The sequence below is a fragment of the Algoriphagus locisalis genome (genome assembly GCF_900116615.1).
In the GTDB taxonomy this organism is placed as follows: domain Bacteria; phylum Bacteroidota; class Bacteroidia; order Cytophagales; family Cyclobacteriaceae; genus Algoriphagus; species Algoriphagus locisalis.
This window is the reverse complement of record NZ_FPBF01000001.1, coordinates 173,015-230,685: the sequence shown is the minus strand read 5'-3', so window position 1 is coordinate 230,685 and position 57,671 is coordinate 173,015. Positions and strand designations below refer to the sequence as shown.

Annotated in this window: 56 protein-coding genes (2 of these 56 running past the window's edge); 29 read left to right on the top strand and 27 right to left on the bottom strand. The window is 40.1% G+C overall.

The window, feature by feature from the left end; translation table 11 throughout:
• From BM386_RS00975 to BM386_RS00900, 16 genes are all read right to left on the bottom strand, one after another.
• Positions 1–39, bottom strand: partial view of a glycosyltransferase family A protein gene (locus BM386_RS00975; RefSeq protein WP_091691198.1) — the start only. Its footprint begins 909 nt before the window's first position; the window shows 39 of its 948 coding nt (coding positions 1–39); it begins with the start codon at positions 37–39; the stop codon falls past the left edge of the window.
• Positions 39–917 carry a glycosyltransferase family 2 protein gene (locus BM386_RS00970; protein ID WP_091691197.1) on the bottom strand — a complete coding sequence of 293 codons (879 nt, stop codon included), beginning with the start codon at positions 915–917 and terminating at the stop codon, positions 39–41. The genes BM386_RS00975 and BM386_RS00970 overlap by 1 nt, the downstream gene beginning before the upstream one ends.
• Entirely contained in the window at positions 907–1,992 is a 1,086-nt protein-coding gene (locus BM386_RS00965; RefSeq protein WP_091691196.1) for a glycoside hydrolase family protein, read from the bottom strand. Before BM386_RS00965 ends, BM386_RS00970 begins: the two co-directional genes overlap by 11 nt.
• 4 nt (positions 1,993–1,996) lie before the next feature.
• Entirely contained in the window at positions 1,997–2,956 is a 960-nt protein-coding gene (locus BM386_RS00960; RefSeq protein WP_170857000.1) for a glycosyltransferase, read from the bottom strand.
• Entirely contained in the window at positions 2,953–3,573 is a 621-nt protein-coding gene (locus tag BM386_RS00955; RefSeq protein ID WP_091691194.1) for an LbetaH domain-containing protein, read from the bottom strand. The genes BM386_RS00960 and BM386_RS00955 overlap by 4 nt, the downstream gene beginning before the upstream one ends.
• Entirely contained in the window at positions 3,570–4,958 is a 1,389-nt protein-coding gene (locus BM386_RS00950; protein WP_139235809.1) for an MmgE/PrpD family protein, read from the bottom strand. The genes BM386_RS00955 and BM386_RS00950 overlap by 4 nt, the downstream gene beginning before the upstream one ends.
• The gene (locus BM386_RS00945; RefSeq protein ID WP_139235808.1) at positions 4,946–6,043 is read right to left on the bottom strand and encodes an ATP-grasp domain-containing protein; all 1,098 of its coding nucleotides are present in this window, start codon (positions 6,041–6,043) and stop codon (positions 4,946–4,948) included. Before BM386_RS00945 ends, BM386_RS00950 begins: the two co-directional genes overlap by 13 nt.
• A 161-nt stretch (positions 6,044–6,204) precedes the next feature.
• The gene (locus BM386_RS00940; RefSeq protein WP_091691191.1) at positions 6,205–7,287 is read right to left on the bottom strand and encodes a DegT/DnrJ/EryC1/StrS family aminotransferase; all 1,083 of its coding nucleotides are present in this window, start codon (positions 7,285–7,287) and stop codon (positions 6,205–6,207) included.
• Complete coding sequence (locus BM386_RS00935; protein ID WP_091691190.1) at positions 7,284–8,723, bottom strand: lipopolysaccharide biosynthesis protein; 1,440 nt, start codon at positions 8,721–8,723, stop codon at positions 7,284–7,286. The genes BM386_RS00940 and BM386_RS00935 overlap by 4 nt, the downstream gene beginning before the upstream one ends.
• Positions 8,720–9,328 (bottom strand): DapH/DapD/GlmU-related protein, encoded by a 609-nt coding sequence (locus tag BM386_RS00930; RefSeq protein ID WP_091691189.1) that lies wholly within the window; start codon positions 9,326–9,328, stop codon positions 8,720–8,722. Before BM386_RS00930 ends, BM386_RS00935 begins: the two co-directional genes overlap by 4 nt.
• A gap of 59 nt (positions 9,329–9,387) precedes the next feature.
• Positions 9,388–10,707, bottom strand: a complete 1,320-nt coding sequence (locus tag BM386_RS00925) for a UDP-glucose dehydrogenase family protein (RefSeq protein ID WP_091691188.1) — start codon at positions 10,705–10,707, stop codon at positions 9,388–9,390.
• A gap of 19 nt (positions 10,708–10,726) precedes the next feature.
• Positions 10,727–13,330, bottom strand: a complete 2,604-nt coding sequence (locus tag BM386_RS00920) for an SLBB domain-containing protein (RefSeq protein WP_170856999.1) — start codon at positions 13,328–13,330, stop codon at positions 10,727–10,729.
• A gap of 168 nt (positions 13,331–13,498) precedes the next feature.
• Entirely contained in the window at positions 13,499–13,936 is a 438-nt protein-coding gene (locus tag BM386_RS00915; RefSeq protein WP_244545425.1) for an ArsR family transcriptional regulator, read from the bottom strand.
• Between the two features lie 195 nt (positions 13,937–14,131).
• Complete coding sequence (locus BM386_RS00910; RefSeq protein WP_091691186.1) at positions 14,132–14,503, bottom strand: hypothetical protein; 372 nt, start codon at positions 14,501–14,503, stop codon at positions 14,132–14,134.
• Between the two features lie 244 nt (positions 14,504–14,747).
• On the bottom strand, positions 14,748–17,162 hold the full coding sequence (locus tag BM386_RS00905; protein WP_091691185.1) for a penicillin acylase family protein: 2,415 nt from the start codon (positions 17,160–17,162) through the stop codon (positions 14,748–14,750).
• Positions 17,163–17,302: 140 nt separating this feature from the next.
• Positions 17,303–17,878, bottom strand: a complete 576-nt coding sequence (locus BM386_RS00900; protein WP_091691184.1) for a DUF2911 domain-containing protein — start codon at positions 17,876–17,878, stop codon at positions 17,303–17,305.
• 480 nt (positions 17,879–18,358) lie between these two features.
• On the opposite strand from BM386_RS00900, the gene BM386_RS00895 reads away from it, so the two are divergent.
• Positions 18,359–19,402, top strand: coding sequence for an endonuclease/exonuclease/phosphatase family protein (locus BM386_RS00895; RefSeq protein ID WP_091691183.1), 1,044 nt, complete (start codon positions 18,359–18,361; stop codon positions 19,400–19,402).
• A gap of 8 nt (positions 19,403–19,410) precedes the next feature.
• Here BM386_RS00895 and BM386_RS00890 read toward each other — a convergent pair whose 3' ends face one another.
• Positions 19,411–21,666, bottom strand: coding sequence for an efflux RND transporter permease subunit (locus BM386_RS00890; protein WP_091691182.1), 2,256 nt, complete (start codon positions 21,664–21,666; stop codon positions 19,411–19,413).
• 135 nt (positions 21,667–21,801) lie between these two features.
• Here BM386_RS00890 and BM386_RS00885 point away from each other — a divergent pair, with 135 nt between their 5' ends.
• Entirely contained in the window at positions 21,802–22,596 is a 795-nt protein-coding gene (locus BM386_RS00885; protein WP_091691181.1) for a thymidylate synthase, read from the top strand.
• Between the two features lie 84 nt (positions 22,597–22,680).
• Here the strand turns inward: BM386_RS00885 and BM386_RS00880 are convergent, their stop codons facing one another.
• The 3 genes from BM386_RS00880 to BM386_RS00870 all read right to left on the bottom strand — a co-directional run bounded on the left by BM386_RS00880 (position 22,681) and on the right by BM386_RS00870 (position 26,941).
• The gene (locus BM386_RS00880; RefSeq protein WP_091691180.1) at positions 22,681–23,250 is read right to left on the bottom strand and encodes a hypothetical protein; all 570 of its coding nucleotides are present in this window, start codon (positions 23,248–23,250) and stop codon (positions 22,681–22,683) included.
• A 156-nt stretch (positions 23,251–23,406) separates the two neighbouring features.
• A complete protein-coding gene (locus tag BM386_RS00875; RefSeq protein ID WP_091691179.1) occupies positions 23,407–26,235 on the bottom strand; it encodes a S9 family peptidase in 2,829 nt (942 codons plus the stop codon).
• 154 nt (positions 26,236–26,389) lie between these two features.
• Entirely contained in the window at positions 26,390–26,941 is a 552-nt protein-coding gene (locus BM386_RS00870) for a hypothetical protein (protein ID WP_211482867.1), read from the bottom strand.
• 352 nt (positions 26,942–27,293) lie between these two features.
• On the opposite strand from BM386_RS00870, the gene BM386_RS00865 reads away from it, so the two are divergent.
• The 11 genes from BM386_RS00865 to BM386_RS00815 all read left to right on the top strand — a co-directional run bounded on the left by BM386_RS00865 (position 27,294) and on the right by BM386_RS00815 (position 36,346).
• Complete coding sequence (locus BM386_RS00865; protein WP_057935770.1) at positions 27,294–27,767, top strand: Lrp/AsnC ligand binding domain-containing protein; 474 nt, start codon at positions 27,294–27,296, stop codon at positions 27,765–27,767.
• Positions 27,768–28,000: 233 nt separating this feature from the next.
• The gene (sufB, locus tag BM386_RS00860; protein WP_091691177.1) at positions 28,001–29,446 is read left to right on the top strand and encodes a Fe-S cluster assembly protein SufB; all 1,446 of its coding nucleotides are present in this window, start codon (positions 28,001–28,003) and stop codon (positions 29,444–29,446) included.
• Positions 29,447–29,467: 21 nt separating this feature from the next.
• Positions 29,468–29,866, top strand: a complete 399-nt coding sequence (locus tag BM386_RS00855; RefSeq protein WP_091691176.1) for a four helix bundle protein — start codon at positions 29,468–29,470, stop codon at positions 29,864–29,866.
• Positions 29,867–29,907: 41 nt separating this feature from the next.
• Positions 29,908–30,672, top strand: coding sequence for a Fe-S cluster assembly ATPase SufC (sufC, locus tag BM386_RS00850; RefSeq protein ID WP_091691175.1), 765 nt, complete (start codon positions 29,908–29,910; stop codon positions 30,670–30,672).
• Positions 30,673–30,694: 22 nt separating this feature from the next.
• A complete protein-coding gene (sufD, locus tag BM386_RS00845; RefSeq protein WP_091691174.1) occupies positions 30,695–31,963 on the top strand; it encodes a Fe-S cluster assembly protein SufD in 1,269 nt (422 codons plus the stop codon).
• Positions 31,964–31,971: 8 nt separating this feature from the next.
• Entirely contained in the window at positions 31,972–33,195 is a 1,224-nt protein-coding gene (locus BM386_RS00840; protein WP_091691173.1) for a cysteine desulfurase, read from the top strand.
• Positions 33,192–33,623, top strand: a complete 432-nt coding sequence (locus tag BM386_RS00835; protein ID WP_091691172.1) for a SufE family protein — start codon at positions 33,192–33,194, stop codon at positions 33,621–33,623. Before BM386_RS00840 ends, BM386_RS00835 begins: the two co-directional genes overlap by 4 nt.
• Positions 33,616–33,972, top strand: a complete 357-nt coding sequence (locus BM386_RS00830; RefSeq protein ID WP_244545424.1) for an iron-sulfur cluster assembly protein — start codon at positions 33,616–33,618, stop codon at positions 33,970–33,972. Before BM386_RS00835 ends, BM386_RS00830 begins: the two co-directional genes overlap by 8 nt.
• Positions 33,973–33,998: 26 nt before the next feature.
• The gene (locus BM386_RS00825; protein WP_091691171.1) at positions 33,999–34,421 is read left to right on the top strand and encodes a BrxA/BrxB family bacilliredoxin; all 423 of its coding nucleotides are present in this window, start codon (positions 33,999–34,001) and stop codon (positions 34,419–34,421) included.
• 241 nt (positions 34,422–34,662) lie between these two features.
• Complete coding sequence (locus tag BM386_RS00820; protein WP_091691170.1) at positions 34,663–35,949, top strand: citrate synthase; 1,287 nt, start codon at positions 34,663–34,665, stop codon at positions 35,947–35,949.
• Between the two features lie 136 nt (positions 35,950–36,085).
• The gene (locus tag BM386_RS00815) at positions 36,086–36,346 is read left to right on the top strand and encodes an acyl-CoA-binding protein (protein WP_091691169.1); all 261 of its coding nucleotides are present in this window, start codon (positions 36,086–36,088) and stop codon (positions 36,344–36,346) included.
• Between the two features lie 74 nt (positions 36,347–36,420).
• On the opposite strand, the gene BM386_RS00810 is transcribed toward BM386_RS00815, so the two are convergent.
• On the bottom strand, positions 36,421–37,407 hold the full coding sequence (locus BM386_RS00810; RefSeq protein ID WP_091691168.1) for a bile acid:sodium symporter family protein: 987 nt from the start codon (positions 37,405–37,407) through the stop codon (positions 36,421–36,423).
• On the bottom strand, positions 37,404–38,153 hold the full coding sequence (locus BM386_RS00805) for a TrmH family RNA methyltransferase (RefSeq protein WP_091691167.1): 750 nt from the start codon (positions 38,151–38,153) through the stop codon (positions 37,404–37,406). Before BM386_RS00805 ends, BM386_RS00810 begins: the two co-directional genes overlap by 4 nt.
• A 19-nt stretch (positions 38,154–38,172) precedes the next feature.
• Between BM386_RS00805 and tamL the strand changes: the two genes are divergently transcribed.
• The 14 genes from tamL to BM386_RS00735 all read left to right on the top strand — a co-directional run bounded on the left by tamL (position 38,173) and on the right by BM386_RS00735 (position 53,943).
• Positions 38,173–40,596, top strand: coding sequence for a translocation and assembly module lipoprotein TamL (tamL, locus tag BM386_RS00800; RefSeq protein WP_091691903.1), 2,424 nt, complete (start codon positions 38,173–38,175; stop codon positions 40,594–40,596).
• Between the two features lie 15 nt (positions 40,597–40,611).
• Entirely contained in the window at positions 40,612–41,523 is a 912-nt protein-coding gene (gene hemF, locus BM386_RS00795; RefSeq protein WP_091691166.1) for an oxygen-dependent coproporphyrinogen oxidase, read from the top strand.
• A complete protein-coding gene (locus tag BM386_RS00790) occupies positions 41,520–42,098 on the top strand; it encodes a phosphatase PAP2 family protein (protein ID WP_091691165.1) in 579 nt (192 codons plus the stop codon). Before hemF ends, BM386_RS00790 begins: the two co-directional genes overlap by 4 nt.
• 139 nt (positions 42,099–42,237) lie before the next feature.
• A complete protein-coding gene (locus tag BM386_RS00785) occupies positions 42,238–43,686 on the top strand; it encodes a hypothetical protein (RefSeq protein ID WP_091691164.1) in 1,449 nt (482 codons plus the stop codon).
• 6 nt (positions 43,687–43,692) lie between these two features.
• On the top strand, positions 43,693–44,859 hold the full coding sequence (locus tag BM386_RS00780; RefSeq protein ID WP_091691163.1) for a hypothetical protein: 1,167 nt from the start codon (positions 43,693–43,695) through the stop codon (positions 44,857–44,859).
• Between the two features lie 4 nt (positions 44,860–44,863).
• Entirely contained in the window at positions 44,864–47,230 is a 2,367-nt protein-coding gene (locus tag BM386_RS00775) for an OmpA family protein (RefSeq protein WP_091691162.1), read from the top strand.
• Between the two features lie 224 nt (positions 47,231–47,454).
• On the top strand, positions 47,455–48,120 hold the full coding sequence (locus BM386_RS00770) for an outer membrane beta-barrel protein (RefSeq protein WP_091691161.1): 666 nt from the start codon (positions 47,455–47,457) through the stop codon (positions 48,118–48,120).
• Positions 48,121–48,232: 112 nt separating this feature from the next.
• Positions 48,233–49,456, top strand: a complete 1,224-nt coding sequence (locus tag BM386_RS00765; protein ID WP_244545423.1) for a porin — start codon at positions 48,233–48,235, stop codon at positions 49,454–49,456.
• Complete coding sequence (locus tag BM386_RS00760) at positions 49,456–50,652, top strand: BamA/TamA family outer membrane protein (RefSeq protein WP_091691159.1); 1,197 nt, start codon at positions 49,456–49,458, stop codon at positions 50,650–50,652. Before BM386_RS00765 ends, BM386_RS00760 begins: the two co-directional genes overlap by 1 nt.
• A 127-nt stretch (positions 50,653–50,779) precedes the next feature.
• On the top strand, positions 50,780–51,250 hold the full coding sequence (locus BM386_RS00755) for a hypothetical protein (RefSeq protein WP_244545422.1): 471 nt from the start codon (positions 50,780–50,782) through the stop codon (positions 51,248–51,250).
• A 23-nt stretch (positions 51,251–51,273) separates the two neighbouring features.
• Entirely contained in the window at positions 51,274–51,924 is a 651-nt protein-coding gene (locus BM386_RS00750) for a DUF4136 domain-containing protein (protein WP_091691158.1), read from the top strand.
• A 2-nt stretch (positions 51,925–51,926) separates the two neighbouring features.
• Positions 51,927–52,520, top strand: coding sequence for an outer membrane beta-barrel protein (locus BM386_RS00745; RefSeq protein ID WP_091691157.1), 594 nt, complete (start codon positions 51,927–51,929; stop codon positions 52,518–52,520).
• A gap of 213 nt (positions 52,521–52,733) precedes the next feature.
• Complete coding sequence (locus BM386_RS00740) at positions 52,734–53,282, top strand: DUF4136 domain-containing protein (protein ID WP_091691156.1); 549 nt, start codon at positions 52,734–52,736, stop codon at positions 53,280–53,282.
• A gap of 19 nt (positions 53,283–53,301) precedes the next feature.
• Positions 53,302–53,943, top strand: coding sequence for a hypothetical protein (locus tag BM386_RS00735; protein ID WP_091691155.1), 642 nt, complete (start codon positions 53,302–53,304; stop codon positions 53,941–53,943).
• Positions 53,944–54,017: 74 nt separating this feature from the next.
• Here the strand turns inward: BM386_RS00735 and BM386_RS00730 are convergent, their stop codons facing one another.
• Both BM386_RS00730 and BM386_RS00725 read right to left on the bottom strand, forming a co-directional pair.
• Complete coding sequence (locus tag BM386_RS00730) at positions 54,018–54,197, bottom strand: histone H1 (protein WP_091691154.1); 180 nt, start codon at positions 54,195–54,197, stop codon at positions 54,018–54,020.
• 247 nt (positions 54,198–54,444) lie between these two features.
• Positions 54,445–55,545, bottom strand: coding sequence for a Gfo/Idh/MocA family protein (locus BM386_RS00725; RefSeq protein ID WP_091691153.1), 1,101 nt, complete (start codon positions 55,543–55,545; stop codon positions 54,445–54,447).
• Between the two features lie 118 nt (positions 55,546–55,663).
• Between BM386_RS00725 and BM386_RS00720 the strand changes: the two genes are divergently transcribed.
• Entirely contained in the window at positions 55,664–56,122 is a 459-nt protein-coding gene (locus tag BM386_RS00720) for a GlcG/HbpS family heme-binding protein (RefSeq protein ID WP_170856998.1), read from the top strand.
• Between the two features lie 105 nt (positions 56,123–56,227).
• Here the strand turns inward: BM386_RS00720 and BM386_RS00715 are convergent, their stop codons facing one another.
• The 3 genes from BM386_RS00715 to BM386_RS00705 all read right to left on the bottom strand — a co-directional run bounded on the left by BM386_RS00715 (position 56,228) and on the right by BM386_RS00705 (position 57,302).
• Positions 56,228–56,446 (bottom strand): hypothetical protein, encoded by a 219-nt coding sequence (locus BM386_RS00715; protein WP_091691151.1) that lies wholly within the window; start codon positions 56,444–56,446, stop codon positions 56,228–56,230.
• A 104-nt stretch (positions 56,447–56,550) separates the two neighbouring features.
• Positions 56,551–56,961, bottom strand: a complete 411-nt coding sequence (locus BM386_RS00710) for a DUF4174 domain-containing protein (protein ID WP_091691150.1) — start codon at positions 56,959–56,961, stop codon at positions 56,551–56,553.
• Positions 56,962–57,008: 47 nt separating this feature from the next.
• A complete protein-coding gene (locus BM386_RS00705) occupies positions 57,009–57,302 on the bottom strand; it encodes a hypothetical protein (RefSeq protein WP_091691149.1) in 294 nt (97 codons plus the stop codon).
• Positions 57,303–57,387: 85 nt separating this feature from the next.
• Between BM386_RS00705 and BM386_RS00700 the strand changes: the two genes are divergently transcribed.
• A protein-coding gene (locus tag BM386_RS00700) for a serine hydrolase (protein WP_091691901.1) crosses the window boundary here: on the top strand, positions 57,388–57,671 show its start. The gene runs 646 nt beyond the window's last position; only the first 284 of its 930 coding nucleotides appear in the window; the start codon lies at positions 57,388–57,390; the stop codon falls past the right edge of the window.

Here is a 57,671-nt window from a genome sequence, read left to right as displayed (position 1 = left end):
ACGTTTCTTATTGTAGACTGGTATTATTACAGAAAACATCAACTTCTTTTCGGTGTATTAGTATCAAACGATAATCCCAACAATTCCCATGCTCCTACAAATTCAATAGACCACTTTGTAAAGAAAAGCTTTACTTTCATTAAAAATGATTCATTTATTTTTATAAAAATTGTAATTGGAGGTCTCAATAGCATCAAAAGGGTCATGGCTTTTTTCATCCAAGATTTACTTTCAAAATATAGGTTATAATACCCTCCAGTTGTTCTTCTTTTTTTTGAATATAGTTCAGCTATAGATTTTCTAGAAGGATGATGAACTACTGCATCCTCAGCAAAAGCTATTGAAGCTCCATTAGCGGTAGCATTTTTGGTCCAAACGGTATCTGCACCAGAGAATATATCCTCTCTGAACCAACCTAACTGGGCGAAAATTTCTTTTCTCACGAAAAGGTTTGCAGTTATGCTGCATTTTTCAACTTCCACATTTCTTTTTTGATTAAAGGAAAAATTTCTCTCATAACTAAATACCAAATCTGAATCATCCGGATGTTCCTTAAAAAAAGTAACTGCTCCCCCGGCCATGTCAAACCCCTGAACCATAATATCCAATCCTTGAGCCAACCAGTCTAACTGAGGTTTACAGTCTGAGTCAGTAAAAGCTATAATATCCCCCTTTGCATGCGCTATGGCCAGATTTCTAGCTGCGTAAGAACCTTTTCTAGATTCAGATAATAAGGTAGCATTTTCCGGTAAAACAAAATCTGCAGGAATTGGATCAGAGGGGTCATTATTTACAGCTAAGATTTCAAATGCTGATTTTGGAATTTGCTGATGGGCTAAAGACTCCATACACATGGCAAGTCTGTCCCAATCACGATAAAATGGGATAACAACGGAAAAGGTGAGACTATGGGACATCAATTGAAATAGCTACGTTCTCAAGCTGACATGCCTCATAAACCCTCGCTGATGCAGTAGCTGGATCAAATTTATTTTTAATCCCCCAGGCTTCTGCATCCTGATCAAATGATTTCATGATGTCTTTCTTGAGAAAGTACTCATCGAAATTCTCTGAATCAAACTTTTGCTGAGCAAACCCAAGTTCAAATCCGGGCGGGTTGTAATCATAGCTATAGGTTGAATTATCCAATTGATTTTTAAACCGATCTGTTCGAATGACTTCTATCATTTTTTGAAATTCCTTACTTAGAAAGAACTCCAGCTCAGGATATTGCTCCTTGATTATTCCCAAAGCATACAGATTGAAACCATGGTAACCCACAGACTTCATATAAATGGCATTGGATTGGTTTTTGGTAGTTCTGATTTTAGAAACGACACCACCAAGCTTCTTTTTCATCGTAGTACGCAGATACATGGTAGGCAGGTGCATAATGACGCCATCCGGGTACATTTTTATGTTATTTTTTATAGCAGAAATAAAGTCTTGCGCCTGGCATTTTATGTCTAAATCTCCATGAGTTGCCAATCTACTGCCTATAGCTGCATACCACAATTGATGGTTGAAGGTGACATCAAACCCCCTGATACTTCCATCTACATTGACAATTTTCCATGCTTTGTGATCGGCATCATATGGATGAAGTTTGTAGACCTCTTCAGCCAGTCTGAGAATCTGATCATCTCCAAAAAACCTAAAGGCATACTCCAAAGCTTCCAAAGTCCAAGCTTGCCCCATCACGCCATTTGTAAAATCCTTTTTGGGATTAGAGCGATGCCAAAAACTAGCCCCCATTGGTCTAGCAGCACCAGAGAGCAAATATCCCAAGCATTTTTCCGCTGCAACACGGAACTTTTGATCAGTGGTGATCTCCCACGACTTTAAAAAAGCAACCAACCAATGAGATGTATTTCTCACAGGAGTCTCGGGATCTTTATAAGGACCATTGTGACCTGCAGGCATAGAACCATCAGAGTTTTGAGAGGCTAATGCAAATTCCGAAGTCTGGGTGATAATTGAATAAACTTTCATTGATTTACTTTACTATGGACAGCAAATTTCCAACTACTACTTTGACAGTATCAGCTGGATTTATGGGAAACATATACCTGATTTGATCCATACTCTTACTTATATTCTTTTCCTTTAGGTATAATCTCGAAAGCTTTCTTTTTATGCTGTAAATACGTTTAGTAATTGATTTTTTCTGATAGTCTTTAGAAAAATATTCAGCCATTACCAAGAATGATTTAAGCTGCATTTCGAATTGCTGAATTTCCGTTTTACTAGACCAAACTCCCTGATTATGGACCCTATAACATCCTGAAGTGAAATTCAAAAAACAAGCGGGTCCATATTCTGTGGCGATTGCACAGAGGAAATTATCGGTGTTGAATGCTTTGTAAAACAGTGGAGGAACTCCATTTTTTATTGCTTCTCGCCTAAAGACTGAGGTTAGAAATTTGGGTTTATATTCCTCCAAAATCATCTCATGAGTGATTACAGGGTTCAGTCGGTTTCCACGCCAAACATTTTCTTTCAAAACAACACCTTTGCTATTTACCTCCGAATAATTTGTACAACAAATAGAATACTGTGGGTTTTCCTCCAAATAGTCAATTTGCTTCTGGAGTTTCAAAGGATCTGTCCAAAAGTCATCACCTTCGCAGAGCGCCACATATTTATCTTTGGCCCGTGGGTATTGATATTCAAAAGCTGGTTTAATCCCCTTGGAATATTGATTTTCAGATTGATAGATCGGCTTGATAATGGCAGGGTATTCATTTTCAAATTTTCTGATTACCTGACTTGTTCCGTCAGTCGATGCATCATCATGGATCAAGATTTCTATTCCAAACCTTGTTCTTTGCTCCAAAAAGGATTCAATAGTCTGAGAAATGTAGTTGACATGATTGTAAGTATTACAAATAATACTTACAATAAATGAATCCTCCTTCCAAGATTCTATTATTTCTGCTTCATTCCTAATGCTCACAATTCAAACTTAGGATCAAATTGTCTACAAAAATCTTCGATATTCTCTTTTCTAAAAAAAGACATTGCTTCTTTAATTTCTTCAGCGCTCCAATCCCACCAGGAAATCCTAAGTAAAGATTCCTCCACTTTTTCAGAAAATCTTCTCTTAATCACTTTAGCTGCAGATCCTGCGACTATTGTATAAGGGGCAACATCTTTTGTCACCACGGCACCTCCTCCTATAACCGCCCCAGTCCCAATAGTCAGCCCAGGCATTACTAATACGCCTTGTCCAATCCAGACATCATGGCCGATCGTTACTTTTTGGTTTCTTCTCCATTGAAAGAATTGTTGGTCGTTTTCTCCTAAACCATAGTCAGATGATCGGTAGGTAAAATTGGACAGTCCTGCTCTCCAATAGGGGTGATTTCCAGGATTTATTCGTGTAAAAGGAGCAATTGCACAAAACTTCCCAATTTCTGAATAAATGACTTCTGAGTCATGTAGTATATAGGAATAATCTCCTATTTTACTTTCAGTAACCCTTACTCTCTCATCTATTTGAGTAAAAGCGCCAAATTCACCTTTGTTAATTTTAGCACTTTGGTGAATGTTAGGTTCTGCTGTGATTATCATTCGACTTGTAAACTTTTTAAAATTTGAGATGAATCATCAATATCCTCAAATGTCCCAACCAGCGAAATAACATTAGAGATACTTTTACGGGACAACGCCCATTCTGAGCAATCAATAAACTTTTGCTGGACGATATCCCATTCAAAAGGGTTTTTTGCGTGTCCTTTAGGATAGGTCGAAACACCTTCCAACTGATTCCCGTCTGCTAAATCAATCTGCAATACATCAGGTCTCCAAAGATTGCCGGAATCATCCCAGTCCTCATGTACTTCAAAGGAAATCAATTTCATGAGGTTTTTGACTTTTGGATCATTTACAGCTTCAATAGTAAAATCAACGGTTTTTATTTCTCCGTAAATCAAAGCTCGGGCGATCAAATAGTGAATAGAGAACTTTCCCTGCAATCCTTCTTCAGGATCTTGGTAAAACAAAATCTCTTTGGCTCTTGGTGTAGCTCTACAGGAAACCCCAGTAATTTCTGAAGGAGAAATGTCATTTTTCCGCTTTAGATCTATAGCAATATCTATAAGCCTGTGACTCAATGCACAACTAGCATATTGCTTGAAGTTGAGCCCGGGAGTCTTGATGGACCAAGGGTCTCCAAATCCCGGCAGAAAGTCCTGTAGACAAATGTCATTTTTTCCATAAGCTGCAAAGTAACTTTTTGGTCCCTCAAGAATAAATTCAGAAGAAGTAAACCCTCCCTTACCAAGTAGTGCAGCTTTCAATCCAGAAGCAGAGGCATTACCTATATGTAAATGCTTTGTTTGACTTCCAAAATTCGCTACTAGTCCACCCGAAAGTGAAGCAGCTATGCCCAAACTATTTGCCAATTGCTTTTCACTGGAGTCTAACAACAGTGAGCTTGATACTGCTGAAGCTAAAGGGCCAAAGACTGAAGAAGGATGCCAGCCGTTGGAGTGCAAGAATGGAAGACATTTTGAAAGAACATTTAGCATCTCTACTCCTATAATGTAGGACTTTAGTAGTTTCTTTCCAGATATGTTATGATCTTCCGATATGCTTATTAGAGCAGGGAAAAGTAAAGCCGATGGGTGACACTGGGTGGAAGCCCCAGTATCGTCATAATCTAGTGCATGAGCCGAACTACCATTGAATTCTACAGCATCGAGCTGATTTAACTTCACATTCTTGCCAATGATCTGATGAGTGCCAGTGGTGCCCTTTGTGAAGTATTTAAGTTTATAACTCAGTAGGATATTGACTGACAACTCCCGTGATCCCAGCATCGTTACACCCAAATAGTCTAGGAGGGCTAATTTAGCCAAAGCTAATTCCTCACTTGGCATTTCCTCTTGAAATTTACCCAAGACTAGCCTTGATAAGTTATTCAAAATCGTTTCTGCCATTATCAGTTGCTCCAAACTTGCTCGTTTTGCAATTGGTTCAAATCTTCAGGGAAAATTATATGGCTTTTCAAGGATTTCCCGATGATCAACTGATGTGTTTCTTCAGGAGCATGAAAGATGGGGAATTTCTCTTCGGGTAAAACACCATCCAAAATCAATCCCAAATCATCTTGCCCCATCATAAATCTTGGAAAAGTATTCCCATTGGTTCGCATATTCATCTCCTGAGCTTTCCACACGCCACGTTGATCTTTTCTGAATTGCACAGTTAGGGGTCCAAACCCTCCTTCAGTGTGAAAAGCTGCGACAAACCTTTTGGTCAATTCTTCCAGGTCTGGATCCTGCACTTTCTTAAAACCAACGGTGGTGCCAGATTCATGCTCATTTCTGGAAATGAAAATTGGATCAAATGAGCCATCAGGAGCAATTACTGTATGGCAGGAATGGTGATAAATATTCGGTGCATGCGCAAATAATGGAGTCAAACCATCCAGTTGTCTGAAATATTCATCAAGTGATTCCCCTTGCCCCAAATATTCCTGAAACATATAGTTAGGGAACTCTGAAACCACCTTTGCATCTTCCAAAGATCTAATAAAAAAAACACCTTTGCTGGCAAAGCCCTGAATAGGCTTTGCAATCAGCGGAAAACCAAACTGAGCTGCAAATTTCTCCAATTGACTGAAATCGCCAGATTTACCCAAAACAAAAGTCTCCGCAAATGGCAAGTTATACTTTTGGCAAAAAACCCAAGATTCCCACTTATCTAATGCATATTTTAATGTAGAAGCCCTTCCATAAGGCATTTTGGCACCTAATCCGGGAAACTCCTCTAACAATGTGGCAACAGTTTCTGTATCCTCATCTCTTCCACTTAATATCAAACTAGGCTTTTCCAACTTAATAATCTCCAAAATTCGCTCCTTGAATTCCGGTGAATTAGTATTGGGAACGATGTAGCATTTATCACAACGGAAGTTGTTTGGTGAACCTACCATGCTATTTGTCCCGATCAGCGATACCTGATCTCTTCTTCTAAATTCTGGGAACTCTAGAACATCATGAACGTTTTGACCGACAAGGCTACCAATACTTGTCATTAAAATTTTTAATTTACCTTCCATTGTAAAGTACTTAGTTAATTTTGTTTGTATTTGATTTTTGCTGATCGCAAACTTTGTGATCGCTCAAAGCAAGCAGAAAAAAAGCATTGGCAGAAAAGAAAACATTTCTCTTCAGCGCAGAAATAATGTGATTTTTATCAATTGTTATATTCACGATACATTATTCTGCAAACCAGATCAATTTCTTCGACAGATAGATCATGATAAAGTGGCAGGCATAGAATTCTTTCTGTCACAAAATTGGTGATGGGTAAATCCTTTGAATTATTTACATAAGGTAAAGAAGCCAATGAAGGGTAAAAGTATCGTCTGGGAAAAATAGATGCACGATTAAGTTTATGAATACATCGCCTCATCAATTCTGGGTCATCAAAAAGAATGGGGAAGTAGGAATAATTATAGGATACATTTTTGTCAATAACCTGACCTCTCACCGGGAAATTCTCTAAGTTTTTATTGTAGTATTCAAAAAGGACTTTCCTCTTAGCAAAAATCTTTTCCATGAAAGGCAAAACCGCTAATCCCATAGCTGCATGAACTTCAGAATTTTTGCCATTTATCCCCAAGTCACTAAACATATCCGGTCCTGAGTGTCCAAAATTCCTCATTAATGAAATTTTCTTGAACAAGTCAACATCATTGGTAAAGACCCCACCTCCTTCCACTGTGTGGAATATTTTAGTTGCATGGGTGCTCAAGGTGGTAACATCCCCATAGTCCATGAGAGATCGGCCTTTGTACTTGACACCAAACGCATGTGCTCCGTCATAAATAACTCTTAGATTATACTTTTTGGCTATTTCGTCAATAGCTACAGTATCACAAGGATTCCCAAAAACATGCGTAGCCAATATAGCCGAAGTTTGAGGGGTAATAGCTTCCTCTATTTTGGACGGGTTTATATTGTAGGTGTTTGGATCAATATCTACAAACACCGGTGTACAGCCTTCCCATACTATTGTACTTGATGTAGCCACATAAGAAAAAGGAGTAGTAATCACCTCCCCTTTTAGTCCCAGAGCTTTGATGGCAATTTGCAGTGCAATGGTTCCATTACCCATAAATATAAAGCTGTTAGAATCAAGAAATTCGGCAACCTTAATCTCCAATTCATTGACCAAAGGGCCGTTGTTTGTCAACCACTGCCTTTTCCAAACTCCTTCGAGGTATTGCTGATATTTCTCAAATGATGGAAAAAAAGGTCTAGTTACAGGAATCATCGTTTTAGAATTAGATTTTTAAATTCAAATAAAGGTTTGGATTTAGTGCCTAAGGATACTAAAAAATAAATGAATGTACCTGCAAGGCCTCCTGCAATGATTCTAAACCAATCTAAAGAAGGGACGTTTTCTATACAGTCCTTCACCATCCACCCAACTAATCCACTGATAGCACCTATGATAAATATTGGAATCAAATCTATGATTTGACTCCATACACCATAATCAATAAACTTCCCACTATAATATGAGTTGATGCCAAAATATATAAAGCTAAGCCCAACTCTCATCCAAAGTATTGCAAAAATACCGTAAGGAAGGGCGATGATGATTCCTAAGATTGCTAAGGATTTTTTTATGATCTCCAATTTCAAAAACAGATCGCTTCTACCTTTTACCTTTAGAATATTCAGATTGTAGGAATGAATAGGAAACATGAGTCCAATCAGGCACAAAATCTGAAAATAGGGGACTGCAGGCAGCCATTTTTCCGTCAGGATAAATCTGAATAGTGGCTCAGCTAAGACTGCTGAAAGAGTCATGACTGGAGTCAACCAGAATAACACTTGCTGCATGATTCGCCGATATGCTTGTTTTAACTTTTCATCATCGTCTTGGATTTCAGAAAACATTGGAAAAGTCACTCTAGAAAGAGTACTTGAAATGTTTTTTACAGGTATTTGTTTCAGTGAATCAGCTTTGGAATAAAAACCTAATATAGCAACAGGGAAGTACTTCCCAATCACTAAATGGTAGATGTTAGAAAAAACGGAATTAATAATCCCTGCTAATGTAAGATTCGCTCCAAACTTAAAATGATATTTAAAGCGTTCTAAATCAAAAATCCATTTTGGCCTCATACTGGTAAGAAACCAAAATTGAACACTCAACAGGAAGTTTTGAGCCAAATTCATCCCTACAAGTGACCAAACGCCAAATCCTTGGAATGCCATTACCAAACCAATTATTCCTCCTATAACCATAGAAGGGACGGTAATTTTTAGTTCCATCTTAAAATCCATTTCCTTGACCAGTCTAGTTTTCTGTACTGCGGAAAATGGATAAATGAGAAAAACTAAACAATAAATTTTAATGATAGATTCAAGCACAGGCTGATTAAAAAAGTCACTTATCAAACCTGCAGAAACCACCATTAACACATACGCTGCGATGCCAACTAATAAATTGATGAAAAATACGGTAGAATAGTCCCTTTCATCAACTAATCTAGTTCTAATTAAACTAGAAGTCATACCCGCATCGATAAGACTATTGCCCAAAGCTATAAAAACTGACAGCATCCCAATAATGCCAAAATCCTCTGGTTCTAGTATACGGGCTAAAAATATTGTAACTACAATCGAAGTTGCCTGTACCCCGAATTGCTGCGTAAGACTCCAGAAAAACCCATTAAGCGTTCTCTTTTTTAAACTCATTTAGCAGGAATTCCTTTTACTACTCTACCATTTCCTAGGATATTTTTAGTCACCACAGCTCCAGCACCTACTACCACCTCATCCCCCACTTCAACTCCTGGCAAGATAATCGCCCCAGCTCCTATTCTACATTTAGATCCAATCTTAGAAGACCCCAAAAGCATTGCACTTGGGCCAATCTCACTAAAATCCCCTAGTACACATTCATGATGAATATGGGCTCTAGTATTTACTAGTACTCCTAGGCCAATTTTCGTCTGAGGACCGATGAAGCTATACGGCATAGCGTCAAAAACAGGATTTGAATTATGCAATGGTGAAGATGAGGCATCGCCAATGCCAAAAAGGGCACCACCGAGGCTTGTCAGTAGGTTAAATAACTTCTCTCTATAACTAGGCTTGCCGACTCCTAACACAAAACGAGGATCATTTTCAAAACACGTTTGAATTTCTGACAAAGCAAAGATCGTAATCCCTTTTAGTTCCTCCCTTTCAAGTTTAACCTGATCTTCGTCAAAAAAGAGTAGTTCTTTTGGAGCAAACCCTTGATCAATTAGTACCTGACGTACCTCCAAACTATGACCTCCAGCCCCTGCAATTATCATTATTATCTATTGCTCAAAACACAACAAAGCCCTTGAGCGAAACCCAAGGGCAGTAGATTTTACTTAGATCCTATTCCGTAAGATTCAAAACCTAAGGTTTTCAGATACTTCTTGTCGTAGATATTCCTTCCATCGAAAATCACCTTGTTTTTCAATAGCTTTCCTACTACATCCCAGCTTGGAATTCTGAATTCTGACCATTCAGTTACAAGCAGAAGAGCATCTGCATCCACCAAAGCATCATAGGCATCGTTGCAATAGGTGACTTTGTCGAAAATGTAGTGTTCTTTCGCTTCTTCCATAGCCACAGGATCATAGGCTTTCACCTTAGCTCCTGCTGCTCGAAGTTCGTCAATGATCACTCCTGCAGGAGCTTCACGCATATCGTCGGTGTTAGGCTTGAAGCTCAAGCCCCACATAGCAAAAGTCATCCCTGATAAATCCTCACCGAAGTGAGCTTTCACTTTCTTAGAAAGCACATATTTCTGATCGTCATTCACATCCTCCACAGCCTGAAGAACTCTCAGGTCATAACCATATTGCTTAGCTGTTTTAATGATTGCTTTCACATCCTTTGGAAAGCATGATCCTCCATAACCAACTCCTGGATAAATAAACTTATTCCCAATCCTTGGATCGGAACCTATACCTTTTCTCACCATGTTGGCATCAGCTCCTACGAGTTCGCATAGGTTTGCCACGTCATTCATAAATGAAATTTTGGTAGCCAGCATTGCATTCGCAGCATACTTGGTCATTTCAGCGGATGGAATATCCATGTAGATGATTCGCTCTCCACTGAGTTGGAATGGCTTATACAGGCGCTTCATGATCTCCTCTGCCCGCTCATCATCCACCCCTATCACTATTCTGTCCGGCTTCAGGAAATCTTCCACTGCAGCTCCTTCTTTCAGGAACTCAGGATTGGATGCTACAGCAAAGGGCAGATCAGAATCTCTTCTGCTCAATGCACCTTTGATCGCTCCCCGTACCTTCTCGCCAGTGGTAACCGGTACCGTACTTTTGGTAGCCACTACAATGTAATCGGTCATTTTTGCACCGATTTCATCAGCTACAGCCAGCACGTACTTCAGGTCAGCAGACCCATCCTCACCCGGAGGTGTTCCTACCGCAATAAAAGCTACCGATGCACCCTGTATAGCTTCACCCAGATCTGTACTGAATTTAAGTCTTCCACTTTTGAAATTTCTGACAACTACCTCTTCCAGGCCTGGCTCATAAATAGGCATAATGCCTTCCTTAAGATTGTCTATTTTTTTCTGATCGATGTCCACACATGTGACTTCGATTCCTACGTCAGCAAAACATGCTCCTGATACCAAGCCCACATAACCGGTACCTACTACTGCAATTTTCATGAAATAATGATTTGTTTAATTATGGAAGTAAACGCTCTATAAGAATTCCCAATGTGGCCAAACTCGAGGCAAGACCAATCCATCCGGCAGCGTTAAGCCTTTGCCTTGCAGGTTTTCTAGGGACTACAATTTCTGCTCCCGGTTCAATTTTAGGATATGATTTGATCCCCAAAAAGCTACGAGTACTCTGCGCATCGCCATTGGCATATACCACATAGGTTTTGGTTCTTCTTGAATCTTCAGTAAAGCCACCTGCCTTAGAAATATATTTTTTAAGGTTATTTCCTTCAATAAATCTGGTTGTAGTAGGCAATAAAACCTCCCCTACCATTCTTACTGTTTGAAGTTCTTTTGGAATTTGAATAATATCTCCCTCAAGCAAGATTAAATCCTCCTCAGAGCCTGGATGCTCCAAAATGTACTGCAGATCAATTCCCACAAAATCCTGCTCTTTCATTCGCATTGAAATGAGCAATGAATCTTGCCTTAAAGTATCAATACCAGGAGAAATTGAAAAAAGATTACGCTGTTGTTCTTCTTGCTGTAATTTCAATTCCTCTAATTCATTCTGAGCTATTTTCTTATCTATTCTCTCAAAGAGAAGCTCCTCAGCTGCATTCCCTTCCCGAGTTGTTTCAGGATCCAAATTCGCAAAAATATCAAGTAACGTTTTTTCTCTTAATTCATCTTCTGTAGGCCCCTTGAAATAAACAGTTCTTCTGATCAAACTTGCTCCCTTGGGATACGCAAATTGATTGATACCGCCTGCTCTTTTGATTACATCCGAGATTCTTTCATTTGCACCAGCTATGGCAAATTCTCCTGGATACATCACTTCTCCTTGGATAGTCACCAGCTGCTCTCTTTCGTAGCCCGGGCTCCTACGAATAAAAACATGATCAAATGGCTGGAGAGGCTGATTTTTCTCCTCAGCGGTCAGTTCCAGATTCGGATCTATGGAAAGGGTTTTAATTTCAGCTATTTTACCAGATGTAGCATCTCTTACTCGTCTGGCAATTTCAATTTGAGAATTGGTCGCTGATTCTAACATTCCTCCGGATCTTAAAATCAGATCTCCCACTGTCATATCTGATGCAAAGGGGTATGTCCCAGGATAATTAATTTCACCAGATATTTTCACATAATATTCTTCCTTAATATCATATCGGCTTGGAATAAACAAAAGGTCTTCATTTTGCAAAGGGACATCTGGCACTGTACCATTTAAAATACCCTTTAAATCTAGCGTCTCAGCTGCCAAGGTCAGATCTGTGCTAGTTCTGTATAAGGTAGCTCTAATGGAGAAAGCCTCAGGCTTCAATCCCTGTGCTTTCTCGATTAATCCTTTGACAGTTAGCCCTTCCTCATCCAAGGAATATTCCCCTGGCCGGATGACAGAGCCTGTCACCTGTACTCTATTTGAGAATCTTTCCAGTGCCTCTCCTATCAATATTTCATCCCCATCTCTTAATGTAAATGAATCAAACTCGGATGATGGGACATCTACTACTTTGCGTTGGCTATTTTCAATTCTTCTTACAGTCACTCTATCTGTGTAAGCTTGACTTGTGAATCCACCTGTGTATAGATACAAATCCTTCAATGACTCCTCTGGCTTCACTTCAAAAAGCCCCTCTCTACGTACTGGCCCGATAATTTCCACACGTGTTTTTACGGGAGGCACGATCACCACATCGTTATCCTGAAGGGTAATATTAGAACTTTGCTCTCCCCGTGAAAGGAATTCATATATATCTACTGTCGCTACCAATTTACTATCCCGATAGACTTGGATTTTTCTGAACGCTCCATTTTCATTCGGTCCTCCTGCAGCGTAAAGCCCGTTAAACACCGTAGCAAATGAAGGTAGCGTATATGTACCTGGCTTTGTCAACTCCCCTACCATAGAAACTTTGATAGACCTAATATTACCCAGTCTTAGCTGAATAAAAGTATTGGGATTGGAACCGTTAAGACCGGAATATATTCTTCCTAAAGCTGATCGGATCCGGGAAGTAGCTGCAGCTATAGAAGATCCACCGACTTGTATAGGACCTACATTGGGAACAAATACTCTTCCTTCCGGAGAGACATTCAGGTCGTAAGATTGCTGGGAAGCGCCATACACATCGAGTAGCAATTGGTCACCGGAACCGATCACATAAGACTGAGGGGTAGGAATATTCAGGCTGGGACTGAAATCAAGATCCCGGTTATGAAATAATTTGTATCCAAATATTTTCTTCTGCTTAGTAGTCAGGTCATAATACGGGTCAGACCTGCGTATGGAATCAAACATGTCCACTTCCTGAAACCCATTTATGGATCTTCCTTCAGACACATTTTGTCCATCACCCTGAGAATTAACAGACATTTGCAATTCGCTGATTCGCTTGCTCAGCTTGACAGCTTCTAATGCTGGCATACCTCTTTCTCTTGCCAAAGCGGTCAGCTGATTAGTGGTCAGGCCATTGGATTCTGCCCGCTTTATCAATTGCTCTATTTGAGCATCCGAGAGATTATCCACTTTGAGATTTTGGATATCGGATAGACTCTGACTTTGGGCAGCAAATGCTACCACTAAAAAAATCACCAAAGACAGGTAATTTTTAAACTTCTTCAACCAAGTATATTTTTTCAATTCAGCTTTTTTCGTTTCTGACTTAATTTTTACTACTAAATCAATTGCTAATTTCTGATTTTTAATCGATTGTTTTGCAATTATACAAAGCTTCGCCCTTTCAGTCACAAAAGTGCCTAGTCAGGATTACGCTATTTTCTCCAGGACTGCTTAAGCCCCTACTTCCTTATCAAACAAAACCAGCCCAGTGGACAGCATCCTCTCAGCTAGCAATGTCAATACCACTTTTCGATCTATCAGTTCTTCTATCCTGCTGGATAGATTCAAAATGTAGTCTTCATTCAAGTTGTCACCAGTGACCACTACGTCAATTTTCCCCGAATCGATACCCCTTGACAGGTCGCCTACAAGGATTACTTGACTCACTTCCCCCATTCTTTCAAGGATTTGCTCCAGCAACTTATCCAGCCCCAGATACTTACGGATGATTTCCTGAATGTTAGAAAAAAATGGGTGCTTTACATTTGCCTTGTAGGCGATCTTATTTTTATCTGACTCTTTCACCAGAAACCCTGCTTGGGTCAGATTATTCAATTCTTTACGGATTGCATTAGTTGACTCACCAAACTCATCAGCCAATCCTCGCAAATGGCTTTGTGTTTTGGAGTTAACGAAAAACTTAACAAGTAACCTCAATCTTGTCTTTGAGGTAATTAAGGATTCAAGCATAAAAATTCACCTCAATAGTGAGTAACAAAGGTACTCATTGCATTGAATAGGAAAAATAAAATACTGCTTTTCGAAGAAGATTTAGGAGATTTAACTAAATACTTATTATGGCTGTTAATGGCCATAGATGTTATCAGGCTTCCTTTTAAAGAGCTGACGCAGCAAGCTTCCTGTCCAAGCACTAAAAGCACCGAGTAAAAACCCAAGAATCCCAGTCAAAGCAAGAAGAGGCAGTCCAGAACCAAACCCCATCAACTCTCCCATATTATCAGGTAAAGAACTTCCCGAAAATGAACTGATATAAATACTCTGACCTAGCCAGGCTAAGCCCATCCCTAAGCCTCCTGCGAAAAAAGCGCCTGCCCCTTTATTGCCAATTAGCGCTGCAAAAACAGCTACGATGAGCATTACCCCCCAATAGGGCAGAAATGGATTAAATACGATAACAAGTAAAGCTGTGAGAAATGTAAATAATATAAATTTCATATGTTTATGATTTGTATTTCAATGGCCACAACCTGTCCCGTGACGAAGGATACGGGATGGAATCTCGCTACGTGAATAATCATGGCAGTGTATGACTTTTTAGTCATGCTCGATTTCATATGTTTATGATTTGTATTTCAATGGCCACAACCTGTCCCGTGACGAAGGATACGGGATGGAATCTCGCATACCTTATAATCATCCCAGTGTGTGACGGTCTTCGACATGCTCGATTTCATGCTCCTTAGTTTAAAATTGTAGTGAATAATACACCTTCTTGTTGGTCTGCTTTTCTCAGATCAAAATTCAGGTATTCGCCATTAGCCCAGGCGGGAATGAAATTGCTATAAAATCTACTCCCTGGATTACCTGACTGTCCACCAGGATAGATCCCAAAAGCTTTGATTTCAGGCCCCAATTCTACCACCATCCTCCAACTTGCACCAGACCTTCCGCTTGTCGCATTCAAAATACCGGCACCTCCGCCTGTGTAAACATTCTCCACAGAGAATGCCCCAAACTGGGGAACAAGGTGTTGGACTTTGGTTCTTTTGTAATTAGCCCAAGAAAAATCTCCCTCTTCGGCTTCCCAATTTTTCATCACTTCCAGCATTCCTTTGAACCCCTCCTTAACATGAGTAGCAGCAGACTCCACCTCAGGAGTTTTCTTTAGGTCAAAGATTTCCCCTTCGGGTTCATTTTTCATAAAGAGAACCGTTTGATAGTAATTGGGAAGAGTAACAGGAGCAAGATTCTCTGACAACTCCTTCCAGATTTGCCCGTAAGCTTCCCTCCACCAGACATAAAACAAGGTAGGTGCCTTTTGATTTGGGTCTGCATAAAAGTCCCATTGTTTCAAGAGTGAAATATATTTTTTCGCATTAGCGTCATTTTCAAACCCACTACCTAGCAACTGCAACATCTGCGGTAAAGCCTCAGCAGCATGCAGGTAGTAATCATCAAACTGTAGCCCCTGCATGTCCTCCACAGTTATATCTTTCATATCCGTGAGTTTGTTGTTCAGTCTGCGGTTTCTGTAAAACTCATAGCTATTATCAAAAACATAATAGGGATAGGTGGAGTCGGTAGGATGCTGATTGGCAGAGCTCACAAATCCACGTGAAGGATTTAATGTGCTGGCATTATGCTCATTTGGGATATACCCTTGCCATTCCATTCTTGGGTCTGCTCCGTCCATAAAGAATTTTCCCTGACCCTTCCATTTCAGCGGAAATTTACCCTGAATTCTCATGGCTATATCCCCACTTTTGGAGGCAAAGACAAAGTTTTGTGCAGGAGCAGTGAAGTTATCCAGCGCTGCATTATAGTCATCGTGGTTCTTACCTGTGTTCAATTTCAGGAAAGTACTTTGCTCATTTGACCCCTCATGCACATTCCACTTCAACGCGAAATTAACGTCTTGACGAGTTGAATTAAAGGTCTTGTCATAAACTACAGGCCCATAATGCGTATAAACCACCGTATCTAAAAAAGCATCCTGCCCTTTTACTTTTATCTCCTCAATTCGAATGCTGCTTTGCATCCACTTGTCACCGTAGCGATAGGCTTTTCTCGATTCATCCTGAAAAGTAATCTTATACCAATCGCGTGTATCTCTAGTAGCATTGGTCACACCCCAGGCAATATTTTCATTGAATCCAGAAATCACTCCCAGCGCGCCCGGAAGAGTAGCACCTTTTACAGAGTGATTAGGTGTGGTCAATTGCATGGAGTACCAGAGTGAAGGCAGGTTCAGACTCAGATGTGGATCATTGGCTAAAATGGGATTGCCACTTTTGGTTTTAGCCCCAGAAACCGCCCAGTTGTTAGAGCCTGTTCCTTTTTCAGGTTGGGGCAAAGGATCTAGTAGGATCTGGTCATTCGGGTAATTAATACTATCCGGCCGACTGACTTCTAAAGGCTTGAACTCCCATTTATGTCCAGGCTCAATGATAGGTTCTACTCCAATTGGATATTCCGGATATAATTTATCCAGCATCGCATCACCAAGGATTTTCCGTAGATTGGAATATTCCAGATCCCGATCCCCGACCAACATATCGGTCATGTACTTTAACAGTAGAATGGACTTAAAAGCAGACCATTGTTCGGGTCTGTAATTCAGAATCTTATACTCTACCGGTAATTGGGCGTCGTCCAACTGATCGATGTACTGATTTACTCCGTCAGCATAAGCTTCTAAGAGTGCATAGGTCTCTGGATCGGTTTCTTGGGTGAATTTTATCCCAATTTCCGCACCGTATGCCAACCCTTTTCTTCTGGTCATTCTATCAAGGTCTATCGCTAATGGGCCTACTATTTCGGAGATTCTACCTGCGGCAGCCATAGTCTGAAACTCCATTTGCCATAATCTATGCTTAGCTGTGATGTAGCCTTGGGCTCTATATAAGTCAGCCTCGTTTGCGGCAAAAATATGTGGGATGAGATGTTCATCATACACGACATTCACAGGTTCACCTAGGTTATTCAGCTCCAATTCATCTTCTGCCAATTTATCTTCAGAAAATGAATTTTGCCAAAACCCATGATAGGGATCAAGTAAGGGAGCCAAGGGAGGAATGGCACCAAAAGGCATGGACACAGCCACGGCAAGTGCTACAGTCAGCGCTAAAACAACTAAAAAACCTATGTACTTCATGAAATCTCGTTTAAAGTCAAGAGACGAATTTACCCTAAACCTTAGATTAATAAACACAATCCGCTAGCCTTTTGACAGATCAATCATAAAAAAAGCCCTCAACGTTTAAAATTGAGGGCTTTTTTAATAAATTCTTAGGTTTAATTTATAGAAATAGGAAGTTTGAGTTTTTCCCATCGAATAACAATTCCAGGATTTTCAATTTCCATAGATAATGACTCTTGACTAGTCTCTTCCCAAACTGGCTCCACTTCTACTCTCAACACATCATTCTTTTCATCGTATTGGAAATGACCATGTTCCAGATCCCATTCCGAATTGAAAATGACGGTCCACGGTCCTGACTCCTTTGGAATAGTAAATAGTGAATACTTCCCGGCAGCAAGTGTTTTGCCTTCAACAGTGATATCCTCAGCTAGATCTACATAAGAAGCCTCATTTGCCCCAGTTCTCCAAACCACATTATATGGCACCAAATCACCCCATAATTGTCTTTCTTTGACCGCTGGGGAGCCATATTGAACTTTGATTGCCTTACCTGAGATCTGACCTTCTTTTACCATCAAAGGGCTTGGTCTGGACTCTGTTTCCGCAGCAGCTTCCATAGTTTCTTCAGCCACCTTTGACTCTGAAGTTTCAGCAGTCTTTGGTTCGCTGCATGAAGCAAAAGCTACAGCTATACATGCAGCTGCTAAAATAGATTGGTACGTTTTCATAGTTTTATAATTGATTTTGAAAGGTCATAGCTACCGGCAAAAAGCCTCGTATTCCAAACGGGCAATTTTCTATCGAAATAACTAATAATTGGCAAAGCAGCAAAATCCAAGCCTCTCTTTTAGCATTTGCCCCATAATCATTTTCTGAAACCGCAATTATTCTACCTTTACAAACTCAATAGCCGATTCTAGAATTTAAATTTTGTGTATATCAGCAATTGCACCAGTAAAAGGTAATAAGCGACTTAAAGTATGGTTAACACTACCATTGCTGGTACTTCGGTCACCCCTCATCCCCGCCTGCTATCGGGCAGGGGTCTTCCAGCCTGATAAGCAAAGAAAAAGAGGTCACAGACATCATTGCGGATAATCAGATTAAATTTCCATTTGGATCGAAGATTGCTATTTGGAGGCATTCGCTACTTGCTGTAATTGGATCATGATTTATTGCTTACTTTATTGCCAGATTAATTTCAATTCATGAAAGTCATCACCTGGCTGATTTTTGCCGTAACCTTACTCTTATTTGCCAGCGTCTATATCTCTCCGGAGTATTTTCAATACGTTGGTTTATTACCATTCTTCATTCCGGTATTTTTGCTTTTGAATGTGCTTCTCCTGGTAATTCTAATTCTTTCCTGGAGAAAATTATCCTTTCTGCCACTTATAGCGCTGATTCTAGGATACAAGTTTTTCCTGGCGACCTTCCAGATCAACCCAAAAAATGAATCTACTGAGGGGCTGAAGGTACTCACGTACAATGCACACATGTTCTATTATAAATCCAAAAATGAACGGAGTTCTGATGCAAATGTCTTTACCTGGCTACAGGATCAAGAGGCTGACGTTAAAGTTTTTCAGGAGTTTTATCAGGACAACACTACGCCTTCGAGAAACGCTATTCAAATCCTTGGAAAAAACTCGAATTACAAAGTTTCCTATCACATTACAGACGGGAATTCGAAAAAAAGGTCCAACGGCCTGGCAATTTTTTCTAAATATCTGATCATCAATGAGGGTAAAATATTTGATGCGCAAGGGACAAACGGAGCGATTTTCGCGGATATTTTGGTCAAAAATGATACGATCCGAATTTACAATGCTCATCTGGAATCTATGCGGATTGATTCTGACGGCTTAGAAAGTATAGAAGGAGTAAAGGTAAATTATCGACAAACCTTAGGAAAACTTCAGCGTGGCAGCCTGGCTAGAAGTAAGCAGCTCAAAGTGCTATTGGAACACATGAATAACAGCCCGCACCCGTTGATTTTGATGGGAGATTTGAATGAAATCCCTTATTCTTACACCTACTTTAAATTGAGTGAAAATTACGACAATGCTTTCGAACAGGCCGGAAGAGGTTTCGGCTTCACTTACAATAGAATACTATTCTTCCTGAGGATAGACCATATTTTCTCAAGCAAAACACTCAAGGCCATCCAATTTAAAACTCACCGGGAGGTGGATTATTCAGACCATTATCCTGTCACAGCTACATTCAAATGGGACGGATATGAGCAATAAGCGGACAGCTAGGAATTATTAAATTTTTGCTCCCAAATCTTTTTTAAAGGCAAAAGCAAAAGCGGTAAAAGCAACATATCAGCCATCAATGCGAAAATCATTGAAGCCGAAATCAACAACCCGGTAAAGTGAGTCACACCAAACTGGCTGAAAATCAACAATCCAAAACCAGCAGTCAACACCACTGTGGTCAGTAGAATTGCTTTTCCCGCTTCCAGATAAGTTCGCTTTAAGGCATAAATCAGGTTTTTACCCTGGTTTAGCTCATGCTTCAGCCTGCTCATAAAATGGATGCTATCATCTACTGCAATCCCAAATGCGACCGTAAATAGTATAGCTATGGTCAGCTTAAACTCAATACCCAGCAAATACATCAGCCCAAGCATCCAGAGCAGTGGAATCAAATTGGGGATCAGCAGAAGAAAAGAAATTCTCCAAGAGCGGAACAAAAAGCCCACAATTACCCCAACCAAAAGGAAGGCTACCCCCAGACCTTTTGCCATCTGAGTAGTCACCGACTTATGCCCTTTATCAATCAGATAGGCTGTGCCCGTCCAGCGTACAGTAAGCAAGTCAGGATCAATCTCTTTCTCTACAAAGTCAGTTAATTCAGTACGGAGCTCGGTCATTTTCAATGATCCCAAATCCGGAGCTCTCGCACTGATTCTCCCAGACTTTCTATCCTGAGCAAGGACTTTCAGCTGACTAGACTCCAAGGCTTTATCGAGCCACCGATTCATTCTCTGCCTTTGCCCTGCTGATGGAAGTGCAAAGGCTTTGGGATCTCCTTGATTCTGGGCCTGATTGATGGATTTTATCAGCGTCAAAGGAGAAATCGTCTTACCTTCGCCAAATAATTCGTGGATTTTGGCATCTATTTTTTCCATTTCTTGAAGTACCTCCAGATCTAACAAGGAATTTGCTCCACTTCCTACTTCAAGAAAAACCTCAAGAGGATTTGACCCTCCAAATTGCTCATCGAAGTATTCAAAGTCTTTTTGGATGGGATGATCGACTGGCAGATTATCAAGCAGATATCCATTAATTTCCACCTTTGAACCAAGGAAAATACACAGAATGGTGATCCCCAAAAACTTAAGAAGGATCCATTTTCTATGCTTTAACTGCCAAGAGAATGAACTATGCAAAAGGCCAGGTTTTTCGACCTGATCTCCAGAAAAATCATTGGTAATTGGTATAAGAAACAACAGTCCTGGCGAAATGAAAATCACTGCCAAAAAAATAACCAGTACGCCCAGCCCAGTAGTCCAACCAAAATCCTGAAGTGCAGGAATGGTGGTGAAATAGAGCGATATAAAACCTAAGGATGTGGTAAGAACAGTTAGCCATACAGGCATCAACAATTCACTATAAACTGCAGAAATTGCCTCCTCTTTTTTTACTCCGGCTTTAAGTTTTTTGATCAAATGAGTAAAAAAATGGATCAAAGCGCTCAAGCCTACGATCATAAAAATAGTAGGCTGCATGACCGACATGACGTCCATGGGCTTACCTAGGTAGAGGAGCAAGCCAAAAGCCCAAGCAACTCCAATGATCAGCACTACTAGCGGGATGACTACACCCCACCAAGACCTGAAAATCAGAACTAGTAGAATTAAAATAAGTAAGATTGAGAAGCCAAAAAACATCCCAAACTCATGTTGCATGAGCTTGATAAAATCTCCTTGCATCTGGATTTTCCCGGCTGTGGCGCGAGGTTCCAAAGCAAACTCTGCAAACAAGTCCTTGATAGCTCCATATAAAATATTGCCATCTTCCTTGGATATATTCTGCTCATTTTTAATCCAAAGAAGCAGCGAGTTTCCATCTTTAGAAACTAATTGAGGTCGGTACTGCTCCAAATTCGCGTTAGTTTTAGCTAAGGAATTCTCATCTGACCAATCTAGAACTGCTCGGTTTGTCAGGCCAAAAATCCCAATAACAGGTTGCTTCAAGCTAAGAATGGAGATGACCGTATCGACTTTTTCCAACTCCTGAATTTTGGATTGAATTGCGTAGGATTTGGCTAGAAAGCGGGATTCCAAAAGCTCACCATCAGGATTACTTAAGGCAATCAGCAGATAATCGTTATCATTTTCGAATTGGCTTTTGAAGCTTTCGTAGAAATCTAAGTCCTTGTCGTTCTGTGGAAAAAATGTTTCAAAATCATAATTAAATTGAGGCGTAGGCCGGAAAATCAGCAGCAACAAGCTGAGCAAAACAGCAAGAGCGAGAAAAGTGTAAGCGGTGGATTTTTGAAACATTTACGCGATATAAGAGGCAGTCAACTCATTTTCCCAGTCCAAGTATAATACTATTGACGCTGCTTTGTTTTAAATCAATTCCATTTATTACCTGAACTGCTTAACTTGCCGAAACTTGAAAATCAAACTTAAAAGATGAAGCAATACCACGATTTGATGCGCAAAATCCTTGATGAAGGAGCTGTAAAAGGAGATAGAACAGGAACTGGAACCCGTAGTATTTTCGGTCATCAGATGCGATTTGATTTATCAAAGGGTTTTCCGGTAGTCACTACCAAAAAACTACACCTGCGCTCGATTATCATAGAATTACTTTGGTTTCTGAAAGGTGACTCAAATATCAAATATCTCAACGACAATAAGGTTTCCATTTGGAATGAGTGGGCAGATGAGAATGGAGATTTGGGTCCTGTGTATGGCTATCAATGGAGACACTGGCCAGATGGTAAAGGCGGGGAAATCGATCAAATCAAGAATCTGATTCATCAGATCAAGACCAAACCGGATAGTCGCAGGCATATCGTTAGTGCCTGGAATGTGGCAGATGTGGACAATATGGCTTTGCCGCCTTGTCATACGATCTTCCAGTTTTATGTGGCAGAAGGTAAATTGAGTTGCCAGCTTTACCAGCGAAGTGCGGATGTTTTCCTAGGCGTTCCATTCAATATTGCTTCTTATGCGTTGTTTACCATGATGGTAGCTCAGGTTTGTGGTTTAGAAGCAGGTGACTTCATTCACACCTTTGGGGATGCGCATTTATATTCCAACCACTTGGAGCAGGCTGAATTGCAACTGAGTCGAGAGATCAGAGAATTACCCACGATGAAAATCAATCCTGAGGTAAAAGATATTTTTGAGTTTAAATACGAGGATTTTGAGTTGGTCAACTACGATCCGCATCCACACATTAAGGCAGCGGTGGCGGTTTGATTATTGTAAAACCTAAAAAGCATAAAAAGAGCCCAAAACTTAAATAGATTCTGGGCTCTTTTTATGATGATTTTTTTTCTGTGTTTACAATTTTATCACATCCAAGCATTTTTCTAATTCGTCCCTGTCATTCCAGAAAAAGGATTGGGAATGCCCAAAAACATCAAGGAGAGCAGAATGCTGAACATTCGTTATGTATAGCATGCTTCTATTCGAAGCTGATTGTTCTATACTTCCATTTGAAATAAGACAATTTTCAATTTCCTTAAATTGCTCGCCATAATCATATATTCTGGTGAAAAGAGCAAAGATTTTACCGTTATTGCTGAAGGTATAAAGGCTCAAGGGAGATTTATTTTGCTTAGCTACAAACCTAGAGATTCTATACTGATTTTTACCTACTTTGAATTTAGCAGAATAAGTTGGCAGGGTGCCATCCAAAACCTTTATCTTTTCCTCCCAACAAACGGCCATATTTGAATTCACTGAAAGTTGAATTGGAGATTTATCAAGTTTCAATTTCACATCCTTTAGAGCTGCTAAAGGATCGGATGAAGGAAATTTCCCTTTGTAAGAAGTTTTAATCTCTAACCCATTTTTTGATATTTTACTGACTTTGTACCCAGTAAGGGCACGACGAATTTTGTTAATCATAGTGTAAACGTGATTGAAAAGCTAAAAATATAGGTGAAAATACATTTTTTATACTTCAAAACACAATTATCTAGTACTAAAAAGATATGAGTTTGTAAATGAAAGTAAAAAAAATGCCCTTTAAAGAATATAAAGGGCATTAAGAAAGAAAATCAATTACTGCACTAACTCATATTTCAACGTCTTCCCTTTTTGAACAGCTGGCAATCCTTCGCTCATCCATAGCGGCGCCGGGGCTCCTTTCAGGTAATGATCAAAGAATTGACTCAAGCGAACGGAAAGATCTTTTCGGTTTTTGCGCTGTACCAAATTATGATCCTCTCCATTGTACTGCAGCAGCCAGGCTGGCTGATTCAATCGCTTCAATGCCATAAACATTTCGATTCCCTGATACCACGGCACTGAACCATCTTCGTCATTGTGCATAATCAAAACCGGGGTTTTGACACGATCCATAAAGAAGAGCGGTGAATTCTCTAAATAATAAACCGGCTTTTCCCAAAGCGTCCCTCCTATTCTAGATTGAGTTTGCTCGTATTGGAACATGCGGCTCATTCCTGTTCCCCATCGGATTCCTCCATAGGCAGAAGTCATATTTACTACCGGAGCTCCAGCTCCAGCAGCTTTGAACATATTGGTTTGGGTAATCAAATAAGCAACTTGATAGCCACCCCAACTCTGTCCCTGAATTGCCATATTAGCTGAATCCACGTATCCTTTGGCCACTAGGGATTGAACTCCCGGAATGATGCAGTTATATGCACTAGGACCTGGCAGGCCTAGTTTGTATTTGATATCCGGAACAAAGACTAAGTAATCGTTACTCACGAAATATGGAATATTGATCGTGGAAGCACTTGGTGCCGGAGCTCTGTAATTATGCAAACCATCACTGTTACGCTCGTAGAAATAAACCATCAGAGGATATTTTTTGGAGACATCAAAATTCTCCGGCTTGAAGAGCAAACCTTGTAGAGAGTCTCCATCACTGGAAAGGTAATCGACCAACTCCACAGATCCCCAATTCACGTTTGCTTGCTGAGGATTCAGGTTAGAGACCTTTTTGAGGTTTTTAAAAGTAAGGTCTCCCAAATACAGGTCTGGATTCTCTTGGTAGGTGGACTTGTTCAAGAAAACCTCAGAGCTTTCCTTTGCTTTAGTCAATCCTGAGTAACGGTTTGCGGTCATTATCAACTGCTTCGGTGCAGTTTTTCCATCAATGGAACCCAGGAAAAAACCTGAATCTTTGGTTTTTTCATTGAAGGCTGTCAGAAGCAACTGGCTTTTTGGATCAATGTTTCTTTCCTCACGATCTAAATCCTGTCTTCTGAAAACTGTATTGGATTTTCTACCTGAACCTTGCGTCAAATTCACTGCATTTGCTGGATTTTTAGGATCGATTTTCCAGATATCAAATCTATCATAAACCAGAAACGCTTCATCTCCAGCTAACCAACCAGCGCTGCCGTTGCTTCCTGGCAAGGAAGGTGAATCATGCAACTCATCATAAAAAACAACCGGAAGCTCTTTTGTAAGGTTAATTTTAGCTTTTTGAGCTACATCATAGGCCACCCAGCTACTGTCGCGTCCATCGTACCAATACACATATTTACCTTCTGGGGAAATGGAAGGAAAACCAGAAGCATTTTTCTCAATCAGCGTTTTGGAACCGTCATTGAAATCAACCAAATACAGGTCTCTGCCAATTTGAATATCCCAGCTGTAATTAATGCGGTAGGGCGCATCAGTCCAAGCCAGTCCAAAATCCCGCTCCACTTTTGATTCCAACATAACATTTTTAACATCCAAATCTGCGAGCTGGGTGATTTTGTCAGTTTTCAGGTCAATAGTTGCCAAATAAGAAAATCTCTCTTCCCTGTTCTTATTCTTCAACTGCATGGGCTGAATTTCAGAATCCTGCCAGCCCCAAATATCCAGGCTGACTCTATCCTCATCTAAGATGGTTGTATCACTTGCATAGGAGTAGTCCACATAATCAGGAGCCACACCAAAAAACAGCCGCTCTTCATTTTCAGAAAACGTAAGATTACCATTCTCACTGATTCGGCTGTTAGCCAATAAATCTTCAGATTCTCCAGTGACTATTTCCTCCAAATCAATGCTGGAAGTTTCAGTCAAAAAAAGTGAATAATAGGGCTTTTCAGCTTTGGCTGAATCATAGGTAGTGAGGTAGGCGAGATATTTTGCTGCTGGGGAAAAGGTAACTTCAGTGTAAGAAGTCATGCCTTCTGAGAGCAATTCACTTTGGCCGTCACTTAGATTCAATAGGTAAATAGCTGCATTGTCCAAGGTGTCTTCTTCAGCTAAAACGTAATACAGAAAATCTCCATTTTTTGAAAAATTGTAGGACTTCACTCTGTCGAAATCATAGGTAATAGAACCATCCAGTTTTCGCACGGAAAGTTTTGTCCCGTCTGTCTTCTTAGGTTTTTCTGCTTTGGCTGTGGAGTCAGCTTCAGAATCCTTATCGGCTTTAGATTTATCTTTCTTTTCCTTTTCGTAGTGAACTGCTATCCAACTACCCGCTTTCTCTGGAATTGCAAAAGACTTTACCCGTGGGAGTTTTTCCAGCCTACCCTCGGCCATACTATATATAAAGAGGCTATCCGAAGGCATGTCCTCCTTCTTGGTCTTTTTCAGTTTCAGCACATAAACAGAATCTTTTTCAGGAGCTATTTTACCAACAGCGAAAAGATCATCAGCCGAAAAATCAAAGGAAGAGCCTCTAGGGATGATTTGACGGCGGTCTGGATTTGTGAAAGAAAAAAGTTCAATCCTACCGTCTCCATCTTGGGGAGAAATCTGATAGCCAACCCATTTCCCGTCTTTGGTGATTTTCTCTGAGGCCAATCTCTCCCATCCGTCGTAGTCAGCATGAGTCAGAGGCCTCTTTTGTTGGGCAAAAAGAACTTGGGTTCCAAGGAGCATCGCCACGAAGGCAATACCAAATTTGTGAAATTTCATAGTAAATAGAAGCTGTTAGAATCTTGGCGAAAAACCTGATGACACTAATTTCCATCAAACTCTTGACAGAAATGGTTTTCAGGAAGCCATCAAAAATAGAATGAACAGGATCCAATCACTAACCGCTTAAAAAAAAGCCGGATGAACCAGCTTATTATTTTTGGATGATTAACTCAAAAGTTTCCAAACCATATTTATCAAAGCCGGGAACAGGCTTGCAGTCTGGCAGCTTTCTGAGGACATAATCAATTCGCTCCTTTAAGCCCCTATCCACATCACCCACTACTTCAAATGCGCTCAGTCTTCCTATAGAATTCACCTCAACTAAAATTTTAACTTGGTCAACAGTCGCGGATTTCTTGGTTCGAAATAAAAAAGGAGAAAAACTATCGATTATATCTAGTGTGTTTTCTGACCAAACCCAGTGAGAATTGAGGTTGTTCGCTATGTTTGTTTCCACGGCTGTAAGCGGGGAAAAAGTCAACTCAGAAGGATCAGAGTTTTTTTCAGCTTTAGAACCACTTTCCACACTCCTCAATTTCAGCTTATTATACTCCACAAAATCATTTTCAGAGATAGAATACCCATTGGAAACCTGTGCGACTAATGCATTGCTAGCAAGAGGCGTAAGGAGAAAAAGAACAATGATTAAATTACTAAAAACCCGTATAGAGCGCATACTGATGGAAGAAAGGTATGAAAGCAAAAATACAGTAATTAATTTTTCAAATACAATTTTATGCATTATAAATTTCGGACCGAAAACAAAAAAGTCTCGCCAGAAGCAAGACCCTTTTCAGAATATAAACCCAAATATAACTTTAGAGATTAAAAGTTTCAGAAGAAATTAAACTAAAATTTGGAAATCCAAATGATCTCAAATTTTAATTTGACTTTTTACTCCACGAACAAAATATTCAATTGAACATCTATATCGAGTCCAAAGTAAATGGATTTTGCTTTTAATTACAAATTGAAAAAAAAATTTTGCTATATTTTGAACAATCTCTAATTTACAGGCAGATTCATTAACAATCATCCAAAATCACTCGATAAAAATGGACAAAATTTTAGATATCGATAACATAGACTTGAAGATCATTTCTCTTCTCAATGAAGATGCGAAGACTCCATACACTGAAATCGCGAAAAAAGTCTTTGTATCCTCGGGAACTGTTCATGTACGCATGAAAAAACTTGAGGATATGGGTATCGTAAAAAGTGCGACTTTAAATATAGATTTCTCAAAATTAGGATATGATATCTCCGCATTTTTAGGAATCTACCTTGAAAAGAGTTCACTTTATGATACCGTTATCGAAAAACTTAAGACAATTTCAGAAGTAGTAAGTGCTTACTACACGACTGGGAACTACTCTATTTTCGCTAAGATTATCTGTAGAGACACTAATCATTTACGATTTGTATTGGACAACATACAGAAAGTAGAAGGTATAGACCGTACAGAGACGTTGATCGTGTTGGAAGAATCCATCAATAGACCAATACAGTTTTTCGATAAAGAGAAATAAGCCAATTAAGATTAAATCTAAATAAAGATTTATTCGATACCGTATTAAAATGAAAAGTATTGAACCATCAATACTTTTTTTTTGTAAAGACGGTATAGAATAGACAAAAAGGGCGATTTCTATCGAACTTCTATATACTCGATAGAATTATCCAATGGTCAAAAACATATTATTTTCATTATATGTTGTACCTTCGCCGTTAAAATGTAATTAGTCTAAATAACTCAGCAACAATGAGCAAAGACAATCAGATTTTAGAAGAACTAACATCAAAAGAATACGAACACGGATGGTCAGTGAACTATGAAGCCGATGAGGCTCCCGTAGGATTAACTGAAGAGACCATTCGATGGATATCTGCCAAGAAAGAAGAGCCGCAGTGGCTACTTGATTGGAGATTGAAAGCGTTCAAAACTTGGGAGGCTATGTCTGAGCCTAAATGGGCCAATGTCCATTACCCAAAAATTGATTTACAGTCTTTAAAATATTATTCTGCCCCTAAGCAATCCAGCAAGCCTAAAAACCTTGATGAAGTAGATCCTGAGCTTTTAGATATCTATAAGCGCTTAGGAATTAATTTGAATGAGCAGAAAAGACTTCAGGGTATAGCAGTAGATGCAGTGCTTGACTCAGTTTCTGTAGCTACTACGTTCAAGGGTACTCTGTCCAAACTTGGAATTGTATTCTGTTCTTTCAGCGAAGCTGTAAAAGAACATCCTGAGTTGGTGAAGAAATATTTGGGTTCCGTAGTTCCTATGACTGACAACTATTATGCGGCGCTGAATTCGGCCGTATTTTCTGACGGATCATTCTGCTACATCCCAAAAGGCGTTCGTTGCCCGATGGAGCTTTCCACCTATTTCCGAATCAACGCGGCAAACACAGGTCAATTCGAAAGAACGCTGATCGTGGCGGAAGATGAGTCCTACGTTTCCTACCTAGAAGGATGTACTGCACCACAACGTGATGAAAATCAGTTGCACGCTGCAGTAGTAGAAATCTATGCAGGAGCTCATGCTGAAGTAAAATACTCAACAGTTCAAAACTGGTTCCCTGGAGATAAAAACGGGAAAGGCGGTATTTATAACTTCGTTACCAAACGAGGTATTTGTGCTGGTGACTTCTCCAAAATCTCTTGGACTCAGGTAGAAACAGGTTCCGCAGTGACTTGGAAATATCCTTCTTGTATTTTAAAAGGAGACAATTCAATTGGTGAGTTCTATTCTGTCGCGGTAACCAATAATTACCAGCAAGCAGATACGGGAACGAAAATGATTCACATTGGTAAAAACACCAAGTCAAGAATCGTCTCCAAAGGTATTTCCGCAGGAAAATCCCAAAACTCATACAGAGGTCAGGTTCAAGTGATGAAACGTGCTACCAATGCGCGTAACTTCTCTCAGTGTGATTCCTTATTGATGGGAGATCGCTGCGGAGCACATACTTTCCCATACATAGATATCAACAACCCGACTGCGAAGGTGGAGCATGAAGCGACTACCTCAAAGATCGGTGAAGATCAGCTTTTCTACTGCAACCAAAGAGGTATTGCTACAGAGGATGCAGTCGCATTAATCGTGAATGGCTATGCTAAAGAGGTGTTGAATCAATTGCCGATGGAATTTGCTGTAGAAGCGCAGAAATTGTTGGCATTGACGCTGGAAGGATCGGTTGGATAATGGGATTTGAGATTTGAAATTATGGCAACCATCACTCGCTTTGAAGATTTAGACATCTGGAAAAAAGCGAGAGAATATTGCAAAGAAATCTTTGAACTAACTCAAAAGGAAGGTTTTAAGATTGACTTCACTTTGAAAAATCAAATCAACTCCTCTTCAGGTTCTATAATGGACAATATAGCTGAAGGCTATGAACGAGAAGGAAATAAAGAATTTATCCAATTTCTAAGTATTGCAAAAGCATCAGCTGGAGAGTCGAGATCACAACTTTACAGAGCTTTCGACAGAAATTATATTAACGAAGAAACACTTAAAGCAACAAGTACAAAAAGTCTAGAAATCAGTAAATCAATTTCTGGCTTTATTAAATATTTAAAAGACAGTGAGATCAGGGGAAACAAGTTTAGAAGCTTAAAATAAGGTCACCCTAATTTCAAATATCAAATGTCAAATTTAAGATTATGCTAAGTATAAAGAATTTGCACGCCTCTATCGAGGGAACTCCCATCCTCAGAGGTATCAATTTGGAAATAAATGCCGGTGAAGTACATGCGATCATGGGACCAAACGGATCTGGTAAATCTACTCTTGCCTCAGTTTTGGCAGGAAGAGAAGAATATGAAGTAACTGATGGTGAAGTGACTTTCAAAGGAAAAGATCTACTTGACCTTTCACCGGAAGATAGAGCAAGGGAAGGTGTATTTCTTGCCTTCCAATACCCAGTAGAAATCCCAGGTGTTAGCTCGACTAACTTCCTGAGAACTGCAGTAAATCAAGTGAGAGAATACCGTGGTGAAGATCCACTTGACGCGGTGAAATTCCTTACGTTGATGAAAGAGAAAATGAAACTTGTGGAAATGGATCAGAAGCTTTTGAGTAGAGCTTTGAACGAAGGATTCTCTGGTGGGGAAAAGAAAAGAAACGAGATCTTCCAAATGGCCATGTTGGCTCCTACCCTCTCTATTTTGGATGAAACTGATTCAGGTTTGGATATCGATGCACTTCGTATCGTTTCAAACGGCGTGAATCAGCTGAAATCAAAAGACAATGCAACGATCGTAGTGACTCACTACCAGAGATTGTTGGATTACATTATCCCTGATTTTGTACATGTACTGTACAAAGGACAAATTGTGAAATCAGGTACTAAAGAGCTTGCACTAGAGCTAGAAGAAAAAGGATACGACTGGATCAAAGACGAAGTAGATTCCAAGGCGACCGTTTGATTTTCATCCTAAAACATCACTCATGAGTACGCTTATCAAGCAAGATATACTTGTGGAATTATCGGCTAATGCTGGAACTGGCTTTGAACAAGTCAGAGAAGCAGGAAAGACAGCTTTCCAAGCCCAAGGATTCCCTACCAATAAATCAGAAGAGTACAAGTTCACCGCGATCACCAAAAAGATCGAGCAAAACATTCAAAACTTAGCTCCAGCTGGAGCTTTTGATGTGACTGCTGAGCAGGTGAAAGCAAATGTATTTGAAGGTTATGCAGGTGACGTATTGGTTTTTGCCAACGGACATTTTCTGCCATCACTTTCATCTACTATCGAAGGAGTAGAAGTTGCTGCTCTTTCAGATAAAGCTGACACTGCGCTTGGAAGTATTGCGAAGCCAGAAAAAGATCCCTTTTGTGCGTTGAATCAAAGTTCTTTTGAAGGAGGAATTTTCATTTCCGTTCCTAAAAAAGCTCAGGTTCAAAAGCCGATTTTGTTATTGAACTTCTTTAAAGCTGACACCGGTCAAGTGATCCAGCCAAGAGTATGGATCGAAGCTGGTGACTTTGCAGAAGTGACTTTCATCAATCACAGCGTGAACCTTAGTGACGCATCCTACTTTGTAAACAAAGTTGTAGAAGTGAAAGGTGGAGTAAACACTCAAATTCGTTACTATAAGTTGCAGAATGATGGCAAAAATGCCATTGAGGTCAGCAACCTGGAAACAGATATCCTAAAAGACGGAAGATTCTCTTCTGTGACTATTTCTCTTTCCGGAGAAATGGTAAGAAATAATTTGAGCTTAAATATCCTAGGAAGCAATTCTGAAGGAAATATGTACGGTTTGTATTTGCTGAATGGCAAAACACACGTGGATAACCACACTAATGTGGATCACACCGTGGCTCATGCGGAATCTAACGAATTGTATAAAGGCATTCTTGCAGATAGTTCCAGAGGAGTTTTCAACGGAAAAATCTTCGTAAGACAAGATGCACAAAAAACCAATGCTTTCCAGCAAAACAATAACATCCTACTTTCCGAAGATGCGGTGGTAAATACCAAGCCTCAATTGGAAATCTGGGCAGATGATGTAAAATGTTCACACGGCTGTACCACAGGTCAGCTGGACGAGGAAGCACTCTTCTACCTTCAGGCAAGAGGAATCGCAAAAGATCAGGCTAAAGGCTTGTTGCTTTACGCTTTTGCGGGTGAAGTGTTGGATCATATCACAGACGAAAGCTTCCGTGAATACTGCACAGAACTGGTGCAGACGCGCTTAGGAAGCAAATTTTAATACACAACATGGGAATTGAAATCGAAAAAATCAGAGGCTTGTTTCCGGTACTCCATCAGGAAGTGCATGGCAAGCCTTTGATTTATTTTGACAATGCCGCTACTACGCAGAAGCCGCAAGCCGTGCTGGATGCGTTGACTAATTACTACGAAAAAGACAATTCGAATATTCACCGGGGCGCGCATGCATTGGCGGATCGGGCTACCAGATATTTCGAAGAAGCAAGGGAGACAATCCAGCACTTTATCAATGCAAGAGAGTCTGCTGAGGTGATTTTCACAAAGGGAACCACCGAAAGCATCAACTTGGTAGCTTCAACTTTTGGAAGGAAATTCATCGAAAAAGGTGATGAAATCATCATTTCTACCCTTGAGCACCACTCCAATATCGTCCCATGGCAGATGCTATGTGAGGAAAAAGGAGCGATTCTCAAGATAATCCCAATCAACGATGCGGGAGAAATACTTTTCGATGAATTCGAAAAATTGCTTTCAGCCAAAACCAAATTGGTCAGCATAGTTCATGCGTCCAATGCCCTTGGCACCATTAATCCGGTTAAAAAAGTAATAGCTGCAGCACATGCTGTTGGAGCAAAAGTACTTCTGGATGGAGCTCAAAGTACAAGCCACCTGACTATTGATGTGCAAGACTTGGATTGCGACTTTATGGCTTTTTCGGCACATAAGCTTTATGGCCCTACTGGTCTTGGAGTTCTTTATGGAAAAAGAGAAGTACTTGAATCCATGCCTCCGTACCAAGGTGGTGGTGAGATGATCAAAGAAGTGACATTTGAAAAGACTACCTACAATGAAATTCCTTTCAAATTCGAAGCAGGAACGCCAAATATCGGAGATGTAATCGCTTTCAAAGCTGCTATTGACTTTATTAACCAAATCGGAAAAGAGACCATCAAAGCTCACGAAGATGAATTACTTTCATACGCCAGCGAACAACTGTCCCAGATCAAGGGTTTTTTCCCAGTTGGAACAGCTGCCGAAAAAGTAAGTGTCCTATCCTTTAACATCAATGCAATGCATCCATACGATGTGGGAATGATGCTGGATGCGAATGGAATCGCGGTACGTACAGGTCATCATTGCACCCAGCCTTTGATGAAAAGATTGGGATTGGAAGGAACTGTAAGAGCTTCATTTTCGGTTTATAATTCGAAATCAGAAATAGAAAAACTGGCGGAAGGTGTAAGCCGAATCGCCCGAATAAAAAATAAATGAGCAGTATTCAGGAAGTTCAAGATGAGATAGTTTCGGAATTTGAAATCTTAGGGGATGACAAAGAATCCACAATTTATTACATCATGGAGCTGGGTGGAAGCCTGGAGGAGTTTCCTGATCAGGAAAGAATCGAGGAGAACACCATCAAAGGATGTCAATCCAAAGTATGGTTGATCGCCGATGAAAAAGACGGCAAGGTTCATTTCCAAGCAGATTCCAACACAGATATTACAAAAGGATTGATCTCACTTTTATTGAGAGTTTTGAACTATCGCAGCCCGGAAGAGATTATTAAAGCGGAGCTTGATTTCGTAGAGAGAATCGGAATGGGCTCTATCATCGGAAGTCAGCGTTCAAACGGTTTCGCCTCGATGATCAAGCAAATAAAACTTTACGCTTTGGCGATTCAAACCAAGCAAAATGCCTGATAGTATGTCAACAGAAAGTAAAACGGAAACATCAGTAGGACAAGTAGAAAACTTGAAGGAAAAGGTCATTCAAGCCATTAAATTGGTCTATGATCCGGAAATTCCTGTGGACGTTTACGACCTAGGTTTGATCTATGAAATCACCGTTTACCCTGTAAATAACGTCTATGTTTTGATGACTTTGACCTCTCCAAATTGCCCTTCAGCAGAATTTATTCCTTCGGAGATCAAGGATAAAATCCAACAGATTCAGGGAATTAACAATGTGGAGATTGAATTGACTTTTGATCCGCCATATTCTCAGGATATGATGTCTGAAGCAGCAAAACTTGAATTGGGTTTCCTTTAATTAAGAATTTTAAAACTAGTAATATTATGTATCCAGAAGAATTGATCGCTCCTATGAGAGCGGAACTTTCCAGCGTAGGATTTGAAGAGTTCAGAACAGCTGAGCAAGTTGCAACGCATCTTGGTCCAGACCATAAAGGCACTACCCTTGTTGTAGTAAATTCAGTTTGCGGTTGCGCAGCAGGAGCTGCAAGACCGGGAGTAACCTATGCTGTTGAGAACTCAACAGTAAAACCTACTACTCTTGCTACAGTCTTTGCCGGTAACGACAGAGAAGCGGTAGAAAAACTTAGAGAACTTTGTCTTCCTTACCCTCCTTCTTCTCCAGCAATGGCTTTATTCAAAGACGGAGAGTTAGTACACTTTATCGAGCGTCACCATATCGAAGGAAGAAATGCTAAAATGATCGGCGACCACTTGGTGGAAGTTTTCGAGCATTTCTGCGCATAAAAATTAGCCCTCAGGGGCTTTTTTTTATTCCAAGTCAAAAATCAGTTACGAATAGTTAAGGTCAGTTCTATGCATTTCTAAGGATTTATGTAGAAATGGGAGAATTTCATATGAATTAATTCACTTTTCACAGGAATAATAACGCATAGGTCACATTCTGCCATCAAAAAACTACCTGATTTTATTATCTTACGAGCCTAATTCGAGGTTTTTTAACATCCGCAATCCAAATAATACTTATATGTCTGAATCAGCTAAGCTTTCTTTCAAAGGACAAGACTATGAATTCCCGGTAATCACCGGAACAGAAAATGAATCAGCGATCGATATCGCAAAACTTAGAGCATCCTCAGGTCTTATCACCCTAGACCCAGGATACAAAAACACCGGAGCTACCAAAAGCGCCATTACTTTTTTGGATGGAGAAGAAGGAATTCTTCGCTACAGAGGATATAGAATCGAGGATTTGGCTGAAAAGTCAACTTTCCTAGAAGTTTCTTACCTGTTGATCTATGGCGAACTCCCTACCCAAGTTCAATACGAAAACTTCTCTAAAGAAATCACGCATCATACCTTGGTTCACGAAGATATCAAGAAGATCTTAGAGGGCTTCCCTTCCAATGCCCACCCAATGGGTGTTCTTTCTTCTTTGATTTGTGCACTTACTGCTTTCTATCCGGATTCTTTGAATCCAAATAGAAACGAAGAGGAAATCAATATGAGCATCATTCGTTTGATAGCCAAAATGCCAACTTTCGCAGCTTGGGCTTACAAAAACGAAATGGGACATCCGGTAAATTACCCGGACAATTCATTGGATTATTGCTCCAACTTCCTAAAAATGATGTTTGCGCTTCCTGCTGAGAAATACGATGTTGACCCTGTAGTATCGGCAGCATTAGACAAACTATTGATTCTTCACGCTGATCACGAGCAAAACTGTTCTACTTCTACCGTAAGAATTGTAGGTTCTTCTCAGGCCAGCATTTATGCTTCTATTTCTGCAGGCATCAATGCCCTATGGGGACCACTTCATGGTGGTGCTAACCAATCCGTAATTGAGATGCTGGAAGCAATCAAAGCTGATGGTGGAGATGCAAAGAAGTATCTTGACAAAGCAAAAGATAAAAATGATCCATTCAGATTGATGGGCTTTGGACACAGAGTTTACAAGAACTTTGATCCAAGAGCGAAAATCATTAAGAAAGCAGCTGATGATGTGTTGGAGAAATTAGGTGTGAATGACCCTGTTCTGGATATCGCCAAAGAACTTGAGCATGCAGCGCTTAACGATCAGTACTTCATCGATCGTCAACTCTATCCTAATGTTGACTTCTACTCAGGCATTATCTATAGAGCACTAGGTATCCCTACAGATATGTTCACGGTGATGTTTGCATTGGGAAGATTGCCAGGCTGGATCGCTCAGTGGAAAGAAATGCGTGAAAACGGCGAGCCAATCGGTCGTCCAAGACAAGTATATACTGGAGAAAATGAGCGTGACTACGTATCTATGAATAAGCGATAAGCGTAGATAATTTTCCCCAAAGTGTATAAGCAACCAGCTGTTTTTTAGCTGGTTGTTTTATTTTGTGCGTATAAGAGGCAAGAAGTCTTTATGGTATTAAATTTGAATTTACACCCCTAAACCAACACTATTAATCATGTCACCAACTACATTTAACGAAGCTGTCGCCCTGACCAAAAAATTTACCGAAAAACCAAGCAACGAGGACTTGCTAAAGCTTTATGGACTCTATAAACAAGCTACTGAAGGGGACAATGAAAGTGAACGTCCAGGAGGATTTGACTTTAAAGCAGCGGCAAAGTACAATGCTTGGGCAAATCTAAAAGGCAAATCCCAGGAAGAAGCGAAGAGCCAATACATTAAACTGGTAGAAGAGCTATCAAAAACACATGTATAAGCAAAAAGCCTGATCTCAGGCTTTTTGCTTTCATCAAATCAGAGGATATCCTCGAGCAAACACTTTTTGAGTCATCACTTTCTTTTAGAAAAATTTGAAGCAATAATACTCCCCGCTATTAGCTGCTGAATATGATAGATCATCACGGGAAGCAATACCAATCCTAGCGTCGCTGGATCAGGAAAAATCACTTTTCCAATTACTACACCTTGAACCAAAGATTTTTTGGAACCACAAAACAGCGCAGTCACTCTATCTTCCCAGCTAAACCCTAGCAAACGACAAAGCAGCTCAATTACCAGCCAAATGAAGAAAAACAACCCAAGCATTGTTACTCCTACTTCCAGTAAAACACTTGATTTGTAAGGATCAAAAACATTTTGAGAAAATGACTGAGCAAAGGAGGTAAAAACAATAATCATGATTACCGTCTGATCTATGTACTTAAGAGCTCCAAGGTGTTTTTTGATTTTTAGGAAAAGCCATTTGTGAGCTAATATCCCCAGAATAACTGGAAGCAAAACCTTAACAGAAAGCTCCCCGAGAGTTGGTAAAAAGTCCATTTCCATAGCAGATGAATCTGCCAAAATCCCCATCCATGCTGGCGTGATAACAACTCCAAGTAAACTGGAAATACTGGCATTAAAGATCGCTCCGGGAATATTGCCATGGGCAATAGAAACCATCACTACTGACGCGCTAACAGTGGAAGGAAGAACGGACAAATAAGTAATCCCCAACTGAAAATCCTTATCAATCCATGTCATTAACGGGACTATTGCCACTACAAGCAAAGGAAACAACACAAAAGTAGCTAACTGAATAAGCACATGTAATTTCCAGTTCTTCAAACCAGACTTAAGCTGAACAGGATCAAGCTTTACTCCGTATAGAAAAAACACAAGACCTATTCCTACATTAATGATTGGCTTCCAGGGCACTGGAGATTGACTAGAGCCTGCAAATGGGAACAACCAACCCAATACTATTGCGGCAAAAAGCCCTAGTAAAAAACCATTAATTCCAACCTTATTGAGAGTTTTGACTAATTTTTGAATCATCCGACTGTCAATCGCTTGAAATTATCACAAAGAATTGCTGTCGCAATGGCTACGTTCAAAGACTCTGCCTCACCAAAACCTGGTATTGTCACCTTATCTGTAACTACTTTTTCCAGCTCATTAGAAACGCCATTTGATTCATTTCCCATTAAAATCACACCGTGAGCTACACGCCCCATTTCATGAACATTCTTACCATTTAAAAAAGCTCCGTAAATAGGCACATCCCATTTTTGAAAAACGTCTTTCAGATCCGCATAGAAAAAATTAACCCGGGTAAATGAGCCCATGCTGGACTGAATTACTTTTGGGTTGTAAAAATCAGCAGTTTGGGGTGAAAAAACGAGGTTTTTAATACCATACCAGTCCGCGATTCTGATGATCGTCCCCAGATTACCTGGATCTCTGACATCATCAAGACCCACAACAAAATTACCTTTAGGAAAATCAAATGGACTATTTGACTTCATATGAACTACAGCTAAGGCACTATCATTGCTTTGATATTGCCCGAGGTTTTCAAGCTGATTTTGGGTAGCCAAAATCACTTGTCCAGCTGATTGAGAAATGAGGTTTTCATACTTTTCTAAAAAAGTATCGGTCGCTACAATTAACTCAACACTAAAATCTGAGTTTAAAACTTCTAAAACACTCTTTTCACCTTCCACAAAGAACTTTTGCTCCTGATTTCGGAATTTCTTTTGATGTAAGGATTTAATAAACTTAACTGTATTTTTGCTAAGCATTCGGATCGACTCTGCCATTTTGAAATTCACCAAATATATACTTTTTATCTGTGTCCTCTGGGCAATGGTCGCTTGCTCTTTAAGCAAAAACCTGCCCGAAGGTGAGTATGTCCTTGACAGTAATCAACTTAAAGGAGTAGAAAAAGCGAATCCATTGGAAATAGAGAATCTGTACTTCCAAGAGCCCAACACAAAAATCCCACTCACCAACTCCTCTCTGGGTGTGAGTATTTACAGATTTGGAAGGCTCTTTTACGACAGCACCAAAGTGAATGAAAAACTGGAAGCAAAAAAAGCAGAGCTAGAAGAGGTCAGAGCAGGCCTGAGCGATGCAGAGGATAATAGAAAACTGCTTAAAAAGCGTGACAAAGTCCAGACGAAAATTCAGGATCTGGAGAAGATGCAGGAATATGGGAATTTCTTGATGCGCACTGGAAACCCCGTTACTGTTTTAGATAGTGCCGAAACCCAAAAGACGGTCACAGAAATCGATAATTACCTTTATAACAAAGGCTTTTTAGATTCGGAAGTGGCTTTTGAGGTAGAAACTAAAAAGCAAAAGGCCACGGTAACTTATATCATAGCCGAAAAAGAGCCATACATTTTAGATTCCATCTATACCAACTCTGTGAACGAAGGCCTGCTTTCGCTGATCAATCAATCAAAAAAGGAAACGTTCATCGTGAAAGGCGATAATTACGATCAAACGAATTTCACCAAGGAACGAGAACGCTTAGAAGAGCTATTCAAGAACAATGGGTATTTCATGTTCACCAAAAGCTTTATCGATTACAACCTCTACTTTGATACGACTTCAAAGCGGATTAATGTAGAGCAAAGAATCCTTAAACCTTCATTTTCAGAAAAGCATGAGGTTTACAGAATTGATTCTATCACCTTCAAAATCAGTCCTCCAAGTGATGAGTTTATAGACGAAAAGGTGCAAAGAAACTATCGGAATATCGACTTCAACTTTTACAGAGACCGTTTTTCTGCCAAATTACTTAGTTCCCGGATTTTATTTGACGAGAATCAGGAGTACAGGCGAACAAATATAATAGAAACCCAAAAACAGCTCAGCAACCTGGATCTTTTCAGGTATATCAATATTTCATTTGACACGGTAGGCACCTCGCTTACAGCTAAAATTCTATCGCAACCAAATCAAAAATATCAGTTGACGAATCAGCTTGGGTTGAGCATAACAGAGCAATTGCCTGGGCCGTTTTTCAGTACAGTACTGAGAAACAGAAACTTCTTCAGAGCAGGAGAAATCCTAGAATTCAACGCCCGGATAGGTTATGAAGGAGTAGCATCTGCTACCGATCAAGGCGTATATCAAAGCAAAGAATTTGGGGTTTCTGCCTCTGTTATTTTCCCTAGATTCCTTATCCCATTTTATGGAAAAAGCTTACAGAAATATGGACAATACAATCCTAATACACGGACGCAACTAGGCTATAACTATACCAATCGTCCAGAATACACAAGGTCTGGTTTGAATGCTCTCCTGGCTTATACTTGGGTGACACGAGGGAATAGACAGCAATTCACCATCAATGCGGCTGACATAAACTATATTCGGACGCCAAACATTTCTGATGATTTTGCTCAGGTACTACTAGACCTAGAGAACCAAGGGAATAATCTGATTTGGTCTTTCCTTCCCTCTCTCATCAGTAGTGTATCAGCACAGTCAATTATTAATTTCAATGATTACGGAAATTACAATTCCACCAATAAAGCTTCCCTTCTTAAGTTATTTGTGGAAAGCGGTGGAACTACCTTGAATTTTGTGAATGCAACAAGTAATAATGAAACGACCGATTTTGCCAGATTCCAATGGCTAAAATTCCAGGCAGATTTCAGAAGGTATTATCCGCTCAATCAGACTTCGACAATTGCCTACCGGGCCAATTTCGGAATAGCAAATCCATACGGTGTAAGTAGTGGTATCCTTCCTTACGAGAAGTATTTCTTCGCGGGAGGTGGCACAAGCATCAGGGCTTGGCAAGCTAGACGATTGGGCCCGGGAAGTTATACCCCTCCTATCGGTGATCGAGGAAGGTATGATTACGCCTTTGAGCAGCCAGCAGAGATGATTCTAGAGACCATGCTGGAATACCGTAGAAATCTCTCAGGATACTTTGATATGGCTGTTTTCGTGGATGCCGGAAATGCATGGGTTATTGGCGTAGATAATTCTCGTCCAGGCGCTGATTTTAGGTTCGACAGATTTTATAAAGAAATAGCCATAGGCACTGGCGTAGGCTTACGAATGGATTTCAACTTTTTGGTGATCAGACTAGATTTGGCAACCAAGGCCGTAGATCCATCCATGCCTGAGGGCGAACGATGGGTCTTGGATAATATATCATTCAACCGACTTTTTGGTTTAAAAGGACAAACAGTGCTTAACTTTGGCATCGGTTATCCTTTCTAAAGAGAAACAAAACAAATGTCACGAAAGAGTAAAGAACAAATAGCTGAAGTATATAGACAGATGCAGGATTATATCTGTCGCGAACTAGAATCTGCAGATGGGACTGGCGAATTTATTGAAGATAAATGGGACAGACCTGCCGGAGGTGGTGGAAGAACACGTATTTTCAAAAATGGAAACATCATCGAAAAAGGCGGAGTTGCATTCTCTGCTGTACATGGTCCTACTCCTGATAAAATCCTAAAAAAATTAAAACTTGATCAGGCTGACTTTTTTGCAACTGGCGTATCCATCGTGTTACATCCAAAAAGTCCCATGGTGCCGATTATCCATATGAACATTCGGTATTTTGAAATGGACAATGGTGAATATTGGTTTGGAGGCGGAATTGATTTGACCCCGCATTACATAGATGTGGCAGATGCCCAATACTTTCATCAACAAATAAAGAACGTCTGCGACAAATATAATGCTGAGTACTACCCAAAGTTTAAAACCTGGGCTGACGACTATTTTTATATCAAGCATAGAGATGAAACCCGGGGAATCGGTGGGATTTTCTATGATAGACTGAAGGCTAAAGACAATCAGGAATTCGAAGATATACTACAATTCAGCCTTTCTTTAGGCCGCCTATTTCCAGCTATTTATGGATATTTTATGAAGAAAAATTCTCAGATTCCATATTCTGAAATTGAAAAATCTTGGCAAAGTCTAAGAAGAGGAAGGTATGTGGAGTTCAATCTTGTTTGGGATGCCGGTACCAAATTCGGGTTGGATACAAATGGCCGAACGGAGAGTATTCTGATGAGTATGCCACCTATGGCTGAGTGGGAATATATGTATGAACCTGAAGTCGGTTCGAAGGAAGAATTCACTCAAAACCATCTTAAAAAAGGAATAGACTGGTTATCTTTTGAAGAATGATCGAACAAATTAAGAATTGGGATGAGGAGCTGTTCCTGAAGCTAAATGCCTTGCACGTTGACTGGTTGGATGAGATAGCATTTCAAATGTCCCAAACTTTTGCCTGGGTGCCATTCTATGCTATCATCGTATATTTTATATACAAGGTAGAGCCCAAAAACAGTTGGTGGGTCTTTGGAGGAATCGCTTTAACCATTCTCATGGCGGACCAAGTAACTTCTGGCTTTATGAAACCATTTTTTGAGCGGCTCAGACCATGCCATGACGAGCGCTGGTCCGACGGCATGTATAACTATGGGAGATGCGGTGGCCTATATGGATTTGCTTCTTCGCATGCTGCCAATACGTTCGGGTTTGCTACTTTTCTCAATTTAAAAATGAAAGGTAAGCTTCGCTTTCTCCCTTGGCTGTTTTTATGGGCGGCTGTCATATCCTATACCAGAATTTATCTTGGTGTTCACTATCCTATGGACGTTATTGTTGGAGGATTGGTAGGAGCTCTAGCTGGGTTTATCAGTTGGTTTATAGTTGTATTTGTTCGGAGGGAAATTTTAAAACTAATTCTAAAAGACTAATCCTAGAAATTCCAAAATAATTATTTAAATAGTAATATCTTTTGAACAAACTTTAAGTTTAGCTATTTTAATCCTGAGAGTTTTTAAATTTATCTCAAGAATTAGTCAACCCTTACTGCACTTTTCAACCAGACAAAAAATGGGAACACTCCATCTTCGGAAAACATCCTTTTTATTTTTTTTAATCCTGGGAATTGCATTTACCCTACAAGCTCAGGACACCCACCACTGGAGCAATCAGTTTGGAACCAGAGCTGCTTTACTTGGTGGTGCAGTGCTTACAGACACTGTTGATAATGCCGGAGTATTTTATAATCCTGGGAACTTGGGGTATCTAGACACAACCTCCTTGTCCATCAATGCTAATCTCTATGGATTAGAAAATATCACTATCGAAAATGCCCTCGGCCAGCGAGCCGATTTCAAGGGAATTCAATTCAATACTATTCCATTGCTGATCAGTGGATCTATACAAACTAAATCAGACTGGAATGTTAGCTATGGACTACTTACGCCAGTTAGTTTTAATTTTAATGGAGTCGCAAGAATAGAAGGGCAATACGAATTGGCAAGTGAAGACATAAGTCCTGGACAAGAAGATCTGGTATCCGAATCCGGAATTATCACAAAGGTGCAGGAAACTACCGTAGCACTAGGCATAGGCAAAAAACTAAGTCCCAACCTTGGTTTCGGCATTAGTTTATTAAACACCCTTCGCACACTAAATTATTCTTATCGATTTTCGGCAAAGGCGTTAACCAATAGCGATGATTACTTTTTGATTTCTAGAACCCAGAATGAGTTTATCAATTATTTCGCCGCCAGAACATCTTTGAAACTAGGATTAAATTATCAAAAAGGGACTTACGGATTAGGACTAGCTATTACCACTCCGGGGTTGGACTGGCTAGGAAATGGAACTGTGGCAGAGGATCTTACGCTATCCAATCTCATAGTGCCAGGAATTGAAAATCCAGTAACTGCCTATGCTTCTGATCGGCAGGAAAAATTAAAGACAACCTACAAATCGCCTTTTGAAATTGCTGTAGGGGCTCATAAAACATTTAACCGCTCTGTTTTAAGTATTAACATTACACATTTTGGAGGAGTTGACAATTATCGGATAATTAGTGCGGAATCAGGCACATTAGTTCGTCCAGATAATATAGGACAGGCTTTTGACAGTGAAGATTTTTTAAATGTAGAGACCGCAATGAAGCCTGTAACAAATTTCTCCATCGGATATGAGAATCAATTAAAGGAAAGGCTTAAACTTCTGGGCAGTTTTCGCACTGATTTTTCATATTTCGATGAAGGATCTGTACAAAGAAACCAATTGAATACTGAGATTACCCAATGGGACATTTACCATGTCTCTTTTGGGGCTGAGATCAAGAAATCCAGAAGTAGTCTCACACTCGGTCTGATGTATAGTTTTGGATCCACGCAGGAATATTTGCAAAGAGGTAGTTTTAACAATGTGGAGGCTGACCAGTTACTGGAGGGAGCACTCGTCATAACAAAAGCAGGATACTCGAATATTGGACTTTTAGTAGGGTATGCCTTTAATTTTAAAAAATTCAATTAATAGACTATGAAAAAAAATCTACTTCTAACGATGGTCTTTGGATTATGGGCGCTCGGGGTTCAAGCTCAAGTGACTACCATTAACTTGGATCTAATTACTGGGAAGATCAATGGTGGAATGCCACTCCCAGCTGAACAAGAGTTCTATATCCATGGAGCTATACCTGAGAAAATAGAAATGGTAAAACTCACTATTTACCCTTCTAAAAAAACAGAGAAGGCGGGTTACACTTACTTTTGGAAAGCCCCTTTTGGCTATAAGGATCTCTCCTACCAGGTTTTAGTTGCTGATCCACTGCGATCCAATACGGATTATAGATTGGAGTTTGGTTATTACCAAAAAGCCGGAGCTGATCAGATCAATGAGGTCCGATCTCTAATTCATCAAAATATAGAGACCTATCTAAGCACTGTGACCACCATCAAGAAAGGCGGAGTGCATTTTTCTGAATCAGATGAGGTACTCATCAACAATATCTCGAGGATTGTGGATCAAGGTGCATACTACTTTGAGCTTCCAAACGGAGAAAAATTCCCAGGCTTCAGTGACATTACCCGTGCAAAACTGGAGCAAAGAGGTAAACTTAAAATGGGCAAAGCCAAATTCAATGTAACTGGAATGACGGAAGCCGATAACGCCAGAGCGGTCTATGCAGATGAATACATTACTGAATTGGAAAATATTCTCTTCTCAGAAGTTGACCAATACTTGAGTCCAAACATGTTGGTAAGAGTGGATGAAAACATATTTGAAAATTATCCTACCGAAAAAACCGCAAATTCTCTTCCTATAAATGTAGGATATGGTGCGATCTCTCTGAGCAAAGGATTACCTGACCAGGAATTCGTGATGAGCCCATATGCTGGATTCTCTTTCCCGCTTGGTAACAGGACATTTGCCAGATTCATGAACAACATGTCAATTTCTACAGGTTTTTTCCTTTCTGGAGACATCAAAAATCAGTTGGATGAAAAAATCTCCGGTCCAGTTTTGGAAAGACCAGTTTATATAGGTCTTGGCTACAACTTCTTCAGGTTTATCAGATTAAATGCCGGCGGTACATTTATCACCACAGAGATGTCAGGTGGAACTAATCAAAATAGTTTCGTGCCTTTTGTGGGAGTGAGTGCAGAGTTTAATTTATGGTTGGGCATAGGAAGCAAAAAAAGATAAGGACATGAAAAAGCTAAGTTTAGTAATTCTCGCTTTTGCCTTTGCTTTTTCTGCTCAGGCACAATTACATGGTTATAAATGGAGGTTTGGAGCCAGCGCAGGTACGACAAACTATCTGGGTGATATTCGCCCATTGAAAGTCGATAACTTTCAAAACTTCACTAAGTATTATAAACGATATGAGACCTACTCAGAGCAACTATCCTATCAGGTTTCGATAGAATATGCTTTAGGGAACTCAGTTGGGTTAATGCTAACTGGAGGTAGTTATCAATTCGGATCAAGCGATAGATTTATAAAAAAAGACGGAACACTATTCACTGAAAGTCCAACGTTCGATCGAGCCCTCAATTTCCAAACTGACGTCTATGATGCAGGCTTATCCTTTGTATTTAAGCCTGATAACAATTGGTTACTTTCGGGTAAATCCTTCTTTGCTCCTTACATCACTGTCGGGGCCGGTGTGCAAAGCTTCAATGTATATGGAGACTTATTGGATGCCAATGGAAATCAATACGACTATACCAATCCGAATGTGATTCCAGATGGGAGTTTTGAGACAGACCTTAGTAAGTTGGGCACAGAAAGTTCTGAAAACTACGAAACAACCTCATTCTATGCCAACTTAGGGTTAGGTGTGCGTTTTCGAATTACCAAAAGCATAGAAATCTTTGCGCAGTCAGATTTCAAAAGAACAAATACTGACTACTTAGATGATGTTTCAGGAGTGTATAGGTCTAGTTATGACAATGACTTCCAAGAGTATGCCGCCAAACCTGGTACTAACACCGTAACAGCAGAAAATCCATACCGAGGCATGGAAAACGGAAGACCTGACTGGTACTTTTATCATGGTATGGGTATCAAGTTCAGTTTGGGGGCTAACAAAAAATCCTTCAACCCGCCTGTAATTACTCAGCGCTACACATATGTCCCTACGGAGCTTTCCAAAGCTCAAATGGCTAAAGAAGATTCTTTGGCGAGGGCTAGCTCCACTCCTCAGTCGGTAACAAATAATTACTTCACAGTCATTCAATTACCTGGAAATGAACAAGCTATTTCTGGGCAGGCTGTGACTGACTCTGCAACACTGGTAAAAATCACCAGCATGCGGGATTCGCTACAGACTAGCAGAGCGCTACTGAACGATGAAATGACTGCATCGGAAAGACAGCTAGCAGAACTTGATCAGACCATAGCAATGGCACAGCAGGACACCACGGTCTCCGCAGAGGTTACGCAGACCCGTATCCAGAATCTGGAAAGTGAGAAATCTATCGCTCAGGGAAAAATGACCAGTTTGAACAGCATTGCTTTAGAAAATCAGTTCAAGATGGATTCTCTCAATTCCCTACAAACTAACACTTCACCATCTGCTTCTTTGGACTCTGCTGCGATGATGAAAGAATTAGTGATCTATCCTGGTCAAGTGAGCAGAATCCTATACTCTACAAATCCTTCGGTGCTTTCGCTAGATTCAGCAACCCAAGCTCAAGCTGCAACTTCCAGAACAGCAAATGGTCCAGAGACAATGACCCGAGAGGAATTTGATGAGGAAATGGAAAAATTCAGAGAAGATATGCTTTCGGCTCAAGCTACAAGGGACTCAGCGATGATGATGGCATTTGCAAATAAGATCCCTACCTATGAAGCTTTAGAACAAGAGGATACTGAACCTCAGGAGCTCACTATCAACACTGAAGCACTAGATGATGATACAGCTAAAAAGCTAGACAAAAACAACAAAAAGCAGCAAAAACTCGACGAGAAAAACAGAAAAAGACAGGAGAAACTTGACGAGAAAAACAATGAAATTCTAAAAGATGCACTTCTTGTAGGGGGGACAGCAGCGACTACCGCCGCTATTTCAAATAGTGGCGATAAGAAAAGAGCTGCAGCTGCTGCCGCAAATGACTCTACACTAAGGGCTAGAATAGCAATGGATTCAGTTCTAATAGATAGCTTATCTAATTTACCACGAATCGTCGATACTGTTACAGTCACCAGCGTAGTGGAAAAGGATGTCCAAACTCTACTACATGAAAGTAAAGTAGAGGTATATTTTGCTATCAATGAATCTACTTTGCCTGACTCAGAGAGAGAAAAACTAGCTCCAGTCGCAGCATATTTAAAGGAAAATGAAGATGTTGTGGTTGAATTGGTTGGGTTTGCTGACAACACAGGCTCTGTAGCATACAATCTTGCTCTTACAGAAAAACGTGTAGCAGCAGTCACCACAGCACTCACTGAATTTTATGCGATTGAACCCTCCCGAATTACTATCAGCAATGGAGGATTAATCGTGAGAGGTAGTACAAAGGGATCAGTTGAAACTGATAGAAAAGTAGAAATACGCGTATTAAAAAAATAGATTTATATTTATAATCAAAAAAAACTAAACTTTTAACGAGATGAAATCAAGCATGACCCGAAGCGACACACAGAGGGATGATTATAATTCATGCGAAGATTCCATGTGACCTTAAAAAAAAATTATAAACACATGAAATCGAGCATGTCGAAGATCGTCACACACTGGGATGATTATTTCTCATGCGAGATTCCATATGACCATAGAAAAACAAAAATAAACATATGAAAAAGGCATTTACTTCCCTCTTTTTGTTAACCGCAATTGCAGTAACTTCCTATGCACAGGAACTTAGAATTAATACCTATGCCGGATATGTATTCAAAGACAAAGTGGACTCTTATTATTCCAACACTTCCTACTTCAATGGTCAGATTCAAGATGGTCTTCGATGGGGTGGTGGAATAGAGTATCATATTCCAAACCGTGGTGCAATTGAAATTCAATATTTGCGTCAGGATACCAATGCTCCTACCTATTATTTAGATGCAGGAGTTTTTGGCCCAACAGAACGCTTTACCGATTTCGATTTGGCAATCAACTGGATAATGCTAAATGGCACAAGATACTTCCCGGTAAATGAAATCGTAGAACCTTTTGCCGGAGCTGGGTTTGGGATGGGTATTTTCAATGTGAGTAATCCTGACAATGGAAATGAGAATTCTGCAACCAAATTTGCATGGAATATCCGAGGAGGATCTAATTTCTGGGTGGCTGACAACATTGCAATAAGAGTTCAGGCTTCTTTATTTTCTGCTACCCAAGCTATTGGCGGAGGACTTTACTTTGGTACTGGCGGCATAAGTACTGGTCTTTCCAGCTATTCCAGTATGTATCAATTTGGACTGGAAGGAGGATTGGTTTTTAGACTTCCACAGCCGGCAAAGTAATATCTTAAAATTGCATCAAGCGAAAACCATCGAGAAACACCCATTATTCTCGATGGTTTTTGCGTTATTTGCGCTTCCAAAATCGAAGCATCCCAAAAAAAAATCAGTCAAAGTGCGCATCCTAACTGCCTCAAAATTAGTTGTATTAGGTTTAATCCTATTTATTGGACTCCAACCAACATTTTCCCAGGAAAAAGACAGCACCAAGACGAAGGTGGAAAAAAAAGAATCGTTTTTAAACCATACTTCCAAGGGCTTTATTTTAAAGACTGAAGATGGTAAATATGAGATGCAGATTGCCGCCAGGTTACAGCTTAGGTTTGCTCTCCCAGACGATCAGGATCCAATCACATTTGCTGATTTCAGAAATCAAGACCAGCGCGTTTTCAAAATAAACCGTGCCCGCCTAAAGGTGGGTGGACATGCTTACCAGCCCTGGATAAAGTATTATTTCGAATATGAGCTCTCCAGAAGTCTATTACTTGACTACAGAGTAATGATTGAAAAATGGCCTTGGCTAAACTTTAAAGCTGGTCAATGGAAAGTTGAATTTACAAGAGAACGCTTCATCAGTAGTGGCGATCAGCAGATGGTTGACCGTTCTCTTTTGAATAGAAAATTCACCGTGGATAGGCAACAAGGTGTAGAAATCTATGGTAATCTTGACGGTGGCGGAATCGCCAATTTCAACTATTGGGCTGCGGTACTTACCGGAATGGGAATAGGTGCTACCCAAAACGATGATGACAAGATGATGTACTTTGGGAGGTTTCAATGGAATTTCTTAGGTAGGCCGGTTCCTTTTTCTGGTGGGGATTTAAATATATCCCAAAAACCAGCCGCTATCATCGCTATTGCAGGAGTCACCAATACTAGTCCTTACACCCGATTCTCAACTTCAGGAGGAGGCAACCTCTCTGGCTATGAAGGGACAAATGACGGGCAGTACACTGTAAAACAATACCAGATCGAATCAGCATTTATCTACAAAGGATTCTCCTGGTCCAGTGAATTTCACAGGAAAAGTATTTTTGACAACTTTGACGAAATTGAGACTAAACTTGGCGGATATTATTTGACAGCAGGTTACCTTGCTCATCAAGCTCTAAACTTTTGGCCGGAACCCTTAGAAATTGCTTTTCGGTATGCTGTGGTCAATCCAGACCTAAATATTACCAGCAATAAACAACGAGAAGCAGCTGTAGCTTTCAACTGGTTTTTTGCAGGTCATAAAAGTAAACTAACAACAGAGCTTACACGATTTACATTTGAGGACAAGGACCTTCCCCAAGACAATGAATTACGCTTTAGACTACAACTAGACATCTCATTCTAATGACTCGGATCTCACTTTTTCTTCTGCTTTTCTGGATCAACTTATCTGTTTTAGCACAAGATTCAGTGATGTATAAACCCAATCAGATTCGAAACTTTAAATTAGTCCCCTTACCTGCAATTGCTTCAAATCCTGCAAACGGATGGCTTTTTGGCATTGCCCCCTCTGCCACTTGGAGAATGGGTGAAGCTGAAAGCACGCACCTTTCAAACCTTGTAGGCAACTTGCTTTACACTACCAAAAAACAATGGCTAATCAGCTCTAGAAGTAATATCTTCCTGGCAGATGACAGCTGGATTTTGGTTGGTGACTGGCGCTTCTTCATTACCTCCCAGCCTACCTTCGGATTAGGAAGCAGCAGTCCAAATGAGCCAATGGAAAACCCCAATCAACCTGGCGTATGGTGGGGAGAGCAACAAATGGATTACAACTGGGTCCGGTTTTATGAAACAGTGCTCAAAAGAATTTCTGACTCGAAATTTTACCTTGGAATAGGCTATCACCTTGATATTTATTCCAAAATTGAAAATTTTATCGATGATGAAGTCAATCAAGAACTAACTTTTTCGAATGATTTCTACAACCAGACAAAAGGGTTCACTTCAAATAAAAATACGCTTTCGGGAATTACGTTGAATGCTGTGATGGAAAACAGAGATCTAGCTGTATCCCCTTATGAAACCAACTTTGCCTTAATTTCTTACAAAATAAATCCAGAGTTTCTGGGATCAAATCAAACCTCCTCGACACTACTCCTTGACTATCGCCACTACTTTCCTTTAAATGAAAACCGAAAGCGACATCTTTTAGCATTATGGGGTTATGGAAATTTTCTTGTTTCCGGAGAACTGCCTTATATGGCTTTGCCATCCATAGGATATGACATGTTTGGACGCTCAGGCAGAGGGTACTCCCAGGGTCGTTTCAGAGGAGAAAGCATGGTGTATTCAGAAGCAGAATACCGATTTCCTCTTCAAAAAAACAAAGATACTTTCGGCGGAACAGTATTTGTCAATGCAGCTAGTTTTGGCAGCAAAATGACAAATGAAAATCTTTTCGATAAGATCAATCCAGGCTATGGGCTAGGATTCCGAGTGATGATAAACAAGGTAAACCGAACTACAATATCGGCTGATTATGGATTTGGACAAAAAGGAAATTCAGGCTTTTATTTGAACATCAATGAGTCTTTCTAGCTACATTTAGGGCAATAAACCTAACTTCACAAATTTTTAGGATTATTCCTTCATTTTTTTTCACTCTAATCATTAATTAAGTATAACTTTGTCCTTAAGTTGTTTTCAACTCCTAAATCTAACATATATGAAAAATGCACTTTTAATTTCAGGCTTTTTATTTCTCGCTTCCTTTCAGACTACTTTTGCGCAAAGCGAAGTGGATGATGAGATTACCATTTTACAGTCTGCTTTTGGAATGGACAAAAAGCAAATCATCGAAGGGTACATGGATCTACCCGAATCTGTAGCAACGAACTTTTGGTCAGTATATCAAAGCTATGAAGCGGAGAGAACTATGATTGCCAGAGAACGCATGAAAATCATCAATGACTTTTTGACGGAATATGAAGTAATTGGTGAGGAAGAAGCCGATAATCTAGCCAAGCGGACGTTGAAAAATGACATGGAACTAGCCAAACTTCACTCAGCCTACTATAAAAAATTCAAGAAAGCTACATCAGCATTAGATGCTGCCAAATTCATGCAAATAGACACCTATATCCACAATACGATTAGGAATGCTATGCAGCAGGAACTACCATTCATAGATCAATAAGAAAACAAACCAAAATAAATTTTATGTTTAAAAAACTACAACTACTAGGAATAGGAGTATTTGGATGCTGGGTACTGCAGGCATGCACACCAGATGGCGCCGAGTATATAGACGAACTGGATGTCGTCTATACCAATTATGATGTCAATCATAATTTTGCTTCTAATAATACATTTGCTGTTCCTGATAAGATCGTCAAAATCGAAGGACAGTTTATCAATGGAGCAGGTGGGGATTTTGAACCAGAATATGTATCTCCAGTCTATACTACTGCAATTTTAGCTTCTATTCGGACTAATATGAGAAATGCAGGGTACACTGAAGTAGATAAAAGTGCTAATCCTGATTTGATTATTTTACCCACTGTGATCCAAACAGATCAGCTCTATTTTTACTATGACTGGTGGTATTGGAGCTGGTTCTATCCAGGATGGGGACCAGGATGGGGCTGGTACTACCCTGGTTATTACCCACCTCAGGTATCATCGGTACGGACAGGCACAGTTTTACTGCAGATGACAGATCCGACTGATATCTCAGAAGATGATAAGATCCCTGTGATCTGGACTGGGGTTATTAATGGCCTTTTGGAGGGCAATACTAATTCTATCAATGAGCGTATTAGTACCACAATCGACCAGGCATTTACTCAATCACCATACCTAGCTAAATAATCATGAAAAAATCGATCATTTTAGTAGCTCTTCTGGTAATGGTTTTTGCCGGGACTACACAAGCACAAACTTCACTTTTCTCTATCAATTACTCCGTTAGTGTCCCTACTGGCAATACCGCTGATTACATCGATCAGGTATCGGGTAGAGGAATCAAAATTCAATATGAGCGGTTCATCAAGCGTAATTTTACCATAGGTGGAGAACTGGGAAGCTATACTCTATACAAGAGAGAAGAGAACAAGGTTTATACAGAAGGTTCAGCATCACTTTCCGGGGTTCAATATAGATACCAAAATAGCTACCCTATCCTTGCTACGGGAACGTATTATGCTAACGAAACTGGTAAATTCAGACCCTTTGCAGGTTTGGGAATGGGTACAATCGCTCATGATAGAGAGATTGATATGGGAGTTTTTACTTCCCAAGAAACCCACTGGCAGTTTGCATTAAGACCTGAACTAGGCGTATTATACAGACCTGCACAATATGTTGGGTTCAAGCTTGGCGCCAAATACTACCAGTCTTTTAGTAGTAGTAATCTGGACGGACAATCTACTGTAGGTATAGACTTAGGCATTGTATTTATTAGATAATTAATTTGCGATACCACAACTAAAACTCCGGCAAGTATAACAAGAAATTGTGCTTGCCGGTTTTTTTAGCTTCAATCTACCACTGGCATATACAGAGGTGATACCTAAAGGGAAGTTCGCATATCTAATGAGCTTTATTATATTAGTAAAAACAACCAATGTTTTAAGCGCGTATTTCTAAAGAAAATCTAATCCATTGTAACTATTCAATCTATGAAAAAGTCAACCTATCTTTTGCTAGCCCTACTCGTGGGACTGATGGCATGCAGCACAGCCAAAGTAGCTGTAGAGCCAGGACTTTACGAGGATTTCAATCTTACTGATTATAAGACCTATGCTTTTTTGGAAGTAGATCAAAGTGAGACTGAAGTTCCGGCCTTTTCACAATCAGTAGAATATCTGAAGCAGGAAATATCCAAACAGCTAGCTGCTAGAGGTCTATCGGAAAACAATTCATCTGCTGACTTGAAAATCAACCTAGGCATAGTAATCGAAAATAAGGAACAAACCCGAGAAACCAGTTTGGCTACAGATCCTTTCATGTACACTGGTCAACGAAACTACACTTGGCAAAGCGAAGAAATTGTGGTGAACAGGTACAAAGAAGGCACCTTATCAGTTCATTTGGTAGATGCTCAGACCAATCAGGCTGTCTGGGTCGGCGTAGTTTCAGAAATAATCCCTACTAAAGAGGAAAAGAAACAAGCCGCGATAGAAGATGCCGTTGCGGAAGTTTTTGAATCGATAGACACTAAAAATTAACCTACATAACAACTAACAAATGAGAAAATCAAATGCAATTCTTACGCTATTACTTCTGGCTGTAGTAGCGGCATGTGCTCCGAGCACAAAAATCACAGGATCATGGAAAGCTCCTGAAGCAAAAGCCGGCGGATACAGCAGTATTTTTGTAACTGCCTTGACAGACAAACTTGTTGCCAGACAAACCATAGAGAACGATATCGATGCGATTTTAAAAGAAGATGGCATTACCGCCAACAGCAGTTTTGATATCATTCCTCCTGGATTCAAAGCTACTCCAGAAAACAAGGAAGCAATCGTGAGCGCCATTCAAGCGGCAGGACATGATGCTATTCTTACTATAGCACTTCTAGACCAAACATCCGAAACGAGATACGTTCCTGGAACTACCATGTACTCTCCTATGGGCTATGGTGGATATTATGGTAGATTCTACGGATACTACTCTTATTACAACCCAGTGATGTACGATCCAGGTTACTATGCCACTGATAAGAACTATTATTTAGAAATGAACCTTTACGACGCTCAGACAGAAGCTTTGGTGTGGTCAGCACAATCCGAAACCACAAACCCTTCTTCTATTGAGTCATTCTCCAAAACCTTTGCTCAGTCAGTAGAATACCAATTAATCAAGGATGGAATTATCACCAAAAAGTAATTTCAATTAACATAACATGAAAAAGCCCCGAGAGAATTTTCCCTTGGGGCTTTTTTCATTAGTCGCTAAACAGATTATTTAGCTGCGTTTTTCATTGCTGTCACTTCAGCTCTGATTTCTTGCGCAAGATTTTTAAGTGCCTGCATTCCAGTTCTTACTCTAGTTCCGGCAGCTTTGTTGCCATTTTCGTAGAATTTTGCAAAGTCTGCTTCTAAAGAATCGACCAAATCTTTAACTTCTTGGTGTTTGCTCATAATCGTTTTATTGGTTGGTTATAAAATGTAATTCGTTACAATAAACATCATTTATAGTGCCATTAGAAGTCTTTGAGCGTTTATTTTTAATTTTTAGTGCAGAAAAATGACCTTTTCATTAAAACCTTCATTTTATTCAATTTTTAGCAACATTTCAGGGTAATATTTAACTAAAATGCTAACGACCAAATCGAATAAAGATGCCTCAAAATGACTTCTAAATTCCCCAAAGAGGAGTATTAGCCCATTAAATCATCACTTTTTTCCCTTTTTCGGCAGACTCTAAGATAGCCTGCACAATGCGAATATCCCGAAGGCCTTCCTCGCCCGGTACAGCTTGAGGCTTTCCGTCCATAATTGTCTGTGCATCATTGTCCATCTGCCAGACCTGCTCCATCGGTTGCTGAAAAGGGAAATTGATCTCGCCCAACGGACTTTTGCCTTTGTTGCCGGCATAGGCAGAAAATGGCTCCATCTCGATCATTCCCTTTTCACATTTGATATTTAAGAAATTCATGTTCCCTCCAAAAGATGTTTTGATAGTGCCAATGACTCCTCCAGGGAATTCCAGTTCTGCTTCTACGATTTCTCCTAGACCATCTTTATAGATTTCAGGTCGCTCAGTCCAAACTTTGGCTGAATTCACAGCTATTGGCTCCATGTTACTTCCAAGTCTAGCTCCCTGAATAGCATATACTCCCATGTCGTAGATTACTCCTCCGCCCATTTCACGCTTCTGCTTCCAGTGATCTGTACGGTTTTCACGATATCCGGCGGCACAGTCCAAGCCGAGCACTTTGCCTAAGCTTTGCTCTTTCACTATTTTTTGAAAAGCTTGAGTATTGGGTTCGTGCTGGCAGCGATAGCCGATGGATAAGGAAACATTTGCCTGCTTGCAAGCATCTATCATAGCCTGACATTCCTCCACAGTCATGGCCATTGGTTTCTCACACCATACATGCTTCCCTGCTTTGGCTGCTCGGATCACATACTCCTTGTGCATAGATGGCGGCAAAACGATGTAGATCACATCTATATCCGGATTGTCTGCGATGGTATCGAAGGTCTCATAGTTGTAGATATTTTTATCAGGTATTTTATGCTTTTCTTTCCAAATCGCCGCCTTTGACGGGGTGCCCGTAACGATACCGGCCAAGTGGCACTTTTGGGTTTTTTGCAGGGCTGGAGCAAGCAAATCAGTGCTGTAATAGCCAAGTCCAACCAACGCTACTCCGAGATTGTCTTTTTTAGGCCGGGTAGATGAGAAAACATTAAAAGGTGATATCAAACTTACTCCTGCTCCTAGAGCAAGAGACTTTAATGTGGTTCTCCTAGAGATAGGATTCATAGGTTTTGGGTTTTAGGTTTGAAACGTAATATGCTTATCAAGATACTGTTTTCATTGTTACCTCCAAAAAAATCTTAAATTGAACCCTTATCTTAATCCACTTAAACCCAATTTTATCGTGAAAAAGCTCATAATTCTTCTTCTTTGCCTTGCTCCTTTTTTTATACAGGCCCAAACCAACTCACAGCCTTTTTTAACCTTAGAAGACGCCACCAGAATATCCGATGCAGCTGAGGCTAAATCCAAAGCTGAAGGATGGAACATGGTAATCGTAGTTCTTGATGCCGGGGGACATATGATTTCGCTTCGCAAAATGGATGGTGTTCAACTCGGTAGTATAGATGTAGCACTTGGCAAAGCCAAAACAGCGGTATATTTCAAGCGGCCCACAAAAGTATTTGAAGATATGATGAAGGCGGAAGGCGGAGCCAGAATTGCCACCCTACCCAATGCAGTTGCCATCGAAGGTGGACTACCCATACTCAAGGATGGAATAGTCGTAGGCGCAATTGGGATTTCAGGAGCTAGTTCAGCACAGGATGGCATAGTAGCCGCAGCTGCTGTGGCTGCTTATTGAATACCGACTAAAAAAAACTCCGGTACTACAGCTGACTGTACCGGAGGCTCATGTTTTTAAGATTTATCCTAAAAACTTTGACGTATTTCTTAACATGCTCTGGCTTTAATTATCAATAAGAGATCTTTCCCTAGACTTACAGCATACCTCGCACAAAGCTACTTCCTTTTTGTAATCAAGTGCTTTTCTCATCGCCTCTTTGCCCGTATTATAAGGACCGAGATAATCTCTGTCATAAGAACTTGGGATATGCTCACATTCGCGATCATGTACTTCATGAAGTCCATTTTCGTTTGGGTTGGAAGAGAGGTAAAAGAATTTCATAGGTTTGTAGTTAATTTTTTGTTTCCCAAAAATACCATCTATGAAAAACTAAAAAAATACCCTATATAGGGTATTTTTCAGGTCAAAACTTCAATTTTTACCGACTATAAAGAATTAGGATGATCTATTTCTGATTGCCTCATAGGCATCTGATCGATCAAGTGGAAGATCGCATCCAGAGAAAAATCCTTTCTTTTTCCAGATGCTTTTACCCCTCCGTCTAAGCCAATTAGAACCCATTCGGCAGTAGGGCTCTTTTGTGTAACAGTTTCTAGAAACCCGGCCGGATCGATTTCGTCCTGTAAGGTATTTCTGATGTATTCGTCGTGTTCAAATTCCACGAATAAAAGTTTTCTTTCTTCAATACTCCTTTCTTTTCCTTCCAAAAAAGCATCGAGTTTCTCGTTATCAAAATTAGTAATGACTATACGTTTTTCCCATTTGTAGTCTTCAATGGTTTTGGCAGGATCGGGCACCATGATGAAAAGATAAATCAATAGCACAAAAGCTTTCATATTTTATTAACACGCAAGAAGCCATTTGGTTATGACTTCAGACCACTTTAGTTAAGAAATCGGCTAAGCAAGTCTTGCCATTCCTCATCTAGGGATAAGTTTGGCCTTACTTCTCCTGCTCTTCTATACCAATAATCAGCATTCCACTGATCTCCTTCCTTGCGATGCAGGTATGCGTGAATTCGTGCAGCATCCTTTCCTTCCAAACTATCCACCTGATCGTGAGCCTTTTCCCAATCTCCATTTCCATCGTACCAAAGTGCCTTGAGAACCGGTGTGAGTGAAGAAAGCGATTTCTCATCTTCTAAAAATCGTTTGAAATACTGGTTGCGTTCTGTCATAACTATGTCATTTGTATCTATCAAAATAAGTAATTAGAATCCAAAAATGCCTGTTATTACAAGTCCAATTTCTATTTTCGGCACTATGAAAATTAAACTTCTACTTTCTCTAGCTTTCTCACTGCTACTGGGAACTTCGGAAAATTTTGCTCAAACCATTCCTGATTTGACCTCCGAGATCAATGATTTGCTGAAGACTTTCAACGGCGATGTTGGAATCTACGTAGAGCATCTTCCTTCTGGCAATAAAGTAGAAATCAATGCGGATACGATCTTCCCAACCGCCAGCATTGTCAAAATCGCAATTCTTCTGGGGGTATTTGATAAAATAGAAAAAGGAGAACTACACTATCGAGAACCGCTCGTTTA

Coding starts and splice junctions, on each gene's coding strand:
- BM386_RS00970 (WP_091691197.1), bottom strand. CDS start 917: ATGTCCCATAGTCTCACCTTTTCCGTTGTTATCCCATTTTATCGTGAT.
- BM386_RS00965 (WP_091691196.1), bottom strand. CDS start 1,992: ATGAAAGTTTATTCAATTATCACCCAGACTTCGGAATTTGCATTAGCC.
- BM386_RS00955 (WP_091691194.1), bottom strand. CDS start 3,573: ATGATAATCACAGCAGAACCTAACATTCACCAAAGTGCTAAAATTAAC.
- BM386_RS00945 (WP_139235808.1), bottom strand. CDS start 6,043: ATGACAAGTATTGGTAGCCTTGTCGGTCAAAACGTTCATGATGTTCTA.
- BM386_RS00940 (WP_091691191.1), bottom strand. CDS start 7,287: ATGATTCCTGTAACTAGACCTTTTTTTCCATCATTTGAGAAATATCAG.
- BM386_RS00935 (WP_091691190.1), bottom strand. CDS start 8,723: ATGAGTTTAAAAAAGAGAACGCTTAATGGGTTTTTCTGGAGTCTTACG.
- BM386_RS00930 (WP_091691189.1), bottom strand. CDS start 9,328: ATGATAATTGCAGGGGCTGGAGGTCATAGTTTGGAGGTACGTCAGGTA.
- BM386_RS00925 (WP_091691188.1), bottom strand. CDS start 10,707: ATGAAAATTGCAGTAGTAGGTACCGGTTATGTGGGCTTGGTATCAGGA.
- BM386_RS00910 (WP_091691186.1), bottom strand. CDS start 14,503: ATGAAATTTATATTATTTACATTTCTCACAGCTTTACTTGTTATCGTA.
- BM386_RS00905 (WP_091691185.1), bottom strand. CDS start 17,162: ATGAAGTACATAGGTTTTTTAGTTGTTTTAGCGCTGACTGTAGCACTT.
- BM386_RS00900 (WP_091691184.1), bottom strand. CDS start 17,878: ATGAAAACGTACCAATCTATTTTAGCAGCTGCATGTATAGCTGTAGCT.
- BM386_RS00895 (WP_091691183.1), top strand. CDS start 18,359: ATGAAAGTCATCACCTGGCTGATTTTTGCCGTAACCTTACTCTTATTT.
- BM386_RS00890 (WP_091691182.1), bottom strand. CDS start 21,666: ATGTTTCAAAAATCCACCGCTTACACTTTTCTCGCTCTTGCTGTTTTG.
- BM386_RS00885 (WP_091691181.1), top strand. CDS start 21,802: ATGAAGCAATACCACGATTTGATGCGCAAAATCCTTGATGAAGGAGCT.
- BM386_RS00880 (WP_091691180.1), bottom strand. CDS start 23,250: ATGATTAACAAAATTCGTCGTGCCCTTACTGGGTACAAAGTCAGTAAA.
- BM386_RS00875 (WP_091691179.1), bottom strand. CDS start 26,235: ATGAAATTTCACAAATTTGGTATTGCCTTCGTGGCGATGCTCCTTGGA.
- BM386_RS00865 (WP_057935770.1), top strand. CDS start 27,294: ATGGACAAAATTTTAGATATCGATAACATAGACTTGAAGATCATTTCT.
- sufB (WP_091691177.1), top strand. CDS start 28,001: ATGAGCAAAGACAATCAGATTTTAGAAGAACTAACATCAAAAGAATAC.
- BM386_RS00855 (WP_091691176.1), top strand. CDS start 29,468: ATGGCAACCATCACTCGCTTTGAAGATTTAGACATCTGGAAAAAAGCG.
- sufC (WP_091691175.1), top strand. CDS start 29,908: ATGCTAAGTATAAAGAATTTGCACGCCTCTATCGAGGGAACTCCCATC.
- sufD (WP_091691174.1), top strand. CDS start 30,695: ATGAGTACGCTTATCAAGCAAGATATACTTGTGGAATTATCGGCTAAT.
- BM386_RS00840 (WP_091691173.1), top strand. CDS start 31,972: ATGGGAATTGAAATCGAAAAAATCAGAGGCTTGTTTCCGGTACTCCAT.
- BM386_RS00835 (WP_091691172.1), top strand. CDS start 33,192: ATGAGCAGTATTCAGGAAGTTCAAGATGAGATAGTTTCGGAATTTGAA.
- BM386_RS00830 (WP_244545424.1), top strand. CDS start 33,616: ATGCCTGATAGTATGTCAACAGAAAGTAAAACGGAAACATCAGTAGGA.
- BM386_RS00825 (WP_091691171.1), top strand. CDS start 33,999: ATGTATCCAGAAGAATTGATCGCTCCTATGAGAGCGGAACTTTCCAGC.
- BM386_RS00820 (WP_091691170.1), top strand. CDS start 34,663: ATGTCTGAATCAGCTAAGCTTTCTTTCAAAGGACAAGACTATGAATTC.
- BM386_RS00815 (WP_091691169.1), top strand. CDS start 36,086: ATGTCACCAACTACATTTAACGAAGCTGTCGCCCTGACCAAAAAATTT.
- BM386_RS00810 (WP_091691168.1), bottom strand. CDS start 37,407: ATGATTCAAAAATTAGTCAAAACTCTCAATAAGGTTGGAATTAATGGT.
- BM386_RS00805 (WP_091691167.1), bottom strand. CDS start 38,153: ATGCTTAGCAAAAATACAGTTAAGTTTATTAAATCCTTACATCAAAAG.
- hemF (WP_091691166.1), top strand. CDS start 40,612: ATGTCACGAAAGAGTAAAGAACAAATAGCTGAAGTATATAGACAGATG.
- BM386_RS00790 (WP_091691165.1), top strand. CDS start 41,520: ATGATCGAACAAATTAAGAATTGGGATGAGGAGCTGTTCCTGAAGCTA.
- BM386_RS00785 (WP_091691164.1), top strand. CDS start 42,238: ATGGGAACACTCCATCTTCGGAAAACATCCTTTTTATTTTTTTTAATC.
- BM386_RS00780 (WP_091691163.1), top strand. CDS start 43,693: ATGAAAAAAAATCTACTTCTAACGATGGTCTTTGGATTATGGGCGCTC.
- BM386_RS00775 (WP_091691162.1), top strand. CDS start 44,864: ATGAAAAAGCTAAGTTTAGTAATTCTCGCTTTTGCCTTTGCTTTTTCT.
- BM386_RS00770 (WP_091691161.1), top strand. CDS start 47,455: ATGAAAAAGGCATTTACTTCCCTCTTTTTGTTAACCGCAATTGCAGTA.
- BM386_RS00760 (WP_091691159.1), top strand. CDS start 49,456: ATGACTCGGATCTCACTTTTTCTTCTGCTTTTCTGGATCAACTTATCT.
- BM386_RS00755 (WP_244545422.1), top strand. CDS start 50,780: ATGAAAAATGCACTTTTAATTTCAGGCTTTTTATTTCTCGCTTCCTTT.
- BM386_RS00750 (WP_091691158.1), top strand. CDS start 51,274: ATGTTTAAAAAACTACAACTACTAGGAATAGGAGTATTTGGATGCTGG.
- BM386_RS00745 (WP_091691157.1), top strand. CDS start 51,927: ATGAAAAAATCGATCATTTTAGTAGCTCTTCTGGTAATGGTTTTTGCC.
- BM386_RS00740 (WP_091691156.1), top strand. CDS start 52,734: ATGAAAAAGTCAACCTATCTTTTGCTAGCCCTACTCGTGGGACTGATG.
- BM386_RS00735 (WP_091691155.1), top strand. CDS start 53,302: ATGAGAAAATCAAATGCAATTCTTACGCTATTACTTCTGGCTGTAGTA.
- BM386_RS00730 (WP_091691154.1), bottom strand. CDS start 54,197: ATGAGCAAACACCAAGAAGTTAAAGATTTGGTCGATTCTTTAGAAGCA.
- BM386_RS00725 (WP_091691153.1), bottom strand. CDS start 55,545: ATGAATCCTATCTCTAGGAGAACCACATTAAAGTCTCTTGCTCTAGGA.
- BM386_RS00715 (WP_091691151.1), bottom strand. CDS start 56,446: ATGAAATTCTTTTACCTCTCTTCCAACCCAAACGAAAATGGACTTCAT.
- BM386_RS00710 (WP_091691150.1), bottom strand. CDS start 56,961: ATGAAAGCTTTTGTGCTATTGATTTATCTTTTCATCATGGTGCCCGAT.
- BM386_RS00705 (WP_091691149.1), bottom strand. CDS start 57,302: ATGACAGAACGCAACCAGTATTTCAAACGATTTTTAGAAGATGAGAAA.